A 55431-nucleotide genomic window follows, 5' to 3' on the forward strand; every position below is an offset into this window, starting at 1 on the left:
TGCACCGGGCGACCGTTGCGGGCGAGCCGGCGATCAGCGCGTGGTCGGGGTTCACACGGGCGGGCGGCGCCGTCTCCTTCCTCATGATGATGCCCTGCTCGGCATAGATCCTCTCCCGCAGTTCCTGGCGGTGTTCCTGCATCGCCTCGAAGGCGGGGATGCCGATACGCTCGGCCTCGGTGTCGGTCTCGGCGACGACGACGTTCCGCCACACCCAGGATTCGTCCATGCAACGCGCGACATGCGCGGCATCGAAGCCGGCCCCAGCCATGGCCGCGCGATAGAGTGCGAGCCGCCGCGCCGTCACCTCGTTCGACTGCACGTTCATCAGGAAGGGCAGGCCCCGGCGCGCGAGGTGCAACGCGCCTTCCTCCGAGGAGGCGGCGCGGATGACGTAGGGATGCGGCTTCGTGAAGGATGCCGGCCGCAGGCGCGGCACCTTGAGCGACCAGTGCCTGCCCTCATGCGTGAAGCCGTCCGGGCTGGTCCAGGCCTTGAGCATGATGCCCTCGGCTTCCTCGTAGCGTTCGAGCGCTTCCTCGTGCGGGATGCCGTAGCCCTGGTATTCGTAGACATTGTAGGCGGTGCCGCGGCCGAGCCCGACGATGACGCGCCCGCGGCCGAGATTGTCGAGCAGCGACATCTGCTCGGCCAGCCGCATCGGGTGGTGCAGCGAGACCTGCGCCACCGCGAAGCCCACCTTGATGTGCCTGGTTGCCGCGAGCACCGCGGCGGCGAAGGTCACCGGATCGACATAGGCGCAGTTGCCGTCGAAATGGTGCTCGGCGAGCCAGAGCACCTCGACGCCGAGCTCGTCGCAGAGCTTCGCCTCCGCCACGCAGTCGGCGATCACCTCCGCGTCGCGGTCCGGATCGCGGCTCTCGGGGAAGAGGAAATTGCTGAAGCGCAGCATCCGGGCTTCTCCGTGGTGGGCGCGGAAAGCCTAGCTGATCGCGGCAGTCACGCAACCTTCGCAGCTGCGGCATGACGTGCCGCCGGCCTGCTCAGGGCGCGAAGCGGATGTCGGTGCCGCCACCGCGGCTCCGAGGCGGATCCCGAGCGGGCGGAGACGCACGCAACAACAAGAGGTGGCAGTGGTTGCCGTGAGCCAAGGCGAACGGAAGCCGCTCTAGGCGCGGAACATCCCGCCACCATCCACGTCGACCACCGTGCCGTTGACATAGGTGCCGCGCGGCGAGGCAAGGAAGACAGCAAGGTCGGCGATCTCGGCGGCCTCGATCGGCCGTCCGAAGGGCAGGTTGGTCAGCATCTCCGCCCAACGCTCCTCGTCGCCGAACTTCAGCTTCGCGTTGGTGCGCGCCTGGGTCAGCATGCGGTCGGTCTTGGTGACCGCCGGATTGATGCCGACGACCTTCACGCCGCTCGCCTGCGCCGCCGCGCCGAGCGCGGAGGTGAAGGCGATCAGCGCCGCATTCCCGGCGCCACCGCAGATGTAGCCCGCGCGCGGCGCGCGGCCGGCCATGCCGATGATGTTGACGATGGCGCCCGCCTTCCGCGCTTCCATCGCCGGCAGATAGAGCTGGCAGAGATGCACATAGCCCAGCACCTTCAGGTCCCAGGCCTGTTTCCACCGCGCGATCGGGATGTCCTGCAGCCGGCCCGAGGGGATCGCGCCGGCGTTGTTCACCAGGATCTCGATGTCGGGGAAGGCGGCGTGCAGCCGCTCGCGCTCGGCCTCCTGCGAGAGGTCGGCGGCGAGCGTCTCCACGCGCACCTGCCGTGTCGCGCGCAGCTTGTCGGCGGCGGCGGCGAGTGCCGCCCCGTCGCGGGCGGCAAGGACGACGTCGCACCCCTCCGCCGCGAAGGCCGCGGCGCAGGCGAGGCCGATGCCCTTGGACCCGCCGGTGACGAGCACCCGCTTGCCGGCAAGCTGCATGTCCATGGTCAGATGACCAGCTCGATCAGGAACGGCCCCGGCCGCGCGAAGGACTGCGCCATCAGGTCGCCGACCTGATCGAGCGTCGTCGCCTGCGCCGCCTCGACGCCCATCGCCTCGGCCATCTTCACCCAGCCGATGTCCGGATTGCCGAGGTCGAGCATGTCCATCGCCGTGCGGCCCGGATTGGCGCCGACGTTCTGATACTCGCCAAGCAGGATCTGGTATTTGCGGTTGGCCAGGATGACGGTCGTCACCGGCAGCTTCTCCCGCGCCTGGGTCCACAGCGCCTGCACCGTGTACATGGCGGAACCGTCGGCCTGCAGGTTGATGACGCGGCGCCCGCCGCCGCCGATCGCGGCACCCGTGGCCAGCGGCAGTCCGCAGCCGATGGCGCCGCCGGTGATCTGCAGCCAGTCATGCTTCGGCGCGGCGAAGGTCTCGGGGAAGAAGCCACGGCCGAAGGACACGCTCTCATCGGCGATGATGGCGTTCTCCGGCATCAGGGCGGCGACGGTACGCGCGAGGCCTTCCGGCGTCGGGGCGCCGCGCGCGCGCTCCGGGCGCGGGCCGACATCGGGCATCGCCACGGCGGGGGCGCCGAGTTCTTCGCACAGCGCGCGCAGCGCCGCCTCGGCGTCCTGCTCGAAGCGCGTCAGCACATGGACTTCGGCATTCTCCGGGTAGTGCTTCGAAGGCATGCCCGGATAGGCGAAGAAGCCGACCGGCGCCTTGGCGTTGACCAGCACCAGGTGCTCGACCCAGGACAGCGCCTTGATGGCGACGTCGGCGGGGTAGGGCACGCGTTCCAGCGGCAGGCGCCCCTGGCCGCGCTGGGTACGGCCGTTGGAACCCTCGGCCAGCAGCTTCGCGCCGGTCGCCTGGGACGCCCGCCATGCGAGCGCCTGGGCGCCTTCCCGCAGCGCCTTGCCGCCGAGCAGTATCAGCACGTTCTTCTTCTCGCGCAGGATGCGCGCGACATTGCGGATGGCGAGAGCGTCCGCCGCCTGCGGCACCGGCACCGGCAGCGGGTCCGCGACCACGCCGCCCTCGTCCCAGCAGGTGTCGGAGGGCAGGATCATGGTCGCGACCTGCCCCGGAGAGGTGCGGGCCGCCTGCACCGCCGCGGCCGCGTCGGCACCGACATCCTTGGCCTTGGTCGAGGTCCGCATCCAGTGCGAGACGCCGCGCGCCCAGCCTTCGGTGTCAGCCGTCAGCGGCGCGTCGAAGGGGCGGTGATAGGTCGCCTGGTCGCCGACGCAGTTGACGATGCCCGACCGCGCGCGGCGCGCATTGTGCAGGTTGGCCAGGCCGTTCGCGAGGCCCGGGCCGCAATGCAGCAGGGTCGCCGCCGGCTTCTCCGTCATGCGCCAGTAGCCGTCGGCCATGCCGGTGACGACGTTCTCCTGCAGCCCGAGCACGCACCTCATGCCCGGAATCCGGTCCAGGGCTGCGACGAAATGCATTTCGCTCGTGCCGGGGTTGGCGAAGCACACCTCCACCCCCGACCGCAGCAGCGTATGGACCAGACTTTCCGCACCGTTCACCAGCATTCTCCCCACAGGCAAGGATGGCGCAGCCTGCGCGGGACCGGGCGCGGCGGCAAGGGCAGGGGGCCGCCGGCCTGCCATGCCGTCGCAATGCGCGCGACAGTGCGCGCCGGGGCCTCTCCGTGCGACACCCGCCCCTGGGCCTGGAGCAGACCCCGATCAGGCGGACGCACCTGATCGGGCGAAGATCCTCGCGGAAACAGTGGCGGGTGTGGTTGCGGTGCGACGAGGCGAACGGTGACCGCCCTGGGCATGAAGGCGCGACCGGTGCCCCCGGACGGGGCAACCTTTCCTTCACGCACATCATGCTTTCGTGGACCTGGATTGAGGAGCTGAGCCATTTCCCGGAGACCCGAGGCTCGCGGCCCCGAGGCCCGGCCCTGGGGTCCGCAGGGCGGGCTGTTGCGCCGCGCCATCACGAATGGCGCCCGCCTGCTCGGCGCGGCTGCGCCGGCGGACGAGCCGGCCGTCGCCGCGGCGCCGCCCCGACCGGTCGTCGCCCCGGCCCCGCCGGAGCCGGCCGCCCCGCGGACGACGCGGCAGGACTGGGCCGATCGACTGTGGGGGGAGGGCATGGCCATCCCCGGCGGGACGACCGAAGTGCTTCGCCTTGCCTCCCTGCTGCCCCTGGTGCCGGAGGCGACGCTGCTGCTGGCCGGCAGCGGCGCGCGCGCGGCCGGCGCCGTGGTGTCGGGTGCGCGCGGGTGCTTCGTCGCGGCCTTCGAACCCGGGGCGCCCGTCGCCGATGCCGTCGCGCCGCGCGTTCCCGGCCGCAAGGTCACGGCCACCCGGTTCGAGGCGGAAACCCCCGCCTTCCGGCGCGGCTACCACCACCACGCGCTGTTCCTCGAACCCTTCCGCAGCGGCGGGACTCCCGAGGGGCTGCTGCAGGCGGCGGCACAGGCGCTGCGCCCTGGCGGGCAGGTGGTGCTGCTCGACCTGGTTGCCCGCAACGCCCCGACCGGGACAGGCGAGACGCGATGGCTCGCGGCGGAGGGCCGCGCCGCCGCCCCGCCGGCCGAGGAGGCGGTGCCCGCGGCGCTGGAGCGCGCCGGCTTCGTCATCAACGTGGTGGAGGATGCCGGCCAGCGGCATTGCCGCGCGGTGGTCGAAGGCTGGCAGGCCCTGTTGATGGCGCTGCGCGAGCGGCCCGAGCGGCCATCGGCCCAGGCCGCCGGGGTCCTCGTGGCGGAGGCGGAAGCCTGGCTGCTGCGCCTGCGGCTGCTGCAGGACGGCAGGCTGCGGCTGCTGCGCTGGCATGCCTCGATGGTGCGGCCGCCGCGTTGAGGCTCGCGGCCCCTGCCGGGCAGAGCCGATCCTGGTCAGGCGGTATCACCCATCGGGGGAAGACGATCGCGACACCATGGGGGGCGCGGGCGCCGGCAGGCAAGGCTGGCGCAAGCCGCCCGCCCCCCCCCCGCGCGACGAAGGCCGAAACCGGCGGCCTCGATGTGCCCTATTCGGCGGCCTCGGCCGCAAGCCAGGGCCAACGCATCTTCACCACCGGGCTGGACGGTTCGTAGGCGAGGCAGGTCCCGATGATCTTCGGGCGTTCCCGCTTGCCGCCGGCGGCTTCCTTCGCGAGTTCCTTCTGCCGGCGCACCGGGTAGAGCGTCTGGTAGGCGACGGTCGCCATCTGGGCCAGCATTTCCCGCAGGTGGGTGCAGCCAAGCACGCCACCCACGCGTTCCTGCACCGCGCGGTTGAAGCCGGGCCCGATCTTCAGCCCGGCGAGCCGCGCGAAGTTCGGCGCCGCCTGCGGGCAGACGGAATAGGGCGTGTGGTCGGAGGCTGCTTCGCAGGCATGGATCAGCAGATCCTCATCCACCGTCAGCCGGATCCACATGCCGTGCAGCGGGGTGTCGGGCGCCATCCAGCCGCGCCCTTCCTGTTCAAAGCCGTAGGATTTCGTGTCGAGCAGATGCGCCTCGATGTCGTAGAGCCCATCCGCGCGCCGGTAGCCGTGCATGTCGATCTGCCGGCGGTGCATCGGTTCGCGGTCTATGGGGGCGGAAAGCGGCATGGCGGTCCCGGTCCTGAAGCGCGTGCCTTCCCGGTAACGCAGCCCTGCCCCGATGGCCAGACGTCCCGCCGCAGCCCTGCCACCTGTTCCGGGCGGGGTCCGGGGTCTGCCGCGGACCCCTGCGGAGCGCGAGGCGGAGCCTCGCATCCCGTTCAGCCCAGGGCGCCCTCGTCCCGCAGCAGCGCGGTGACCGCTTCGGCCGGCACGTCGGAACTGGTGAAGCAATCCCCCGCTCCGCGCATCAGCACGAACCGCATCCTTCCGTCGCGGTTCTTCTTGTCCTTGGACATGCGCCCCATCAGCGCCTCGATGGTGAAACGCCGCGGCAGGTCGGCGATCCGTGCCGGCAGCCCGACGGTCGTGAGATGCGCGATGACCCGCGATGGCCATTCCTGGCTGCAATGCCCGAGCCTGGCCGAGAGCGAGGCCGCGAGCCCGAGCCCGATCGCCACGGCTTCCCCATGCAGCACGGTGCCGTCGAAGCGGGCCTCGGCTTCCACCGCGTGCCCGAAGGTGTGGCCGAGGTTGAGCAGGGCGCGGCCGCCTTCGGCGCTTTCCTCCCGCTCATCCGCGGCGACGACGCTGGCCTTGAGCCGGCAGGATTCCAGCACGGCATGGGTCAGCGCGCCGGTTTCCCCGGCGACGGCGGCGGCGCCGTGCGTCTCGCACCAATCCCACAGCGGGCCATGCAGCAGCCCGTGCTTCGCCACCTCGGCGTAGCCGGCGCGCAGTTCCCGCAGCGGCAGGGTCGCCAGCGTATCGGTGTCGGCGAGGACGATGCGCGGCTGGTGGAATGCGCCGGCCAGGTTCTTGCCGGCCTTGAGGTTCACGCCGGTCTTGCCGCCGACGCTGGAATCGACCTGCGCGAGCAGCGTCGTCGGCACCTGCACGAAGGGCAGGCCGCGCATGGCGACGGCGGCGGCGAATCCCGCCAGGTCGCCGACCACGCCACCGCCCAGGGCAACGACCGCGGTGCGCCGGTCCACACCGGCGCCGAGCATGCCCTCCAGCACCTCCTGCAGGCGAGAGAAATCCTTGCTGGCCTCCCCTGGCGGGACGGCGATCTCGGCCAGGATGGCGATGCCGGCCGCCTCCAGCCCCGCGCGCAGCGCCGGCAGATGGAGCGGCGCTACCGCCGAATCGGTGACGACGACGACGCGGCGCGCCGGCAGCACCGGCCCGATCAGCCCGCCCGCGCGCGCGAGCAGTCCGGGGCCGACCACCACGTCGTAGGTGCGTTCGCCCAGCCCGACCGGCAGGCGACGCGGTGGCACGGTGGCGGCGAGCGTGTCCTGCACGCGGTGCGTGGTGACCTCGGGGCTCTCATCGGTGCAGGTCACGATCACGTCGGCCTCGGCATAGAAAGGGTGGCGCGCGGCCATCAGGCGCTGCAGCACCTCGGCCGGGTCGGCATTGAGGAACATCGGCCGGTGCTCCCGGCCGGCGACGCGCCGCAGCAGCGTCGGCAGGGAACAGCGCAGCCAGAGGGTGACGGCACCGCTCGCCTTGATGGCGGCGCGCGTCGCGGAATCGGCAAAGGCACCGCCGCCGGTCGCGAGGACCAAGGGCGGACCGGCCAGCAGCCGGGTGATGACGCGGCGTTCGCCGTCGCGGAAATGGGGCTCCCCGTAGCGGGCGAAGATTTCCGTGATGGGCATGCCGGCGGCAATCTCGATCTCGGCATCCGCATCGCGGAAGGGCAGGCCGAGACGGGCCGCCAGGCGCTTGCCGATCGCCGTCTTGCCGGCACCGGGCATGCCGACCAGCACGATGCTGCGCGCCGCCGCGTCGGGGGGCGACGGTTCGGCCGGTGCGGAGGGAAGGTCGTCTTCGTCGGGAAGATCGAGGGCGGAGTTGCGCGACACGGGGTCGAAGGCTAGCACAGAACCGCTGGTCCGTGAGGGAGCCGCCACGTCTGATGTCTCGCAGCCCGTTCCTGCTGCTCCTGTTGCTGGTCCTTGGCGCGCTCGCCGTGGGGTTGCTGGCGATCGGCGCCTTTCCGCCGGCCGTCACGCCCGAGCCGGTCGAGCGTACCTTGCCGAACGAACGGTTCCAGACGGGGCGGTGACGGCGTGGATCGAGGAGGCGGCGCCCCCTCGAACTCCCCCCCGCAGGGGACACGGTCCCCTGCCCCCCGCGGTGACTCAAAGTGATGGTTTCCAAAGGCCTTAAGCCTTTGGCGGGGTGAGTTTGAGAGGGGCAGAGCCCCTCTCAAGGCGTTCGCGCCGCGTCCCCGGGCATGGAAGCCGTCGTCCGGCGCGGAATCGTCATCTCCGCCTTGATGCGCCGCAAGCCGGCCCGGCGGGCCGGGCGATAGCCTCCGCGCGCCAACAGAACGGAGGGGCCAGGACCATGGCGCAGGTGATGAAGGCCGCGGTGTTCGTCGAACCGGGCAGGATCCAGCTGCAGGAGAAGAAGGTGCCGGAGGTGGGCCCGAACGACGCCCTGCTGCGCGTCACCACCACCACGATCTGCGGCACGGATGTCCATATCCTCAAGGGCGAATACCCGGTCGAGCGCGGCCTGACGATCGGCCATGAACCCGTCGGGGTGATCGAGCGCCTGGGTTCCGGCGTGAAGGGCTACCGGGAGGGCCAGCGCGCCATCGCCGGTGCCATCACGCCCTCCGGCTGGTCGAATGCCTGCCTGTGCGGCAAGTGCAGCCAGGACGGCGCCGGATCAAAGCATGGCTGGCGGCCGATGGGCGGCTGGCGCTTCGGCAACACGATCGACGGCTGCCAGGCGGAATACGTGCTGGTGCCGGACGCCATGGCCAACCTTGCCCCGGTGCCGGACAACCTCACGGACGAGCAGGTGCTGATGTGCCCCGACATCATGTCCACCGGCTTCTCGGGCGCCGAGAGCGGGGAGGTGCGCATCGGCGACACTGTCGCGGTCTTCGCCCAGGGGCCGATCGGCCTCTGCGCCACGGCCGGGGCGAAGCTGATGGGTGCGACCACGCTGATCGCGGTGGATCGCGTGCCGGAACGTCTCGCCATCGCGCAGAAGCTCGGTGCGACGCATGTGGTGGATTTCTCGAAGGTGAACCCGGTCGAGGAGATCATGCGCATCACCGACGGGCGCGGCTGCGACGTTTCGGTGGAAGCGCTCGGCACCCAGGCGACCTTCGAATCGGCGCTGCGGGTGCTGCGGCCGGGCGGGACGCTGTCGTCCCTCGGCGTCTATTCGACCGACCTGAAGATCCCCTACGACGCTTTCGCGGCGGGGCTGGGTGATCACAAGATCGTCACGACGCTCTGCCCTGGGGGCAAGGAGCGCATGCGGCGGCTGATGGAGGTGATCTCCTCCGGCCGCGCCGACCTGCGCGCCATGGTCACGCACCGCTTCAAGCTGGACCAGATCGAGGAAGCCTATGACCTGTTCAGCCACCAGCGCGACGGCGTGCTGAAGGTGGCGCTCACGCCGTGACGGGATGCGAGGGGGCGCCGCCCGCGCGGCGGGCGCTGCCATCTCGCCAAGAGAGGCGGCTCGTCGGCCCCGTGCCGATCATGTGCGCCTTCAGGCGTCGCCACGCGATACGAATGCAGTCGAGTTCGGGGACGCCTTTCTACAGACGGGCTTTTTCTTACTCGCTGGTGGCCGGTAACGTGCCCGGTGGCAGGGGGCGGGCCGGATGACGGTCCCGTACACGGCGATGGTTCGACCACGACCCGGGCGAAGACAGGCGTTGCTCGGCGCGTGTGCCATCGGAAGCGCGACTTTCGGCCGTCATGTGCCCGGCACCGCGCAGGCACAACTCATGTTCCCCGCGACGCCACCTAGCCAGTGGATAACTGACGGGGTTCGCTTTGTCGCAATCGGACCTCACCTGCGTGTGCAAGACCGGGTAAGTGGAGGGTGGCGGGGGCTAAGGGCCCCGATGATGAGCGGCGACCCTGAGCAGGCCGCCACCGATAGCCTGCTTCCAAACGACCTGGATGAGCGACCTTCGCGGCTCGGCGCGCAAGTCAACGCCGCCGTCGATCGTCTGCTCGGCGAGCCGCAGCACGGCCGCCGCGGAACAAGACCAATGCCTGTCAGGCTCGGCAGTAGGCTGGCCGACAGACCCATGACGCGCGAGGAACTGGACAACAACGTGCTGGCCGTTGGCATCCAGTTCCACATCCGCGATCTGGGCGAGGACCTGATCTTCCCGCCGCCCGGACGTGTGGCGAGCGTGATGCTGACGGAAATCCTTCTCTATCGGCGACCGGGCCTACGGCCAGCCGAATGGTATGTTGGCCCACGCCTCACTGTGCACACGGTGGTGCGGTCGCACGCCACCGAGTGGCTGATGGGGGAGCTCGATGCCGCGGTGACCCGCGTACTGGACCCTTTCACCTTCGAGTCCTGAGCACGGGGCTCCGGAAGCCCGGAGTTCCCGGCGCTACGGTTCCGCGGCCCCCGTGATGGGATTGCCCGGCGCGGCGATTCGCCCCCAGCTTCCGGCATGTCCGGCGCCCACTACGTCGAGTCCTTCCTGGAGATGCTGGCGGCCGAGCGCGGCGCCGCCCGCAACACGCTGGCGGCGTACCGGGCGGATCTCGACGATTTCGCCGGATTCGCAGTTCGACGCGGCTTCGCCGTGCACGCCGCCGATGCCGGGGCGCTGCGCGCCTGGGTCGCCGGCCTGGCCGCGGCCGGATTCGCCGCCCGCACACAGGCAAGGCGCCTGTCCGCCATACGCCAGTTCCACCGCTTCCTGGCGCGGGAGGGCATCCGCCCCGACGACCCGACCGAGTTGCTGGAAAGCCCGCGCCTGCCGGCGAGCCTGCCCAAGGCGCTCTCGGAAGCCGAGGTCGAAGCGCTGATCGCCGCCGCCGCCAGCCTGCCCGGCCGCAAGGGGGTGATCGCGGCGGCGGCGGTGGAGCTTCTCTACTGTTCCGGCCTGCGTGCCAGCGAGCTGGTCAGCCTGCCGGCCGGCGCGCTGCGCGCCGAGGAGGGCCTGGTGGCCGTGCGCGGCAAGGGCGGGAAGGAACGGCTCGTCCCGGTTTCGTCCCGCGCCCGGGAGCTGGCGCTGGCCGCGCGAGCCGAGGCGGCGGAGAAGGCCGGGCCGCGCGGGGCGCGCTGGCTGTTCCCCTCCCGCGCCGCCTCGGGGCATCTGACGCGGCAGTCCCTCGCCCTGCTGCTAAAGGAGGCGGCCCTTGTGGCCGGGCTCGATCCCGACCGCGTCAGCCCGCATGTGCTGCGGCATTCCTTCGCCTCCCACCTGCTCGCACGGGGGGCGGATCTGCGCAGCCTGCAGGTCCTGCTGGGCCATGCGGACATCGCGACGACCCAGATCTACACCAAGGTCCTGGAGGGGCGGCTCAAGGCCCTGGTGGAGGCGCACCATCCGCTGGCGCAATGATGGCGTGGCGACGCATCGCGCCGGGCCTGTGCGGCAGGGGGGTCGCGCCCCGCCCCGAATTCGGCTAACCCCCGGGCCCCATGCGCCACTTCCTGGACTTCGAGAAGCCGATCGCCGAGCTGGAAGGCAAGATCGAGGAGCTGCGTCGGACCACCGACGCCGGCGGGATCGATGTTGCCGACGAGGTCGGCAAGCTGCGCGACAAGGCGCAGGCCCTGCTCAGATCGACCTACGCCAAGCTTACGCCCTGGCAGAAGGCGCAGGTGGCCCGCCACCCGGACCGCCCGCACGCCAACGACTACATCACCGCGCTGATCGAGGATTTCACCCCGCTCGCCGGGGACCGCGCCTATGCGGACGACCTGGCGGTGGTGGGCGGCATGGGCCGCTTCCGCGGCCGGGCGGTGGTGGTGCTCGGCACCGAGCGCGGCAACGACACCGAAAGCCGCGTGAAGCACAATTTCGGCATGGCGCGGCCCGAAGGCTACCGCAAGGCGAAACGCCTGATGGAACTCGCCGGCCGCTTCGGCCTGCCGATCCTCTCCTTCGTGGACACGGCCGGCGCCTTCCCGGGCATCGAGGCCGAGGCGCGCGGCCAGGCCGAAGCCATCGCGCGGTCGATCGAGGCCGGGCTGGAAGCGCCCGTCCCCTTCATCGCGACCATTATCGGGGAAGGCGGTTCGGGCGGCGCCATCGCGCTCGCCGCGGCCGACCGTATCGTGATGCTGGAGCACGCGATCTATTCGGTGATCTCGCCGGAGGGCTGCGCCTCGATCCTGTGGCGCGACGCGGCGCAGGCCTCGACGGCGGCCGAGGCGCTGAAGCTGACGGCCGACGATCTGCGCCGGCTCAACCTGGTCGATGCGGTGGTGGCGGAACCGCTGGGCGGCGCGCATCGCGACCCGGAGGGGACCATCGCCGCCCTCGGCGACCGCATCGCGGAGCTGCTGGCGCCGCTGGTCGAACTCGACGGCGCGACGCTGCGCGCGCGGCGGCGGGAGAAGTTCCTGGAGATGGGGCGCAGCGGGGTGATCTGACGCGCCGGGGGAGACGCCGTCTCCCCCGGACCCCCTCTGCCGAGAGCCGAAAGGCCCTCGGAACCCATGGTTTCCAAAGGCCTTTCGGCCTTTGGCGGGAGGGGGCCGGGGAGGGCGGCGCCCTCCCCGAAGCGAGTGAGGGGTCCGGGCAGGTCTGCGCCCACCCCGCACGGGAGGCAGCGTGACCGAGGAACCCGCCGCCGAGATGCGTGCCCGCTTCCTGCGGGCCTTCCCCGGCATCGCGCTGACCATCTTCCTCTCCGCGGTCGACCAGACCATCGTCGCCACCGCGCTGCCCGCCATCGCCGCCGACATGGGCGGGATCGAGCGCGTCTCCTGGATCCTCGTCGCCTACCTGGTGGCCGCGACCTGCGCCGCGCCGGTCTTCGGCCAGCTCGGCGACGCCTTCGGGCGCAAGCGGCTGCTCGCGGTCGCGCTGGCGATCTTCGCCGCCGGCTGCCTGGGCTGCGTGCTGGCGCCGAGCCTGCCGGTGCTGGTTGCCGCGCGCATGGTGCAGGGCTTCGGCGGCGGCGCGTTGCTGACGCTCGCGCAGGCGCTGATCGGGGAGGTCCTGTCGCCGCGCGAACGCGGCCGCTACCAGGCCTGGATCGCGGGATCCTTCGCCTTCGCCTCGGCCTTCGGGCCGGTGGCGGGCGGCTACATGACGCAGGTCTTCGGCTGGCGGTCCGTCTTCGTGATGCTGCTGCCGCTGGCCTTGCTCTGTGCGGTGCTGGCGCGCCGCGTGCCGCGGGTGCCGCCGGCACGCCGCGGGGCGCGGCTGCATTTCGACTGGGCGGGGCTCGCGCTCTTCGTGGTGGCGGTGGCTGCGGCGCTGGTGGCGCTCGACCGCGCGCGGCGGCTCGATCCGACGCTGCTGCCGCTGGTGCTCGGGCTCGCGGTACTGGCCCTCGTCGCGACGCTGCTGCTGCTGCGCGCCGAGCGGGCGGCGCGCGACCCGCTGCTGCCGCTCGCCATGTTCGCCGAGCCTTCGATCTGGCGGTCCTACCTGCTGTCCTCGCTGGTCGTCGGGGCGCAGGTGGGCATGATCTCCTTCCTGCCGGTCTGGCTGCAGACGGTGCGCGGCCTGGCGCCGGGGCCTTCCGGGCTGATGCTGCTGGCGATGTCGCTCGGCGGGGCCTCAGGCGCGCTGTTCTCGGGGCGGATGGTGGCGCGGACCGGGCATGCGATGCGCTGGCCGGCGGTCTTCCTGCCGCTGGGCAGCGTGATCTGGTGCGCGATCGCGCTGACGGCACCCGGATTGCCGCTCGCAGTCTTCGTGCCGCTGCTGGCGATGGCTGCCTTCTGTTCCGGTACCTCCTTTCCGGTGGTTCAGGTGACGGTGCAGGCGGCGGCGGGGCGGGAGAGGCTGGGCGCGGCTTCGGCCGGCGTCGCCTTCTCCCGCAATCTGGGCGCCGCGGCGGGCACGGCGCTGGTGGCGGCGGTGGTTTTCGCGGCGGTCGGCCTGGTCGGCGCGGGGCCCGCCTTCCAGCGGCTCGTGGCTGAGGGGCCGGGCTTCCTGGCCGTGCTGGGGCCCGACGCGGCCATGGCGCTGCGTGCGGAACTGGCGGAGGCGTTTCGCGCGCTGTTCGTGACCGCCGCGGTGCTCACGGCCGCCGGCGGGGTGCTGGCGTGGCAGGTGCCGCTGCGCCGGTTCTGATGCTGGATCCGCGAAGGCCGTTCCTTCCTGCTGCCGGCATCTGCGCGTGCCATGCGCGCGTCTCCGCCGCCCCGCGCGCCATGGGCGAGACCCTGCTCGAGCGGTCGTGAGGCGCGCTACGCATGGACGACGCGGGTGCCCGGCACCGGGCGCGCGGGGTCGCCCCTCCGGCGCCGCGCTGCGCGGTGGCCTGCCGAGGGTGAAGCCTTCGTGGATGCGGCACCCTTATACCGGCGGCACGAGTTCTCGACGCGTGCCCAGGCCGCGAACGCGGCCCGCCGGTGGTCCGGCGAAGCCAAGCAAACCGCAGGTTTGCGCCCGGCGCGTGATACGAGCGGCACGAGTTCTTGCCTCGTGCCGAGGCCGCGAAAGCGGCCCGCCGGCAGTCCGGCGAAGCCAAGCAAACCGGAGGTTTGCGCCCGGCGTCTGAGGGCATGAAAGGGCGGGTACCAGCGGCCGCGAGTAGCGGCCGTTGGTATCAGAAGGCTTGGCACGGCAGCCCCCATTCCGAATGGTGACGGGACAGGAGGCTCCATGACCGATTCGCCCGCCCCGCGCGCCGCCAAGTTGCTCGGCTTCGCCGGGCTGGTCCCGAGCCTCACCATGGTTGCCGCGCTGGTGCTGCTGCCGGGCTACCGCGATGCCGCCGCGGTGATGGGCGTCGCCTATGGCGCGCTGATCGCGAGCTTCGTCGGCGGCGCCTGGTGGGGGCTGGTCTCGGCGCGGGCCGAGCCGACGGCGCAGCCGCGCATGCTGGTGCGGTCCGTCGTGCCGGCGCTGCTGGCCTGGCTCGCGCTGCTCGTCCCGCCGGCCTCGGGGTGTCTGCTGCTGGCGGCGATCTTCGCGAGCCTGCCGCCGATGGACCGGGATCTGTGCCGGCAGGGCGTGGCGCCGGCCTGGTGGTTCGGGCTGCGCCGGCCGCTGTCACTCGCCATGGCCGGGCTGCATGCGGCCGCGGCGGCGATCCTGGTGTTCAGCGCGGCGTAGCCGCCCCCTCCGTGCTGAGGCGCTTCAGACGGAAGCCAAGCGCCACCAGGATCACCCCCATCGCGACCGCCTCCAGCGCGACCAGCCAGACCAGGGCGATCAGCCCGGGCCCGGGGCGCGCCAGCAGCCAGGCGCCGAACAGCACCGTGACGGCGCCCAGCAGGCCGAGCAGCACGTCCGCGGCCCGGAAGGCGAGTACCAGCCGCGCCACGCCCACGGCGACGCCCCAGAAGCCGGCGATCAGCACCAGCATCACGGCCGAGAGGCCGGGCATGAACAGCAGGATCGCCGCCGCGGCGAGGGAGAGCAGCCCGTCGATCCATGTCCAGACGCCGTGCTCACCCTTGCCGGCGACAGCGACCCAGATGGTCGCCACCCCTTCCACCGCCAGCCAGGCGGCGAGGAAGGCGAGCAGCGTGACCAGGCCGAGGCCCGGGAAGACGAAGGCGAGCACGCCGAAGAGGATCGCCGCCGCGCCGCGCAGCACGAAGGCCCACCAGTGCCGTGCCATGCCGCGCAGGATCAGGACCTTCGCGTGGCCGGGCAGGCCGTGCGGCGATTCGGTCATGGCAGGACACTCCCCGAGATGCGCGGGGGAGCCTAGGCGAGGGCAGGTCGGCGGGGAAGCGTCGCGGGCGGTGGTGGAGCTGAGGGGAATCGAACCCCTGACCTCCTCATTGCGAACGAGGCGCTCTCCCAACTGAGCTACAGCCCCGACCCGCGCGAGGCGCGCTGAGTGCCCCACCCCGCGGGGGAAGTCAACCCGCCTTGCGCGCCCGCCTTGCCGGGCGAGGGGGCCGCCACTAGGTTGCGCCCGCTTTGCAGGAGGGCCCATGCGCGCGCTGTTCTGGCTGCTGGATACGGCGATCAGCCTCTATGTCTGGGCGCTGATCATCTCCGCCGTGCTGTCGCTGCTGCTCGCCTTCAACATCCTCGACACGCGCAACCGCTTCGTCTGGACGGTGGCGGATTTCTTCTACCGCGTGACCGAGCCCGTGCTGCGGCCGATTCGCCGGCGGCTGCCGAATTTCGGCGGCGTCGACCTCTCGCCGCTGGTGGTGATCCTGCTGCTGCAGGCGGCGCGCATCCTGCTCGCGGAAATCCAGGTCGGGCTGCTGCGCAACGGCATCGGCTGGTGAGCTTCTGGCGGGCCGAATCCGACGCCGTGCTGGTCCGCGTGAAGGTGCAGCCCAAGGCACGGCGGCGGGGCCTCGGTGGCGTGAAGCCGGCGGCGGATGGCCCGCGACTCGCCATTGCGGTCGCCGAGGCGCCGGAAGACGGTCGCGCCACCCGCGCCGCCTGCGAGGCGCTGGCTGGGGCACTTGGCGTCGCGCCGTCCTCCGTCGCGCTGGTGCAGGGCGCGGCGTCCCGGGAAAAGACCCTTCGCGTGGCCGGCGATCCGGCCGTTCTCGTTCCGAAACTGGAGGCGCTGGCATGAGCGCACGCATCCTCGACGGCAAGGCGATCGCCGCGCGCATCCGCGCCCGGCTCGCCGAGCGTGTCGCCACCCTGTCCTTCCGCCCGGGCCTGCGCGTCGTGCGGGTGGGGGAGGACCCGGCCTCCGGCGTCTATGTCCGCAACAAGGACAAGGCGGCGACCGCGGCCGGCTTCGACAGCGCCACCATCCACCTGCCCGCCGAAACCTCCGAGGCCGAGTTGCTGGCAACCATCGCGCGGTTGAACGCCGACCCGGCGGTGGACGGCATCCTGGTGCAGCTTCCCCTGCCGCCGCAGATCCGTACCGAGGCCGCCATCGCCGCCGTCGACCCGGCCAAGGACGTGGATGGCTTCCACCCGCTGAACGCCGGGCGCCTCGCCGCCGGCCAGCCGGGCCTGGTCCCCTGTACGCCACGCGGCGTCATGCACATCCTGGCGGAATCGGGCGTAGCGCTGCGCGGGGCACGGGCGGTGGTGCTCGGCCGCTCGCAGATCGTCGGGCGGCCGATGGCGCAGCTTCTGCTCGGCGCCGACTGCACCGTGACCATCGCCCATTCGCGCACGAAGGACCTCGCCGCCGAATGCCGCCGCGCGGAGGTGCTGGTCGCCGCCGTCGGCCGGCCCGGAATGGTCCGCGGGGACTGGATCGCGCCCGGCGCCGTGGTGATCGATGTCGGCATCAATCGCCTGCCGGACGGGCGCCTGGTCGGTGACGTCGCCTTCGCCGAGGCCGCCGCCGTCGCCGGCGCCATCACCCCCGTGCCGGGCGGCGTCGGGCCGATGACCATCGCCTGCCTGCTCGAGAACACGCTGGATGCGGCGCTGGCGCGCCGTGGCGCCGGATGAGCTGGCTCTACCGCTTCCTGCAGGTCTTCGGCGTGGCAGCGCTGCTGGCCTGCCTCCACCTCGCCTGGGGTGCGACGCCCTGGGGCGGGGCGGAATGGAGCCGCGCGCGGCTGCTCTATGCCGGGACCGGGATGGTGTCCGCGCTCACCCTGATCGCGATCGGGGCGCTCGGTGTGGCGGCGCGGGAGGCCCGCCAGCGGCTCGCCCGCATCGAGGCGATGCTCGAGGAACTGCGCGCGCCGCGCGGCTGATACCGGTGGCGCCGTGCTCCGCCGGTATCGCGCGCGGGGTTGGTGGGGCCGCCACGCGCCGGATCGAGAGCATATGGGGGGCGACCTTGCCCCATGGGTCAATCCTCGCCGCCGCCCGCACGGGACGGCGCCCCGGTCAGGCGCCCCGCATCGCCGCGGCCGCCTCGCGGTCCCGGGCATCCTCGCTCGCGGACAGGCCTGCGATGACGCCGTCGCGGTCGGCCTCGCTGCGGTTCTGGCTGAGCTTGCGCTTGCCGATCAGTGTCTCGATGCGCAGCGCGATCCCGACGATGCCCTTCAACTGGCCGGCCACGAAGGGCTCCGGCGCGTCGTTGACGGCCCAGGGATCCGCCCGCCCTGCCTCGCGCTGGTCGGTCAGGCGGGAGACGATCGCGTGCAGCCGTGCGGCGTCCTCGATGACCTCGACCGGGCCGATGGCATGCACGGCGACGTAGTTCCAGGTCGGCACCACCCGCCCATGCTCCTGCTTCGAGGCATAGAGGGAGGGCGACACATAGGCCTCCGGCCCGGTGAAGACGGCGCGCGCGCTGCCCCCGCCGGCGAGGCTCCGCCAATGCGGGTTGGCCTTGGCGACGTGGCCGTAGAGCGTGCCCTGCGGGCCGTCCGCTTCGTCCAGCACCAGCGGCAGGTGCGTCGCCTCCGGCACCCCGCCATCCGCCGCCGCGCTGACCAGCAGCGCCAGGCGCGCCGCGCGCATGATCTCCCGCAGGATCTCGGGGCGGTCCTCCCGGAAGTGCGGCGGGTTGTACATGGCGCGATGCTCCTTTCGGGTGCAGGCTAGCCGCCCGCGCGACCGTTGCGGAAGCGTCGCGCCCGGCACGGGAGGCATGCGATGGACGAGGACCGCTTCAACATGGAACTGCGGAAATTCCTCAAGCACGTGGGCGTCACCTCCCAGCGCGAGATCGAGCGCGTCGTGCGGGAGCACGCGGGCGCAACGGCGCGCGAGGGCGCCGGCCGCACCAGGATGCTGCGCGTGAAGATGGCGCTCACCTCGCCCGATGCGCCTGGGCTGAACCACGTGGTCGAAGCGGAGATCCCGCTCGAGTGACGTGCCGGCGGGCGGTGCTACGGCGAAGGCGCCGGCTGACGTGGCCGCAGGCGGCGCCGCATGCCCGCCCGGCAGAGGTTTCACCACTTGCCCGCAGGTATCGCGCAAGCGGGGGGGCAGCCGCGCACGAAGCCGGTCTGCCGATGCCGGCCTCACGAAGGCAATTGTACCAGCGGCACGAGTCAATGACTCGTGCCGAGGCCGCGAATGCGGCCCGCCGGCAGTCCGGCGAAGCCAAGCAAACCGAAGGTTTGCGCCCGGCGTCTGAGGGCAGGAAAGGGCGGCTACCAGCGGTCGCGAATGGCGGCCGTTGGTATTGCCCTGCGGAGGACCCGTCAAAGCGCGGCGTTGGTCGCGCGCAGGCGCTGGGCGAGTTCGTCCATCACGTACCAGACGAAATGCGGCACCTCCTCCACCGCGTAGCGGAAGGTGCGCGCATCCAGCACCGCGAGCTCGACATCGGTCACCGCGACCGCATCGGCGCTGCGGGTGCGGCCGTCGATGAGCGAGACGATGCCCAGCGCGTCGCCGGGCTGGATGGATTCGATGCTGCGGCCATGGCTTGCAATCTCCACGATCCCGCGCAGCACGACATACATGTCCCGCGCCGGATCCCCTTCGCGGAAGATCGCATCGCCCGCCCGGTAGGACATCACGGTGCCGAGCGAGCTGGCGATCCGGACGATGTCGAGATCGGCGATGTTGGTGACCGACATGCGGGCATCCTCCTGCGCCAGGAAATCGGCATGGAGTCTAACGGAATTGTTGACACGAATGTGTAATTTTCGACACGGGACGCGATCGGGGTGCCGACAATGACCGACCTTTCGCTCATCCGGCTCACCGCGACGGAGGCGGTGGCGCGGCTGCGCGCCGGGGAGATCACGCCGCTCGACCTCATCGACGCCGCCGCGGCGCGCATCGCGGCGGTCGAGCCGGCGGTGAACGCGCTGCCGACGCTCTGCCTCGACCGCGCGCGCGACCACGCGAAGGCTCTGATGAACGGCCGGCGGCGGGAGGCCGAAGGCGAAGCGGGATGGCTCGCCGGCCTGCCGGTCGCGATCAAGGACCTGACGGAGGTCGCCGGTGTGCGCACGACCTTCGGCAGCCCGATCTTCGCGGACTACGTCCCCGAGCGCAGCCACCCCATCGTCGAGCGCATCGAGCGCCGCGGTGGCATCGTCGTCGCGAAATCCAACACACCCGAGTTCGGCGCCGGCGGTTCGACCTTCAACGAGGTTTTCGGCCGCACCCGCAACCCGTGGAACACCGCGCTGACCTGCGGTGGCTCGACCGGTGGCGGCGCGGTGGCGCTGGCGACGGGGGAGGTTTGGCTGGCGCATGGCTCCGACCATGGCGGATCGCTGCGGCGCCCGGCGACCTATTGCTCCGTTGTCGGGCTGCGCCCCTCGCCTGGCCGCGTGACGCGAGGGGCGCAGGAGGATCTGTGGTCGCCGCTCTCCGTGCAGGGGCCGATGGCGCGCAACATCCGGGACCTGTCGCTGTTCCTCGACAGCATGGCGGGATGGGACCTCGACGACCCGCTGACCTATGACCCGCCGGCACGGTCCTACGCCGATGCTGTCACTGCCGCCGAGCGCGAGAAGCCTCTGCGCATCGCCTTCACCGCCGATTTCGGCGGCGCCATGGCGATGGACCGCGAGACGGCGGCGATCTGCGCGAGGGAAGTCCGCCGCTTCGAGCGCCTCGGCATCGTCATCGAGGAGGCGTTCCCCGACCTCGGAGACCTGATGGAGGCCTTCCTGGTGTTGCGCAGCCAGCATTTCGTGGTGGATCGGGAGGAATTGCTCGCGACGCGGCGCGACAGGCTCAAGCCCGACATCATCTGGCAGACCGAGCGCGGCCTGTCCGAGACGCCCTCTCGCCTCGCCTGGGCGGAGCACGAGCGCGCACGCTTCTTCCGCGCGATGCGCGACATCTTCCGCCGTTGCGACGTGCTGGTGACGCCGGGCGCTTCCACCCCCGCCTTCGACGTGATGTTGCGCGCGCCGGAGAAGATCGCGGGCAGGACGCTCGAGAACTACATGGGCGGGTCGCTGATCAACGCCTTCGCGACGCTTGCCGGCTGCCCTGCCGTCGCGGTTCCCTGCGGCTTCGACCAATACGGGCGTCCTGTCGGGCTGCAGGTCGTCGCGCCGCCGCGGCAGGATGCGCGCGCGTTGCAGGTGGCGGCGCTGTTCGAGATGATGACGGGCCTCGACCGGCAACTGCCGATCGACCCGCGGCCGGGCAGCGTGCCGCCCTATGAGTAGAAACTCGGGGGTGCAATGCCACCTTCGAATGGGCCGCCGCCGGCCCCGACGCCCAAGCCGGCGGTGTCGGGGCCGCTTCAGCGCCCGGTGATTGCGTTTCGAACGGCCCGGGCGCCGCGCCATCCCACGGCGAGCGGCGCCCGGACAACGCGCTTCAGCCTCGGCCGGCGGTCGAAGAAGGCGCGGAGGCGGTGAGTGACCCGCCAGGTGGTGCTCGTCTCAAGCGCCTGCAGGCGCTGGAGAATCGCCTGCTTCTCCCGTTCCGACGCGTCGAGCCGAGCGTTGGATTCCATCTCGTTGACCCGCAGGATGGCTTCCAGCTCGTTGACCCGCGCGATGATGGACGGATCCTGCATGTGAATGATCGGGGGCTTCATCCAGATCCCGCGCAGCAGCGCCACCGACTGCGCGCGCGGCAGTCCGGGCAGCGCATTGGCGAGCCTCAGCCAGCCGGGAAAATCCGGATAGGCCCTCAGCATCGATCCCTGCCTGATGCGATACAGGACGACTTCCTGCGGAATGACCCAGATGTCCTTCCCCGCGCCGGCCAGCCGGAGAAAGCACTCCCAATCCTCCCATTTCGCCTTCGATGTGGCGTTCCAGCCACCGATCTCGCGCAGCGCGGAAACCCGGTAGACGGCCAGGGCGTCGCCCAGCGTGTTCCGCCGCAGAGCCTCCCCCAAGTCGGCGCCGGTCGGGCGGTATGCCTCGCCCCAGGTCTCGGCCTGCCATTCGGTCCCGTCGTCGAAGTGCCGCAGCCAGCAGGTGACCGCGGCGACCTCCGGATTCTCGTCGAGGATTCGACAGGCGATCTGGAGGAAGCGGTTCAGGACGATGTTGTCGTTGTCGTGGGCGCAGAGATAGGGCGTCTCGGTCCGGGCCAGCCCGAGGTTGCGGGCGGCGGCGAGGCCGAGGTTCCGCTCATGGCGTATGATCTCGGTCGGGATGTCGCCGAAGCGCGCCGCGGCCGCCTGCAGCTCCGCGAAGTTCTCGGGCGTCGATCCGTCATCCACCAGCAGGATCTTCCGCGGGCGTTGGAAGGAGTTCCGCAGGCCGAGCGCGGCATCGGCGAGATGTTCGCGCCGGCCATTCAGGTTCGGCACCACCACGGTCACGGCGCCCGGCTCCGGCGCGGACGCCGCCGGCGCCGGGCCTTGCGTCAAGGCGGCCGTCACGGCCCGGTATTCCTCCGTGTGCTGCATATAGGCCTCGCGCACCAGTGCCCGTGTGCGCTCGACGAGGCGGCAGCGATCCCAGTGTGACAGCGACAGGGCGCGAGCCATCGCCGCTGCCAGCGCCGTGCCGTCGGGCGCGCAGAGGAGCATGTCGGCGAGCTCGCCCGGCAGGTGCTCCGGCACGCCGCCGATGTCGAAGGCGATGAACTGGCAATCCGCGTCAATCACCTCGAAGATCGACAGCGGGTGGTTGTCGCCCCGATAGGGCAGCACGAGGAGGCTGTCGGCGGCGAAGCGGCGGAGCATCGCGACTGCTTCCGCGCGGCTCCAGACGCCGTGCTCGACCGTGATGGGCAGATCCTTCAGCCGGGCGTCCGGTTCGGTCACGCCCATCAGCACGACGCGCTCCAGCCGGGCTGCCGTCGCGGCATGGCGGGGATCGGCGAAGAGCGCGCGCACCGCCTCGACGAAGTCGGGATATCCTTTCTGCGGGGTCTGCTTGCCGTAGAAGACCAGGGTCCGGATCGGCCCGCGCGACAGGTCGTCCAGCCCGTTCGGCGCCAGCCGGATCGGATAGGGCAGGAACCGCTCCGCGCGGGGCCGGAAGCCGCCCTTCTCGACATAGAGGTCTCGCAGGTAACGTGACGGAAAGAGCGCGACATCCGCGAGCTCAAGCGAGAGCCGTTCCCAGGCGTCGATGCTCGGCGAGCGGTCGGTGCCGACCTCGCCGGCGGCGGCATCGAGATAGAGCTGATTGCCATGGGCGTAGGCGACAACCGAGACGGACGGCGGCAGCAGCCCGGCGCGCTTCGCCTGCGCCACCCGGTAGCCGATGCCGAGATAGTCCTGATACTCGATGAGCCGCACCTCGTCGTAGAGGAACAGCGCCTGCATCGCGGCCGCGAGGATATCGTCGGGGTCCACGGCGGCGACGTCCCGCAGCGGCAGGCCTGACCGGCCGCACATGTCCGCGACATGGATCCATCCGCGCGCGCGGGCTGCCTCCCACCAGCGCTCCTCCGGCAGGCCCATGTTGCCGGCGAACAGGATCAGGCGCGGCTGGCGGTCCGCCTCCTCGGCGAGTTGGATGTAGGTCCCGATGCCGCCGGTCCGCTCGGCACGGGCATGCTCGGTCGTGAGCACCATGTGGGCCGCGGGCGGCGGCAATCCATGGTCGTGCAGCCAGCGGCGGCAATGTTCCGCCGTGCAGGCGAGCTCGGCGCAGATCGTGCGGGCGCAGGCATCCCAGGCGTTCTGCGGCAAGCGGCCGATGCGCCGGACGATGAAGCCCGCGGACATCATCGCCAGGCCGAACTCGTTCAGCGTCCATTGTCGGACATGGCCGCGGTTGTCGGGCAGGCCGTCGGCGCGCGCGCCGTCGACCCGCTCGCGGTCCGGCGTGGAGATCACGAGCCGATTGCCCGCATGCAGCTTCAGCAGGCGGCGCAATGTCCGCAGGAGCGGGCGCGGATCCTGCAGGTGCTCGATGACGTCGGAGAGGATGAAGAGCGTCGGTTCCCGCGGGTCGAGCGCAGCTTCCAGTCTTTCGAGGTCGCCGAACTCCTCGAGATTCACCGGGAGAAAGGAACCCATCGCCGCACCGTCCGGCAGCGGCATCCTGTCGTCGTGCCAGTCGGTCTGAAGCGTCGCCGCCGGATGGCCGGCAAAGCTCGATTGCAGCTTGACGCCCGATCCCGTGCCGATGTCGACGATGCGTGCCGGCCCGGTCTCGTCGGCGACCAGGCGCGCGAAGCGGTAGACGTCCTCCTGCCACACCACGGCGCTGTCGTCGTAATGGCGATCGATCTCGACCAGCCGCCGCGACTTGCCGCCTGCGAGGAAGTTTGCCCGCGGCGCGAAGTCGCGCGCCGACACCACGCCGCTCAACGTCGCTCCCTGCAGCATCAGGGTGTCTCCGCCGGCGGCGGCGCGGCCTCGTCAGGCAGGGGGCGCCGGAGCGCCACGTCGTTGTAGAGATGCGGATGGAGGGCGAAGTAGACGAAGCGGAAATCATGCGTGACCGAGAGTTCGCAGACGGCGTGCGGCACGCCGTAGTCCATGCATTCGGCCGGCGACCAGAGCGTGAAGTCGTTGAAGATCAGGAGGCCGCCCGGCTTGACCTTGGTCCGCGCGACGCGCGCGTCGCGCGAGGCGCCATCGTAGGAATGGTCGCCATCGATGTAGATCCAGTCGAAATGGTCGTCCGGAAAGCCGCCCAGCAATGTCGAGCTGTCACCCAGGTGCAGCTCCACCTCCTCGCGCGCCAGGAGGTTGGTGTCACGCGCGCGCAGGGGGGCGTCGTCGATGTCGAAGAGATGCAGCCTGGCGGGACGGACGATGTCGAGGATCTTCTCCGCAAAGAGGCCTTCCTGCGTTCCCACCTCGGCGCAGACGCCGCCTTTCGGCAGGCGCCTCAGGATCTCCTCGCGGTGCGGGAGAAGCACGCAGCCCTCAAGGCGATTGGCCGGCAGCGTCGGCAGCGCGGGAAAGAGCTGGCCGACGCCGTAGCCGGCGAAGGGCCGCATGACCCGGAGCCAATCCGCACGCATCCTGCCGAACCAGTCATTCTGCTCCGGCGTCATGATCATCGGCATCGGTCGTGCTGTGTCCTTCCTGTCGTCGTGCCCTGGCCAGCCGACGGTTCGGACGTCCCGGCAGCAGCATTCCTGGCGCACGGCTACCGATTTGACAAAGGGAATGCGCAGAAAACGATCGCGGCATATCGTGAAGTATTCGTAACAATTTGAATTAAATTTGCCGGGTGATGTATTTTTATTTCCATTCTGCCAATGATATTGCGTAGTATCCGAGTCGTTTGACAAATTGTGAAATGACTTTTGAGGAGTGGAGGTTATCATGCAAGTGATTGATCTGACAATCCGATATCGCGGCAAATGCGCAATGATTTTCATGAAAATCTAAATCATGTGCCGTGGAGCATTCGGAGGTTGAGGGGCGACAAGGCATGAAGGTCTGCATGACCGGGGCCGCGGGGCGAATCGGGCAGGTCTTCTGCGGCCTCGCATTGCGGCAACCGGGCCTGCAACTCCGCGTTCTGCTTTCCCCGGGCAGCCCGCGCCTGCCGGACCCGATCGAGGTGGTCGAAGGCGATCTCCTCCAACCCGAAAGCTGTGAGCGGCTGCTGCGTGGCCAGGACGCCCTGGTGCATCTGGCCTGGCGCGGCGTGCCGCTGGCCGGAAGCGGCTTCGGCGCCGGCCTGAACGACGGCCTGCTGCCCACGCTGAGCCTCCTCGACGCCGCGCGGCGGCATGAGGGCCTGCGGATCATCTTCCCATCTTCCGGCGGAACCGTCTACGCCGAGCGCGGCGCGCGCCGCCCGCACCGCGAGGAGGACCCCTGCCTGCCGAGAAGCCCCTACGCCATCCAGAAGCTGGCTGCCGAGCACTACATACAGGCGCTTTGCGCGGATGGCGGCGTGAGCGCGCGGATCCTGCGCATCTCCACCGCCTATGGCTGGCGCGCCGTCCCGGGCGCGTTGCAGGGCTTCATCGGCATCGCGCTCGCTTCGGCCGTGCGGGGCGAGCCCGTGCGGCTGGTGGGGGATCCGGCGAATGTGCGCGACTTCGTCCACCGTGACGATGTCGCCGAAGCTCTGCTGCTGGCGACGAACAGGCCGCTCGCCATGGGACAGGTGGAGGTGCTGAACATCGGCTCATGTGTCGGCACCTCGGTGCGGGAGGTGCTGGCGATGATCGAGCGCGAACTCGGCCGGCCGGTCGCGACCCGGCAGGAGCATTGGGACGCGGCGCGCAGCCTGCCCGGCTACGCCGTGCTGGACATTTCGCGGGCTCGCCAGGCGCTCGGCTGGCAGCCCCGGATCGCCCTGCGGGAAGGCATCCGCGCGGGATTGCACGAACTGCTTCACCTCGCGGCGTGACGCGGCCCGGCGCGGCGAAGGGCCGCTGCGCCGGGGAAGGGCAACCTTCTGCCGCGCCGCGGCTATTGTGGCCGGATCCCCGCCGCCCGTGCCGCCGCCCCCCATTTCTCCATCTCCGCCTGCACGAAGCTGCGCATCTCGTCGGGGGTGTTCGACACGATCTCCGCCCCCAGGGTCTTGTGCCGGTCCACCACCGTCTGGTTCCGCAGCGCCGCGCGGATGTCGGCGTTCAGCTTCGTCAGCACGGCGGGCGGCAGGTTGGCCGGGGCGATCACCATGCCCCAAGTCGCCGCCTCGAAATCCGGCAGCAGGCTCTCGGCGATCGTCGGCACGTCGGGAAGCTGCGGGCTGCGCCGCGCCCCCGTGGTCGCCAGGGCCTTCAGCGCGCCCGACTGGATGTGCGGCAGCGCCGCCGGCACCGTGTCGAACATGATGTTCACCCGGTTGGCGATGAGGTCCGGATGCGCCTGGGTGGAGCCGCGATAGGGCACGTATTCAAGCGTGATGCCGGTGCGCTGCGCGAAGAGCACCGGCGCCAACCGCACCACGCCTCCCGTGCCGGCGAAGGTCACGCCGGGATTGCGTTTCGCGTGGTCCACCAGCTCGGCCGGCGTGTTCGGCGCGAAGGCGCGCGGCGCGCAGAGCACCAGCGGCGTCGCCGTGGTCTGCGTGACGAAGGTGAAGTCGCGGATGGTGTCGAAGGGCAGCCGGTAGAACGCCGCGTTGACCGGATGCCCGACCGAGACGAGGCCGAGCGTGTAGCCATCCGCCGGGCTGCGCGCGACCGCCTCGGTGCCGATCACGCCATCGGCGCCGGCGCGGTTCTCGACCGGCACGGGCTGTCCCCAGGCGGCGGAGAGCGGCTCGGCGATCAGCCGCGCCGTGATGTCGGACACGCCGCCCGGCGTGTAGGGGACGATGATGCGCACGGCGCGGCTGGGGAACGGGCCCTGCGCGGCGGCCGGCAGGGCAGGCAGCGCAAGGGCCGCGGCACCCAGGGCCCGACGGGAGATGGACATGGCGTTTCCTTCCGTTGGCGGGCTCTCTGGCCCGGCGGGAAGCATCCTGGGCGCGAGCCGCTTGGCGCGGAAGCCCTCGCGGCGGGGCCCAATTCCGTCCGCGCCGGTTCTGCCGTAAAGCCGCGCGCATGAGGATCCTCGCCATCGAGGGCGCGCTTGCCCGCTGCTCCGCCGCCCTGCTGGCCGATGGCCAGGTGCTGGCGGCGGAGGAAGCCGAGGCACACCGCGGCCATCCGGCCCTGCTGCCGCCGATGGCCGCGGCGGTGCTGGCGCGCGCCGGCCTTCGCGCGACGGCGCTCGATGCCGTGGCGGTGGGTGTCGGGCCCGGTGGCTTCACCGGCCTGCGCGCGGCGATCGCGCTGGCGGAGGGCCTGGCGCGCGGGGCGGGCCGGCCGCTCATCGGCGTGACGACGGGCGAGGCGCTGGCGGCCGAGGCGCCGGCGACGGAGCGCGCGATCTGGGCCGCGGTCGACAACCGCCGCGGCCGCGTCGTGCTGGAGTGCTTCGCGCCGGGCGCCGTGGTTCCGGCCGCGCCGCTGGTCGCGCCGCTCGACGCCCTGCCCGAGGCCTTGGGCCCCGTGCTGGTGCTTGGCGATGCCGCCGCGGCGGTGGCGGCGGCGCTGATGGCGCGTGGCGATGTCGCCGAAGCCTTGCCCGGCATGCCGCGGGCCGTCGCCGTCGCCAGCGTTGCCGGGCGCCGCCTGGCCGGGGCGCTGCCGCCGCGCGGCGCGGCACCGCTTTACGCCGAACCGCCCGCCGTGCGCGCCCCGGGTGGCTGAGGCCGCGCCGATCGTCGCGCCGGCGGGTTCGGAGGCGGCCGCCCTGCTCGCCGAGCTGCACGCCGAAGCCTTTCCCCCGGCCCATCGCTGGAGCGGCGATGCGATCGGCCTGCTGATCGCCCTGCCGGGCCATTTCGCTCTGCTCGCCAGCGTGGGGGGAGAGCCGGTCGGCTTCGTGCTCGGCCGCGTGGCGGCGGAGGAGGCGGAGGTGCTGACGCTCGCGGTCCGTCCGGCCGGGCGCAGGGCCGGGGCGGGGCGGGCGCTGATGGGCGCGCTGATGGCGGAAGCGGCGCGGCGCGGCGCGGCGACCGTGTTCCTAGAAGTGGCGGAGGGCAACGCCGCCGCGCGTGCTCTCTATGCCGCGCTCGGGGCGGTGGAGGCCGGGAGGAGGCGGCGCTACTACCCGGACGGCTCGGACGCGCTGGTGCTCCGCCTGCCGCTCGGAGACCGCCTGGAAAGCCCGGCACCGACCCGCACCCCCACCCGGCCACCCATTCCAGGATGCTGACAGGGGTGGCCGGGCTGGGGTGGGCGGGTCGGTGCCGGACCCGGAAACGCGCCGCGAGGCGCGTTTCCAACCAGGCTCTCAGTCCTTCCGGCGCAGCAGCAGGCGGGTGACGCCGTCGGCGCGGTCCTCCTGCGCCAGCACGGCATGGCCCTGCTCGGCGGCGGTGCGGGGAACGTTGCGGCGGGGCTCGTCCCCTTTCATCAGGACTTCGAGCAGCGCCCCCGGCGATAGACGATCGAGTGCAAGACGGACGCGCACGAAGGTCATCGGGCAAGTCTCGGTGGTAATGTCCAGGGTGGAATTCGGGACGAATTCTTCGCGTGTCGATGGGAAGTTGCCGTCTGTCACAATTTTCACCCCTCCTGTGATTGCCGCGAATCGCCAAGATCGGTAGACAGCATGTTGCTGACGATACCAGGGGGCTGACATCGTGGCCGAAATCAATCCCAACGCCGAAATTCTTGGCCTGACGGCCCAGATCGTTTCGGCTCATGTCTCGCACAATCCTGTGCCCGCCTCGGAACTTCCGGGGCTGATCCAGGAAGTGTTCCGCACGCTTTCCGGCGTGGGTTCCGCTCCTGCGCCGGAGCCCGAGCGACCACAGCCCGCCGTGCCGATCAAGAAGTCCATCACGCCGGGCTACCTGATCTGCCTCGAGGACGGGAAGAAGTTGAAGATGCTGAAGCGGCATCTCAAGACCTCCTACAACATGTCGCCCGAACAGTATCGCGAGCGCTGGGGCCTTCCGGCGGACTACCCGATGGTGGCGCCGGACTACGCGAAGCACCGCTCCTCGCTCGCCAAGAAGATCGGCCTCGGCACCACACCGCGCGCGCGCGGCAAGGGCAGGGCTGGCTGAGAGACCTGCCGGCACCGGCCCACACCCTCCCCTCCGGCCCGCCCATCCGGGATGCTGTCGCCGGGTGGCCGGGCGGGCGGTGTGGGCGCCGGTGCAGCCATCGGGAATGCGCCGTTCGGCGCCTTCTCGAACGGGTTCCGAGACCCGTACCGCTGCGGCATTGGCCGCGCGGCCCGGGGCGGAGTATCCTGCCGGGCCGCGCCGCGACCGTCGCGGCATCAAACTGAGGTTCCGACGACCGCATGGACAGCCGCACCCGCCACCGCGCGGCAGAGCAGGCCCCGCCGCCCTCCCGGATCGAGAGGCTCTGCATCGAGCGGGGCCTCAAGATGACGGGGCAGCGACGCCTGATCGCGCGTGTTCTCAGTGAGGCCGAGGACCATCCGGACGTCGAGGACGTCTATCGCCGCGCGCTCGCGCTCGACAGCAAGGTGTCGATCGCGACCGTCTACCGCACCGTGCGCCTGCTCGAGGAGAACGGCATCCTCGAACGCCGCGACTTCGGCGGCGGCCGCGCGCGCTACGATCCCGCGGACCGCGGCCATCACCACCACCTGATCGACGTCGATACCGGCAAGGTGATCGAGTTCGCCGACGAGGAGTTCGAAGCCCTGGCGCGAATCATGGCGGGCAGGCTCGGCTTCTCCCTGGTCGGGCAGCGCCTCGAATTGTTCGGGCGGAAGGCGGAGGCGGAGCCGCCGCGCCCCGAGCTGCGTCGCCGCACCAAGGAGAAATCCTCGTGACGGAGGAGGACCCCGGCTTCGGGGAACTCCGTTCGGGCAATCTCGGTGTACGGCTGGCTGTGGGGGGGGCCGAGATCGACGCCGTGCAGGCGCTGCGCTACCGCGTCTTCTACGAGGAGATGGGTGCCCATGCCGATGCCGCGACGGCGGCCTCGCACCGTGACCGTGACGATTTCGATGCCGTTGCGGACCATCTGGTCGTGGTGGACCACGATCGCGGCGAGGGGCCGGAATCGGTCGTCGGCACCTACCGCCTGATCCGCCGGGGCGCCGCGGCGCGGCTTGGTCGCTGGTACTCGGCGGCGGAATACGACATCTCCCGCATCCTCGCCTTCGAGGGCGAGGTGCTCGAGTGCGGCCGATCCTGCGTCGATGCGGACTACCGCACGCGCGGCTCGATGCAACTGCTGTGGGGCGGCATCGCCGCCTACATCTTCAAGCACCGCGTCGCGATCCTGTTCGGCTGCGCCTCCCTGCCGGGGACGGATCTCGACGCGCTGGCGGACCAGCTCACTTACCTCGCCGCCAACCACATGGCGCCGGAGGCGATCCGGCCGCGCGCCCTGCCCGACCGCTATGTGGAGATGCGCCGGAAGGATCCGGCGACCATCGACGTCAAGCGGACGCTGGTGGACCTGCCGCCGCTGGTGAAGGGCTATCTGCGCCTCGGCGGCTTCGTCGGCGACGGCGCGGTGCTGGACCACCAGTTCAACACCACCGATGTCGCGGTGGTGGTGAAGACCGACCAGGTGACGGACAAGTACTACCGCCACTTCGAGCGCAAGGTCGCCGGGCGGGACTGATGCCAACGGCCGCTGTTCGCGACCGCTGGCATCCGCCTTTTCGTGCCCTCAGGCGCCGGGCGCAAACCTCCGGTTTGCTGGGCTTCGCCGGACCACCGGCGGGCCGCGTTCGCGGCCTCGGCACGAGTCATAGACTCGTAGCGCTGGTATGAGCCGATGCTGACCCTGTGGGGGCGGCGCAGCTCCTTCAACGTGCAGAAGGTGATGTGGCTGCTCGGCGAGCTCGGCCTGGCGTACCGCCACATCGAGGCCGGCGGGGCGCACGGCCTGCTCGACACGCCGGAATTCGGCGCCATGAACCCGCACCGCAAGGTGCCGGTACTCGAGGAGGACGGGCATGCCGTGTGGGAATCCCACGCCATCCTGCGCTACCTCGCCGCCCGCCACGGAGCGCCGCGCTTCTGGCACGAGGACCCGCGCGAGCGGTCCGAGGCCGATCGCTGGATGGACTGGTCGGCGACCAGCCTGCAGCCGGATGTCCTCAACGGCGTCTTCTGGGGCTTCTACCGGACGCCCGAGGACAGGCGGGACATGGCGGCGGTGAGGGCGGCGCTGGGGCGCTGCGCCGCGCACATGGCGGCGCTGGACCGGGTGCTGGCGACGCGGCCGTTTCTCGGCGGTGCGGAGCCGACGCTCGCCGACATTCCCGCTGGCACGGCGCTGTACCGCTGGTTCACGCTCGACATCCCGCGCCCACCGGCCCCGCATGTCGAGGCCTGGTATGCCCGGCTGCAGCAGCGCCCGGCCTATCGCGCGGGGGTGATGATCCCCTACGGGGAGCTTCGGGGCCGCCTCGACTACTGATCAGACTGTCTTGGCGAGCAGTCGCGGCAGGCGCCCGTCGATGGCTGCGAGCCCGGCGCCGATCATCGCCATGCCGAGGATATGCCGTGGTTCCAGTGCCTCCCCCAACACCAGCGTGCCGAGCAGGATGGCGCTGACCGGCACCAGGAAGGTCACCAGCAGCAGGTTCACCGCACCGGCCAGCGCCAGGATGCGGAAATAGAGCGCGTAGCCGAGCGCGGTGGAAAACAGTGCGAGGCCGACCACCGCCGCCAGGGCGCCGGCGGAGGGCGCCGGCAGCGTCCAGGGCGCCTCCACCGCCAGCGCGACCGGCAGCATCATCGCCGCGGAGGCCGTCACCTGGCCGACGGCCGCCTGCATGGGCGCGACGCCGAGGGCGCGGAAGCGCCGGCCGAAGACGCCGGCGCAGGCGTAGGAAAAGGTCGCCGCCAGCATGGCGACCGTCGCCGCCCCCGCCGCCGCGGCGCCGCCGAGGATGTCCGTGCCCATCATCGCTGCGACACCCCCGAAGCCGAGCACCACGCCGGCGACCTTGGCCGGCGTCGCCTTCTCCTCCTGCGTGGCCAGATGGGCCACGACAACGCCCCAGAGCGGGGTGGTGGCATTGAGGATGGCGGCCAGGCCCGAGGGCAGCGTCTGCTGCGACCAGACGATCAGCGTGAAGGGAATGGCGTTGTTGAGCAGCCCCATGACGGCGATCGCGCCCCAGGCGCGTGCCCCGCGCGGAGGCGCGACGCCGAGGAGCGGCAGCGCCGCCCAGAGCATCGCCGCCGCCAGCCCGACGCGTGCCGAGACGAGCGTGAGCGGCGGCACTTCGGTGATCGCGACACCGACGAAGAAGAAGGATCCGCCCCAGAGGATGGAGAGCAGGATGAGGAGGGACCAGGCGAGAGCTGACATGGGGCTGTGATGGAGCGAAGGCGGAGGTCGCGCCAGTCCGCGAATTGCTCTGGTAGCCGCGCGGGAGGAGGCGAGCTTCACTCGCGCCGCCTCGCTCTCGTCGGCGCCACCTTCGCGGTGCCGGCACCGTTACCGAGGTCCCAAGGAAGGTTGAGGAGGGCCGGGGGGAGAAGTTCCCTTCTCCCCCAGCCGTTCAGACTTCACGCCATTGCCGCCAAGGCTTCATTGCCCCGCCATGATGGGCGCGCTACCTCCGCCCTTCATGGAAGCCGTCGCACGCTCGCCCGAAGATGCCCTCCGGCCGCGCCGTCTGCGCCGCGCCAAGCCGCTGCGCTTCCGACCCTGGCTGCCCGGTGCCGCCTGGGGCGATGTGATGGAGCCCCGCCCGATGGGCGGCCGGGTACGCGCCATACGCCGCATCGTCGGCGCTGTGCTCTGGACGCTGATCGCCATTCCCATCCAGGCGGTGCTGATGCAGTTGCCGGGCCGCGCGAAGATCCGCTTCGCGCGGACCTACCACGCGATGCTCTGCCGGCTCATCGGGCTCAAGGTGCAGGTGGTGGGCACGCCGTCGCGCGGGCCTTCCGTCCTCTTCGTCTCGAACCATTCGTCCTGGCTCGATATCCTGGTCCTCGGCGGCGTGGTCGAGGCCGCCTTCGTCTCCAAGGATGAGGTCGGCAGGTGGCCGCTGGTCGGGACGGTGGCGCGGCTCGGTCGCACGGTTTTCGTCAGCCGCAAGCGCAACAGCACTGGCCGGGAAGCGAGCGAGATCCAGGCGCGGCTCGCCGACGGCGACAACATCATCCTTTTCCCCGAAGGCACCAGCAACGACGGCACGCGGGTGCTGCCCTTCCGGTCCTCCTTCCTCACGGTGGCGCAGGACGCGAAGCAGGTGCAGCCGGTCTCGCTGGTCTATGACCGGTTGGGGGGGCTGCCGGCCTGCCGGCGCGACCGTCCCTTCTTCGCCTGGTACGGCGACATGGACATCGCATCCCATTTCTGGCGGATCGCGCGGCGGTCCGGGGCGCGGGCGACGGTATTGCTGCACGAACCGGCCGACCCTGCCGCCTTCCCCGACCGCAAGACGCTTGCCGCGGCGACGAGCGACGTGGTCGCGGAAGGCGCGGCCCTGCTGCGGCAGAACCGCCCGGTCGAACCCCTTCGCCTGCGCCCGCCGGGCGGTTGAACGGCGGGGCGGGACAGGTCTGGCGAGCCCGGCCGACATCCCGCCCGCCTCCGGCATGGCGGCCATGACACGGTCGGCGCATCTGAGCCGCCCTGCCGCCGCATCCCGCGGGAATCCCTTGACCCGACGCGGAGCGGCCCGCCACCGTCCACGGCATGACGATCCGTCACGGGCCTCAGGTCGCTTGACCCGCGCCGTTCCGGTGCGCATTTCCCCCGCCTGCCTTCGCCGCGCTGCCCGCGGCGGAGCCGGCGGAGCCTGACCCCGAATGACCGAAAGCACCGCCCCGCGGAAGCGCCTGCTGATCCGCACCTGGGGCTGCCAGATGAACGTCTATGACAGCGCCCGCATGGCGGATGTGCTGGCCCCCCTCGGCTACGCGCCGACCGAGGTGGCGGAGGAGGCCGACATGGTCATCCTCAACACCTGCCATATCCGGGAAAAGGCGACGGAGAAGGTCTTTTCGGACCTCGGCCGCCTGCGGGAAGCGAAGCAGGCCCGCGGCGGCGACATGGTCATCGCCGTCGCCGGCTGCGTCGCCCAGGCGGAAGGTGCCGAGATCACCGCCCGGGCGCCCTGGGTGGACATCGTGCTCGGGCCGCAATCCTACCATCGGCTGCCGGAGATGGTCGCACGGGCGTCGCGCGCGGCCGGCGCGGTGATCGAGACCGAGTTCCCGCCCGAGGACAAGTTCGACCACCTGCCGGAACAGGCAGCGCCGCAGGGCGTCACGGCCTTCCTGACGGTGCAGGAAGGCTGCGACAAGTTCTGCTCCTTCTGCGTCGTGCCCTACACGCGTGGGGCGGAATACTCGCGCCCCGCCGAGGCGGTGATCGCCGAGGCGAAGCGCCTCGTCACGCTGGGCGCGCGGGAGATCACGCTGCTCGGCCAGAACGTGAACGCCTGGCACGGGGAGGGCCCGGACGGGCGCGCCTGGACGCTCGGGCGGCTGCTGCGGCAGCTTGCGGAGATCCCCGGCCTCGCGCGGCTGCGCTACACGACGTCGCATCCGCGCGACATGGACGACGATCTGATCGCCGCGCATGGCGACACGCCGGCGATCATGCCCTTCCTCCACCTGCCGGTGCAGTCGGGCAGCGACCGCATCCTGAAGATGATGAACCGCGGGCACACCGCCGACGACTACCGCCGGCTGGTCGATCGCCTGCGCAACGCGCGGCCGGACCTCGCCCTGTCAACCGACATCATCGCCGGCCATCCCGGCGAATCCGATGCCGACCACGCGGCGACCATGGCGCTGATCCGCGACACCGGCTTCGCCCAGGCCTTCTCCTTCAAGTATTCCGCCCGCCCCGGCACGCCGGCCGCGACCATGGCCGGCCAGGTGGCCGAGGAGGTCAAGGACGCCCGCCTGGGCGAGATCCAGGCCCTGCTGCGCGACCAGCAAACGGCGTTCAACCGCTCCCGCGCCGGGATGGTGGCGGAGGTGCTGGTCACCGGACCGGGGCGCCACGCCGGCCAGATGGCCGGTCGCACGCCCTGGCTGCAGCCGGTGCATTTCGATGGCCCCGCGCAGCTTTCCGGGCGCATCGTTGCGGTGAATATCCTCGCCGGACACCCCAATTCCCTATCGGGCGCAATGGTCGCGCCCGTGCACACCGAGCCCAGGGAGAGACCAGCCGCTTGACCGCCACCTCCAGCCTCGCCCTCCGCGCTTCCGACGCGCGCAGCCAGATCGAGCACCGCTCCGTCACGCTGCAATTCGACGACAACCTCCTGCTGCCGCTCCTCCATGGGGAGCACGACCGGCACCTGGCACGAATCGAGCAGGTGCTCGGCGTCAGGCTCTCCTCCCGGGGCAACCGGATCGCGATCTCCGGCGGCGCGGAACGGACGGAAATGGCGGAGGCGGCGCTGCTGGCGCTGTGGAAACGGCTGGAACAGGGGCAGCATGTCGGCACGGCCGAGGTCGAGGCGGCGTTGCGCCTGGCCGAAGGCGGCGCGGAGTTCGGCGAGCCCCGCCTGCCGCTCGCCGACCTGCCGGCCATCCGCACCCGCAAGGGCGCCATCGCCCCGCGCTCCCCGGCCCAGGGCGCCTACATCGAGATGCTGGCGCGGCGCGAGATGGTCTTCGGCGTCGGCCCGGCCGGCACGGGCAAGACCTACCTCGCGGTCGCGCAGGGCGTCGCCCTGCTGCAGTCCGGCCGGGTGGACCGCATCGTGCTCTCCCGCCCCGCCGTCGAGGCCGGCGAACGGCTCGGCTTCCTGCCCGGGGACATGAAGGAGAAGGTCGACCCCTATCTCAGGCCCCTCTATGACGCGCTGCACGACATGCTGCCGGCCGAGCAGGTCGCCCGCCGCATCGCCGCCGGCGAGATCGAGATCGCCCCGCTCGCCTTCATGCGCGGCCGGACGCTGGCCCATTGCTATGCGATCCTGGACGAGGCGCAGAACACCACCGCCGCCCAGATGAAGATGTTCCTCACCCGCATGGGCGAGGGCAGCCGCATGGTCATCACCGGCGACCCGACCCAGGTGGACCTGCCGGCCGGCCAGCCCTCCGGCCTGATCGAGGCGCTGCGCATCCTCGATGGCGTCGACGGCATCGGAGTTGCGCGCTTTGCGGAGCGGGATGTGGTAAGGCATCCCCTGGTGGCCCGGATCGTCGCCGCCTATGGGCGGGCCGACGACCAGACGCGGGCGAAGAAGGAGAAGGATGGAACCGGGAAGTAGCCGTCCCGGCCGCGGTCGCATATCCGGCGATCAGGCTGGGCTTCGGAACGGATCAGGGGAGATGCCGGACATCTCCGTGATCCTGGCGGCGCCGGGCTGGCGCGCCGCCGTCAAGCGGCCGGAGGAGGTGGCGCGCCGTGCCGCGATGGCCGCCTTGCAGGAGGCCGGCGCCACCGGCGCCATCACAGTGCTGCTGACCGACGATACCGAGGTCAAGCGCCTGAACGGCCAGCACCGAGCCAAGGTCAAGCCGACCAACGTGCTGTCCTTCCCGGCCGAGGTGCCGGGGCAGCTCGGCGACGTGGCGCTCGCGCTTGGGGTGGTACGCCGCGAAGCCCGGGATGCCGGGCGCAGGGCGGCCGAGCACCTTGCCCACCTGGTCGCCCATGGCGCGTTGCACCTCGCCGGCCATGACCACCTGGACGCCGGCGAGGCCCGCCGCATGGAGCGCGCGGAAGCGCGCATCATGCGCCGGCTCGGCCTGCCCAACCCGTGGAAGGAGGGTCGCGCCGCCGTGCGGACGCGGGGCGCGACATGAGCGACTTCTCCAACAAGCCCGGCCTGTTCTGGAAGCTGCAGGGGCTGCTGCGCCGCAAGGAGGCGGAATCGGTCCGCGACCGGGTCGAGGAACTGATCGAGCGGCACGAGGAAAAGCCCGGCAGCGAAGGCGCCGGGCCGGACACCAGCGACCTCGACACCCACGAACGCGCGCTGCTGTCCAACGTGCTGCGCCTGCGCGGCAAGACCGCCTATGACGTCATGGTGCCGCGCGCCGACATCATGGCGATGCCGGAGGACTTCACCCTGGAACAGGCGATCTCCCTGATCCAGAGGGACGGCCACAGCCGCTACCCGGTCTATCGCGAGAGCCTCGACGACATCGCGGGCATGGTCCACATCAAGGATGTGTTCTCCGCCGTCGGGCAGGCGGGGGCCTTCGACCTCAAGGCGATCCAGCGCAAGCCGCTCTTCGTCGTGCCCTCCATTCCGGTGCTCGACCTGCTGCTGCAGATGCGCCAGTCGCGCACGCACATGGCGCTGGTGGTGGACGAGTACGGCGGCATCGACGGGCTCGTCACCATCGAGGACCTGGTCGAGACCATCGTCGGCGACATCAGCGACGAGCATGACGAGGACCTCTCCCCGCACATGACGGAGCGGCCGGACGGGACGATCGAACTCGACGCCCGCACGCCGGTCGAAACCTTCGAGGCGAAACTCGGCCAGGTGCTGACCGACGAGGAACGCGCCGCGGATATCGACACCGTCGGCGGCCTGGTCTTCACGCTCGCAGGACGCGTGCCGGCGAAGGGCGAACTCGTGTCGCACCCGTCGGGGCTCGAATTCCGCATCCTCGAGGTGGATCCGCGCCGCATCCGCCGGCTGCGCGTGCGGCGGCCGGGGGCGACACCGAACCGCGAGGCGGCCGAATAGGCTGAAGGAGGGGAAGGCGCCGCAGGGGGGGCGCCGCCCCCCTGCACCCCCGCCAAAGGCCCCAGGCCTTTGGAAACCGTAAGATTCGTCGAGGATCCGGGGGAGCGGGCACATCGCCCCCTTCACGAAGGTCGTGGGTGTCGGCGCCCTCTCCGACATGCCGGATCACGTCCTGGTGTCCAGAGGCCTTTCGGCCTCTGGCGGGTGGGTCCGGGAGGGCAGGGCCCTCCCGGCGCGCGCCCTTCCCGGCCATAACCCTCCCTCTCGCCATTCAGGACCATCGCACATGTGGGAACGGTTGCTCGGGCATCTCGCCGCCCGGAGGGGTTGGCGGTTGTGGGTCACGGCGATCGGGCTCGGGGCCTTGGCGGCGCTCGCGCTGCCGCCCGTCCATGCGGTGCCGGTGCTGTTGCTGGCGATCCCCGGGCTCCTGGTCCTGGTGGGCGCCGCCGGGTCGTGGCGGCGCGCCTTCTGGGTCGGCTATGCCTGGGGCTGGGGCTATTTCGCCGCCGGGCTCTACTGGATCACGCATGCGATCCTGACCGAGGTGGAGCGGTTCTGGTGGCTGGTGCCGATCGCCGTGCCGGCGCTGGCGCTGCCCCTGGCGCTGTTCGTCGCCGGACCGGTGGCGCTGGCGTGGAAGGCGCGGGCCGGCTGGCCTCGGGTGCTGGTCTTCGGCGGCGCCTGGGTGCTGTTCGAGCTGCTGCGCGGCTGGGCCTTCACGGGCTTCCCGTGGAACCTGCTCGGAACGGTCTGGGCCTTCGGCGCGCTGCCGGTGCAGGCGGCGGCCTGGGTGGGCGTGCACGGGCTGTCGCTGGCGACGGTGATCATCGCCGCGACTCCCCTGCTCGGGCGGCGAGCCATGCTGGGCGGCGCGGCCGCGCTGGCCGGCTTCGCGCTGTTCGGCCTGGCGCGGTTGTGGCCGGAGGAGCCACCGCCGCAGCCGGTCGGCATCCTGATCGTGCAGGGCAACGTCGCGCAGGAGCTGAAGTGGCGGGAGGACCAGCGCATCCCGATCCTGCGGCGCTACATCGAAGCCACGCGGGAGGCGGCGCTCGCGGCGCTGCGCGACCTGCCAGAAGAACACAACCTCGTGGTGATCTGGCCGGAGACGGCGATCCCCTTCCTGCTCGCCGACGATCCGGAGGTGCGCCAGCTCGTCGCCGGCGCGCTGCCGCAGCGGGCGATGCTGCTCTCGGGCACGGTGCGGGCGGAATTCGGTCCCGACCGGCGCGCGCGCCGCGTCTTCAACAGCCTGGTCGCGGTGGATCCGGCGGGGGAAGTGCGTGGGATCACAGACAAGGTCCATCTCGTTCCCTTTGGTGAGTACATGCCGCTTGCTGGATTGCTGCCGGTGCGCATCGTCCAGGGCGGCATGGACTTCACCGCAGGGGCGGAACGGCTGGCGGTGCGCGCCGGCTGGGTTCCACCCTTCGGCGGGCTGATTTGCTACGAGGTCATCTTCCCCGGCGCGGTGGTGCCGAGGGAGCGGCCGGCTTGGCTGGTGAACGTCACCAATGATGCCTGGTTCGGCGTTTCCGCCGGCCCATGGCAGCATCTGGCGACGGCGCGGCTGAGGGCGGTGGAGGAAGGGCTGCCCCTCGCGCGGGCGGCGCAGACCGGCGTCTCGGCCGTGTTCGACGCGCGCGGGCGGGAGGTTGTCCGCACCGGCCTCGGCGAGACGGGGGTGCTGGTGGCGCCATTGCCCGCGGAGCGGGAGGCAACGCCATTCTCGCGGTTCGGGACGGCGATCACGGCATTTCTATCGCTGGTCATCTTCGCTTCTGGGTGGTGGAAGGGGACCATGGGGAATCGTCCAGCGTGAACTGGGCGAGGCGGCACCGGTTTCAGGACGTCTCAAAAAACGAGAAAGAGAAAAAGAGTTGACAAAGAGTGAATGGCCGCCTATTCCTGCGACAGCGAAGGCAAGCACGTCACGCGTTTGTGTATGCCGTTTTGGGGGCGGGCTTGATGCTTCGGACTGCGGAGGGCCTGATGCCGAGCGACGACACCATGGAGCGCGTTGAACGCGAGCATCGGGCCAGCCCGATCGATGTGCATGTCGGCACGCGCGTCCGCCTTCGCCGCACGCTGCTCGGCATGAGCCAGGAGAAGCTGGGAGAGGCCCTCGGCCTGACCTTCCAGCAGATCCAGAAATACGAACGCGGCGTGAATCGCATCGGCGCGAGCCGCCTTTTCGACCTCGCCCGCGTGCTGGACGTGCCGATCGGCTTCTTCTTCGACGACATGTCGCCGGAACTCGGCGGCAATGCCGCGACGAGGTCCCGCGGCGCCGCCTTCGGCTTCGCCGAGGGGCAGGAAGGCTTCGAGGACGACACGCTGCACCGGCGGGAGACGCTGGAACTGGTGCGCGCCTATTACCGGATCACCGATCCTTCGGTCCGCAAGCGGGTCTTCGACCTGATCAAGACCCTGTCGCCGAGCGAGTAGCCGGCGGCTGCGCGGGCCCTACACGCCCCGCGCGCAGTGCAGCAGCACCACCGGCCGGCCTGGCGTGATCTGCAGGTCGATCTCGTCGGGCTGCGTCCAACCATATGAATCCGTCGACGTCACAGGGTCGCGCCCGCGTTCCTGGGGCTCGCCGAACAGTCGCATGAGTCGCGCGCGCAGCGCCGGTCCCTGCGCCGCATCCCCGCGCGCCGAGACGCAGACCAGCCCGCCGTTGCGCCCATCGAAGGCGAAGGCGACCGACAGGCGCAGCGTGCCCGAGCGGAACTCCCCTGCGGCGCGGTATTCCATGCGGGCCGCGGGCACCCGCCGCTGTTCCTCCGCGGGCATTGCGCGAACCGACCCGCGGGAGGCGGCGACGACCTGCTGCAGGCTCATGCCCCAGCGGGTGAACTCCCAGTGCGCGGCGGCGGGCGCCGGGGCGAGCGCCGCCGCCGCGACCAGCCAGGGCAGGGCCTGGGCGGTGTTCACACGCGCCCGTGGCAGGCCTTGAACTTCTTGCCCGACCCGCAGGGGCAGGGCGCGTTGCGCGGCGTGCGGTGCCAGGTGGAAGGATCGTTCGGATCGACGCCCTGCGCGATGGGCCGAGGCGCAGCCGTGCCGATCGCCATCGGCACCGCCTCGTAGCCCGTCCCGTTCCCGGCCATCTCCAGCTCCGCGGCCGCCATGGCCGGATCCGGGTGGCGCATGTCGAGGAAGCCGATGCCGTCCGGGGAAGGCGGCGGCGCCTCGGGGCGCAATTCTATGCGCAGCAGCAGCGACGTCACGCGTTCCCGCAGGTCGGTCAGCATGCCGTTGAACAGCGCGAAGGCCTCGGACTTGTATTCGTTCAGCGGGTCGCGCTGGCCGTAGGCGCGCAGCCCGATGCCCTGGCGCAGATGGTCGAGCGCCAGCAGGTGTTCCTTCCATACCTGGTCGAAGACCTGCAGCAGCAGGGATTTCTCGACCTGGCGCATGATTTCCGGGCCGACATTCGCCGCGCGCGCGGCGTAGGACCGGTCGGCAGCTTCCTCCAGCCGTTCGCGCACGATGTCGTCGTCGATGCCTTCCTCGCGCGCCCAGTCGGCGACCGGCACGTCGAGGTTCAGCACGTCCTGCACCTGGCGCTGCAGCGTCTCGAGGTCCCACTGCTCCGGATAGGCGTTCTCGGGGATGCAGCGGGCGACGAGCTCGGCGATCGTCTCGCGCCGCATTTCCTGGATGGTCTCGAGCACGTCGTCGGCCATCATGAAGGCGCGGCGCTGGGAATAGACCTCCTTGCGCTGGTCGTTCATGACGTCGTCGTACTTGAGAAGGTTCTTGCGCATGTCGAAGTTGCGCGCCTCGACCTTCTTCTGTGCCTTCTCGAGCGCCTTGTTGATCCAGGGATGGACGATCGCCTCGCCTTCCTTGAGGCCGAGCTTCTGCAGCATCCCGCCCATGCGCTCGGACCCGAAGATGCGCATCAGGTCGTCTTCGAGGGAGAGGAAGAAGCGCGACGCGCCCGGATCGCCCTGGCGGCCGGAGCGGCCGCGGAGCTGGTTGTCGATGCGCCGCGATTCATGCCGCTCGGTGCCGATGACGAAGAGGCCGCCGGCCTCCTTCACCTTCGGGCGCAGGGCCTCCACTTCGGCCTTGTGCCTCGCGAGCGCGGCCTCGTAGGCCTCGCCTTCCGAGGCGCCGGCTTCCTGGCGCGCCAGCATCTCGACATTGCCGCCGAGCTGGATGTCCGTGCCGCGGCCCGCCATGTTGGTGGCGATCGTCACCGCGCCGGGGCGGCCCGCCTGCGCGACGATGTAGGCCTCCTGCTCGTGGTAGCGGGCGTTCAGCACCTGGTGCGGGATGTTCTTCTTGTTGAGCAGGGCGGAGATCAGCTCGGACTTCTCGATGCTGGTGGTGCCGACCAGGCAGGGCTGGCCGCGGTCGCGCGCCTCGGCGATCAGCGCGGCGACCGCCTCGTACTTCTCCTGTGCGCTGCGATAGACCTCGTCATCCCCGTCTATGCGCGCCACCGGCACGTTGGTCGGGATCTCGACGACTTCCAGCTTGTAGATCTCGGCGAACTCGTCCGCTTCGGTCGCCGCCGTGCCGGTCATGCCGGCGAGCTTCGGATAGAGCCGGAAGTAGTTCTGGAAGGTGATGGAGGCGAGGGTCTGGTTCTCCGGCTGGACGGTGACGTGCTCCTTCGCCTCCAGCGCCTGGTGCAGCCCGTCCGAATAGCGCCGGCCCTCCATCATGCGGCCGGTGAACTCGTCGATGATGACGATCTTGTCCTGGCGGACGACGTATTCGACGTCGCGCTTGAACAGCGTGTGCGCGCGCACCGACTGGTTGACGTGGTGCACCAGCGTCACGTTGTGGATGTCGTAGAGATCGCCCTCGGTCAGCAGCCCGGCCGCCTTCAGCATCTCCTCGACACGCTCGCTGCCCGCTTCGGTCAGCGAGACGGCGCGCTGCTTCTCGTCCTTCTCATAGGTCTCGGGGTCCTGCACCAGGATCTTCACCACCTCGTCCACCCGGCGGTAGAGGTCGGAGGAATCCTCGGACGGTCCGCTGATGATGAGCGGCGTGCGCGCCTCATCGACCAGGATGCTGTCGACCTCGTCGACGATCGCGTAGGCGAAGTCCCGCTGGACCATGTCCTCCAGCCGGTACTTCATGTTGTCGCGCAGGTAGTCGAAGCCGTACTCGTTGTTGGTGCCGTAGGTGATGTCGCAGGCGTAGGCGTTGCGCCGTTCCTCGTCCGTCAGGCCATGGACGATCGTGCCGACGGTCAGGCCGAGGAAGCGGTACAGCCGGCCCATCCATTCCGCGTCGCGACTGGCGAGATAGTCGTTCACCGTGACGACATGCACGCCCTTGCCGGGCAGCGCGTTGAGGTAGACCGGCAGGGTCGCGACCAGCGTCTTGCCCTCGCCGGTCTTCATCTCGGCGATCTTGCCCTCATGGAGCACCATGCCGCCGATCATCTGCACGTCGAAGTGGCGCAGCCCGAGGACGCGACGGGCGGCCTCGCGCACGGTCGCGAAGGCTTCCGGCAGCAGGTCGTCCAGGGCTTCGCCCTTTTCGAGCCGCTCGCGGAAATGAGCGGTCTGGCCGGCCAGCGCCTCATCCGAGAGCGCCTGCATCCTCGGTTCGAAGGCGTTGATGGCCGGCACCCGCGACTGGAAGCGCTTGAGCGCGCGGTCGTTGGAGGTGCCGAAGATGGCGGCGGCGAGGCGGGCGAACATGAGGGGCGTCGGTCTCCGTCGGGCGGGCTGCCCGGTCGAGCACGCCCCCATTCAGGCGGATGGGGGGCGCAGACTCGGATCGCGCCGCGCCCGGCCGGACCGTTGGGGTCGGGGCGGGCTGCGGCGCGGCCCGGGCAGAGATAGGCGGGCGGGCAGGGCGGGTCAACGCCGATGCCCCGTGGCGCGGTGCCTTTGCCCCCGATGGCGGTGCCTTCTCCTTGTCATGCCACCTGTTGCGGTGCCCTCACCTTGTCGCCCCCAGGCGCATCGGCCATCTTCCAGCCCTTCCCCGCCCCCGAGGTTCCATGACTCCGCGCCGCCGCCACGCCCACCCCCTTCGCGCGGGCATCGCCCTGGCGATCGCGATCTGCGCCGCCCCGGCGCTGCACGCCCAGCCCGCGCCGGCGACCCCCCCGGGGGATCCGGTGGTGGCGCGGGTGGACGGCCAGCCGATCCTGCTCTCGGACCTTGCCGCCGCGGCCCGCGATCTGCCGGAGGAACTGCGCGGCGCGCCGCCGCAGATGCTCTATCCGCTGCTGCTCGACCAGCTCATCGCCGGGCGCGCGGTGACCGCCGCGGCCCGCCGCGCCGGGCTCGACCAGGATGAGGCGGTGCGCGCCCGCATCCGCCGCGCCGAGGAGCAGGAACTCCAGCAGGCCTGGCTGAGCCGCGAGATCGCGTCCCGCGTCACCGACGACGCGATCCGCGCCCGCTACGACCGCGACGTGGCGAACCGCCCGGCGGAGGAGGAGGTGCGCGCCCGCCACATCCTGGTGCCGACCGAATCCGAGGCCCGCGAGGCGCTCGCCGAGGTTCGCGGCGGCGCTGACTTCACCGCCGTCGCGCAGCGCCGCTCCACCGGCCCCGGGGCGCGGGAAGGGGGCGACCTCGGCTTCTTCCGCCGTGGCGACATGGTGCCCGAATTCGCCGAGGCCGCCTTCGCCCTGCAGGCCGGGCAGATCAGCGAGAACCCGGTCCGCTCCCCCTTCGGCTGGCACGTCATCAAGGTGGAGGAACGCCGCCGCGCCGCCGCGCCCGCCCTCGAGGAAGTGAGCAATGCCATCCGCCAGCAGCTTCTGGAGGCGGAGGTGACGGCAGCGGTGGATCGCGCCCGCGGCGAAGCGCGGATCGAGCGCTTCAACCTCGACGGTTCCGCCCCGCGCCCGACCGACGCGGCCGAGCCGCCGGCGCCCGCCGCGCCGGCCGCCCGTCCCGCCGCACCGATCCGGCGCTGACCACACGCCAGGCAAGAACAAGGACGCGCCCATGGCCCACCCTGTCTCCCCTCTCGCCCTCCCGCTGCCGGAGATGCCGCCCGTGCCGGGCGTGCAGGTCGCGACCGGCATGGCGGAGATCCGCTACCGCGCACGGGAGGACGTGATGGTCATGGCCTTCCCGGCCGGAACGACCGTGGCGGGTGTGTTCACCAAGAACCGCTGCCCCGGCGCGCCGGTGGAATGGAGCCGCGCGGCGCTCAAGGGCGGCAAGGCACGGGGCCTGGTCGTCACCTCCGGCAATTCCAACGTCTTCACCGGCAAGGCGGGGCGCGAGACCTGCGAGAAGACGGCCGCCGCCGCCGCCGGGCTGCTCGGCTGCAAGCCGCGTGAGGTCTTCCTCGCCTCCACCGGCGTGATCGGCGAACGCCTGCCGACCGAGAAGCTGGTCGGCGCGCTGCCCGGCGTCTTCGGCGCGGTGGAGGAAGCGGGCTTCGGCCCCGCCGCCCGCGCCATCATGACCACCGACACCTTCCCCAAGGGCGCGGTGCGCACGGCGACGATCGGCGAGACGACGGTGACCATCGCCGGCATCGCCAAGGGGTCGGGGATGATCGCGCCGGACATGGCGACGATGCTCTCCTTCCTCGCCACCGACGCGAAGATCCCGGCCGCCGCGCTGCAGGCGCTGCTCAAGAAGGGCTGCGACAGGTCCTTCAACTGCGTGACGGTCGATTCCGATACCTCCACCTCCGACACCGTGCTGCTCTTCGCGACGGGTGCCGCGAAGCATCCGCGCGTGCCGGCGGAAGGCGGCGCGATCCTCAAGGACTTCGCACGCGCGCTGAACGAGGTGCTGATGGACCTGGCGCTGATGGTCGCCCGCGACGGCGAGGGCGCCCAGAAGCTGATCCGCATCGATGTGACGGGCGCGACCACGGCGCGCTCGGCCCACAGGATCGGCATGAGCATCGCCAACTCGCCGCTGGTGAAGACCGCGATCGCCGGCGAGGACGCCAACTGGGGACGCATCGTCATGGCCGTCGGCAAGTCGGGCGAGCCGGCGGACCGCGACCTGCTCTCCATCGCCGTGGGCGGCGTATGGATGGCGAAGGACGGCGGCGTGGTGGACGGCTACGACGAGACGCCGGTCGTCGCCCACATGAAGGGGCGCGAGGTGGAGATCACCGTCGATATCGGGCTCGGCAAGGGCAAGGCGACGGTGTGGACCTGCGACCTGACGCACGGATACATCGACATCAACGGGTCGTACCGGAGCTAGTGCGGGCACGGACGGCAACGGGGAGGGCTCTGCCCTCCCCGGACCCCACCCGCCAAAGGCCGAAGGGCCTTTGGAAACCGTTACTTGAATCGGGGTTTCGGGGAGGGGGCGAAGCACTGCTTCGCCGTGAGGAGAGGGGCGGCGCCCCCCTCCGACGCCACCCGTGACCGTTCTGCTCGGCACGATCGCGCTGCTGGCGACGCTCGCCTGGCTGGCCGGCGTCGTCTGGTTCCTGCGCTTCTTCCGTCCCCCTGCCGTGGCCGCCGAGGGCCGTGTGACGCTGCTGCTCGCCGTGACGGGCCGCACCGATGGCCTGCCCCCGCTCTTCGCCGCGCTGGCCCGGCAGACGCTGCGCCCCCGGCGCATGCTGGTGGCGGTGGAATCCCAGGCCGACCCGGCCCACGCCCAAGTGCGCGAACTCGAACACCTGCTGCCCTTCCCGATCGAGATCGTCGTCGCCGGGATCGACGACACGCGCAGCCAGAAGGCGACGAACATGATCGCCGCCTGCACGCGCATCGACGCGCTGGATGATGCGCTGGTGCTGCTCGATGCGGACATCCTGCCGCAGGACACCTGGCTGTCCTGGCTGGCGACGCCGGCGCTGAACGGGGCGGCGGATGTGGTCACAGGCTATCGCTGGCACGCGCTGGATGGCGCCGGGCCGGGGCGGCATGTGGTGGCCTGGCTCGATCGCTCGCTCGCGCTCGGGCCGCGCTTCCTGGCTTCGGGGCTGGTCTGGGGCGGGTCGGTGGCGATCTCGCGCGGGGCGCTGGCGAAGATGGATCTGCCGGATGCGCTGTCCCGCACCTTCTCGACCGATGGCGCGATCAGCCGGCGGGCGCGGGCGCTCGGGATGCGGGTGCTGACACGGCGTGCTGTCCTGCTGCCGACGCCGCCCGAGGGCGGCGACCGGGAGGCGATCGCCTTCAAGAAGCGTCAGTTGCAGATCGTGCGGGTCTATGTGCCGACGCTGTGGGTGTGGCTCGGCGCGGCACTGCAGGCGGAGGCGCTGGCGCTGCCCCTGGGCCTGCTGGCGCTGGCCGGCAACGCGACGGCGGGGTGGTTCCTGGCCGGGGTGATGCTGGTGGGCGCCACGCGCGCCCTGCTGCACGACCGCGTCACCCGCGCGGTGGGGATCCGGGAAGGGATGGCCGCGCGCGCTGCGCAGGTCGTGCTGGGCGCGCTCGCGCCGATCACCGCGCCGGCGGTGGCCGCGCTGTTCTGGACCAGCGCCCGCACCCGCGTTATCCGCTGGCGCCACGTGGAATACGAGGTGTTGGGGCCGGAGAAGGTACGCGTGCTGCGCCGCCACGCCCCCGGCGGCGCCGCGTGACGCCGGGCCTCTGCCCGATCACCGGCGCGCCCGCCGCGCTGGTGCAGGAGGTTTCGGCCGGCCTGCTGCGCGGGCTATGGCGCCGCGCCTTCGGCGTGGCGCCGACGCCGCTGCCGCAGGGCCGGATCGGGATCTACCGTGCCCCCTGCGGCCTGGTGTTCTTCGCCCCCGCCGAGGAAGGCGACGGTGCCTTTTATGAGGCGCTGTACCGTCGCCTCGACGCCGGCGGGCGGGTACGAGCCGCCGGGCGGGACCGCGCCGAGTACCCGCATGCCGCGGCGCGCATCCGGGCGGGCGATGCCGTGCTGGAGGTGGGCGCCGGCGCCGGCGCCTTCGCACGCTTCATTCCGCATGCGCGCTATGTCGGGCTGGACCCCAACCCTGGCGCGTATGCGGCGCCGGCAGGCGAGGTCCGCTCGGAGAGCCTTGCCGGCCACGCCGCGGCGCATCAAGGCGCCTACGACACCGCCTGCGCCTTCCAGGTCATCGAGCATGTCGCCGACCCGGTGCGCCTCGCCGCGGACATGGTGCGCTGCCTGAAGCCGGGCGGGTTGCTGATGCTCGGCGCGCCGGTCTGGCCCTCGGCCATGACGGCGATCCCCGATTTCGTCTTCAACGCGCCGCCGCACCACCTCTCCTGGTGGAACGCCGGGGCGATGCAGGCGCTGGCGGATCGTCTCGGCCTCGTCGTCGAGGAGATCCGCCCCCTGCCGCCCGTCGCGGCCCAGCCGCTGATCCACTGGATGGGGCGGCTGTCGCCGGTGAAGACAGACCCCGACGGCCCCTGGTTCGCCGCGCGCCGGTCCTGGTACGCGGCGCTGGCGGCCGCCTTCGCGCTGGGGCGGGCGGCCTCGGCGATGCTGCCGTTTCCGCGCAACGCCGCGCCGATGTTCGTGCTGCTGGCGGCGCGCAAGCCTTGACGCGGGGGGCGGCCTCGCCGTTCCTGGCAGCCCGATGCCCGACTCCGTGACCGCCTTCGCACCGCTCGCCACCGAGCGTTTCCTGCTGCGGCCCCTGCGCGCGGAGGATGCGGCGGAGCTTCACCGCTTGGTCAATGACTGGGAGGTGGCGAAGACACTCGCCCGGGTGCCCTTTCCCTATCCGCGCGACTTGGCGGATGAATGGATCGGCTCCACCGCCGAACGGGTCGCGGCCGGGGAGGCCTACCACCTCGCGATCGCGCGGCGGGAGGACGACGTGCTGGTCGGCTGCGTTGGCCTGACCCTCGACGTCGCCGCGCGCAGCGCCGAGCTTGGCTACTGGGTCGGGCGGCGCCACTGGGGGCAGGGGATCGCGCCCGAGGCCGCCGGGCGGCTGTCCCGCTGGGCGCTGGCCAACCTCAACATCGACCGGCTGACGGCCAGTGCGCTGACCGACAATGCGCGCTCTGCCGCGGTGCTCACGCGCATCGGCTTTCGCGAGACGGGCGCGGGCGCGCAGGACTTCCTTTCCCGCGGCGGCGCCATGCCGGTGCGGCTCTTCGAGGCCGGGCGCGCGGATTTCGCGCCGCCGCCGGCTGCCCCCGCCGCCGCGCCGGAAGCCGCAGCCGACAGCAAGCCGATCCTGCTCGTCGCCGCCGTCGGGCTGATCGACGCCGACAACCGCGTGCTGCTGGCCCGTCGGCCGGAGGGCAAGCCGCTGGCGGGCCTGTGGGAGTTCCCCGGCGGCAAGGTGCATCCCGGCGAGACGCCGGAACGCGCCCTGATCCGCGAACTCAAGGAGGAACTCGGCATCGACGTGACCGAGGCCTGCCTGGCGCCCTTCGCCTTCGCCTCCCACGGCTACGAGGCCTTCCACCTGCTGATGCCGCTGTATCTCTGCCGCCGCTGGCAGGGGCAGGTGACGGCGATGGAGGGCCAGACGCTGGCCTGGGTGAGACCGATGCGGCTCGCCGACTACGCGATGCCGCCGGCGGACCGGCCGCTGGTCGCGCTGCTGCGGGACTTCTTGTAGGCGCCTCAAGCGCCGGCGCCGGCCCCCGCCGGCTCGGCTTCGCGCCGCGTACTGGCGCATCGGCGGCGGCTGCCGGTTTGGGCGCGGTCGCCCGTCGGGCTCCCGGCCCGAGGCAGGGCCCCCGGCCGCAGGGTGCTCCCCTCCGGCATTGGTCTGTGCCCGGCTCCCGCCTATCCTTGCGCATCCGAGGAGATGCCGATGCCCAACCCGACCGCCTGCCTGCTCATCATCGGCAACGAGGTGCTGTCGGGCCGCACCCAGGACGCCAACCTGAGGTACATCGCGACGCGCCTCGGCGAGATCGGCATCCCGCTGCGCGAGGCGCGCGTCATCCCCGACGTGCGGGAGACGATCGTCGCCACGGTGAACGAGGTACGGGCGAAGTACGACCATGTCTTCACCACCGGCGGGATCGGCCCGACGCATGACGACATCACCAGCGAATGCGTCGCCGAGGCCTTCGGCGTGCCCTGGGAGCCGCACCCGGAGGCATGGAGGCGGATGGAGGGGCACTATGCCCGCCAGACCCCGCCGGGCGACTTCAACCCGGCGCGCCAGCGCATGGCGACCATGCCGCGCGGTGCCGCGCTGATCGACAACATCATCTCCGTCGCACCCGGCTTCACCATGGGCAATGTCCATGTCATGGCCGGCGTGCCGCGCATCATGCAGGCGATGTTCGAGGCGCTGGCGCCGACCCTGCAGGGCGGTCCGCCGATCGTCTCCGCTGCCGTGCATGCCAACGGGCTGATGGAAGGCCGCATCGCCGAGGGCCTCGCCGACATCCAGAAGCGTTACCCGGAGGTCGATATCGGCTCCTACCCCTATTACCGTACGGGCGGCGGCGGGGTCGCGGTGGTGGCCAAGGGCATCGATGGAGCGGCGGTGAAGCAGGCTGCGCACGACGTGCTGGTCTTCATGCGCGCCTGCGGGGGACATCCGGTGGAAGGCGAGCCGAGCTGAAGCCGCCCGCGCCTCGGCGGGGAGTGATACGAGCGGCCCGTTGGAATGACCGGTGAGGGCGGGATCCGAGGGGAGGAGCCCCTCCAAGCCACCCCGCCAAAGGCCCGAGGCCCTTGGAAACCGTCATCTGGTGCCGCGTGGTTCAGACAGTCCAATCGCTTCGGGCGGATTTCGGCACTGATCCTGACAGTGGCGCACGGTGCCAGGTATCGGCTTCCAAAGGCCCTGGGCCTTTGGTGGGGAGAGCCCGAGAGGGGCAAAGCCCCTCTCGGTTCCACAGGTCAGGCAAACGGGCCGTTGGTATGATGCCGCATGACCTCATCGGTGCGGCTCGGCGGCTCGGCGGCGCGCGGGGCTGGCGGGGCGGCCGCGCGCGACACCGGGATCCTGATACTTGGTCAGCCGAAGGGCTGGCCGGCATGATGCCCGTTCACGCGACGGGCTGATCGGCCATCTCGAACAGCAGCATCAGGCTGCGCTGGAACAGGCTGTGGTTGTCGTCGGCGACGAGGGCGACCACCAGCCGCCCGTCGTGCCGCGCCACCGCGACGCCTTCGTAGTTCTCCGCCGGCACGACGGTGCCGTCGAGGCGGAGGATCTCCGCCCCTTCCAGCACCGCGCCGGGCCTGGCCGCGACGATCGCCCCGGCGGGCACGCGCGCCAGCCGCCCGGTGAAGCCGCCGAGCCAGGAGAAGGCGCGCTCCAGCACGAGCGCGCCGCCATCCGGCAAGCCGGCGGCGTCCACCGGCACCATGCCGGGTGCCGGGCGCCAGGCCAGCGCCACCCAGCCGCCCGGCCCGCCGAACCAAGCGCGGCGCAGTTCCGGGGCGCCTTCAGGCGCCAAGCCTTCGGCGATGGCGAAGAGGCGGCCATCCGCCAGCACCGTGAGCGATTCCAGCGCGGCATTGAACGGCGCGCGATCAAGCCCCGGCGGGGGCGCGACATAGGCGCCGGGGCCGTCGAGGCGGCGATAGGCCCGGATGCGGTGCCAGCGTTCGAAGCCGACCAGCCAGGTGCCGTCGGGCAGATGGGCGAGGGCCTCCGCATCGCCGGCATGGCCGGGCGGCAGGGCCTGGCCGGCGCCGTCGCCGAGCGGCCCCGACGCGATCGGCTCCAGCGCAGCGGCGCGCCCATCCCGCAGCAGGATGCGCGCCTGTGCCCAGCGCGCGCGGTCGTCGATCATCGTGGCGAGGAGGCTGTCGTCGAGATGGATGCCGGACAGGCCGCCGGCGCCGAGGCGCGCCGTGTCGATCTCGAAGCCGCCAAGGCTGCGCAACGCCCCGGTCAGCGGCACCGGCGGCAAGGCCGTCCCGGCCGAGCGCGGCTCCGGCCCCCAGGGCGTCCCCAGGCATCCGCTGGCCAAGACCCCCGCCGCGAGAACAGCGCGCCGCGTCGCCATGGGTCGCGCCTGCCCCTCCGGCGCGCCTTGCCGACCGCCAAAGGAAGGAGGGGGTCCGGGGGAGTTCCCTCCCCCGGCCTTCTTCACCACCGTTGCGCGGCGCACGCCCCGCCCCGGCCGCGCCTCACACCAGCACGGGCCCGCGTTCCGCGGCGGCCCTCTGCCATGCCTCGGCCGCGTCCTCGTCGAACAGCTCGGCGAGCTTCTTCATCATCGTGCCGCCGAGTTCCTCGGCATCCACGATCGTCACCGCCCGGCGGTAGTACCGCGTCACGTCATGGCCGATGCCGATGGCGATCAGCTCCACGTGATTGCGGCCTTCGATCTCGTGGATGACCTTGCGGAGGTGGCGCTCGAGGTAGTTGCCCGGGTTCACCGACAGGGTGCTGTCATCGACCGGGGCGCCGTCGCTGATCACCATCAGGATGCGCCGGTGCTCGGGACGGGTGGCGAGCCGCTTGTAGGCCCATTCCAGCGCCTCCCCATCGATGTTCTCCTTGAGCAGCCCTTCGCGCAGCATCAGGCCGAGATTCTTGCGCGCACGGCGCCACGGAGCATCGGCGGCCTTGTAGATGACATGGCGCAGGTCGTTGAGGCGGCCGGGATTGCGCGGCTTGCCTTCCTGCACCCAGCGCTCGCGGCTCTGCCCGCCCTTCCAGGCGCGCGTCGTGAAGCCGAGGATCTCGGTCTTCACCGCGCAGCGTTCCAGCGTGCGGGCGAGGATGTCGCAGCACATCGCCGCCACCGTGATCGGCCGCCCGCGCATCGAGCCGGAATTGTCGATCAGCAGGGAGACGACGGTGTCGCGGAAATCCGTGTCGCGCTCGTGCTTGTAGGACAGCGCATGCATCGGGTTGGTGACGACGCGCGTCAGCCGTGCCGCGTCGAGGATGCCTTCCTCGAGGTCGAAATCCCAGGCGCGCTGCTGCTGCGCGAGCAGCCGCCGCTGCAGCCGGTTGGCGAGCTTGGAGACGACGCCCTGCAGGTGGGAAAGCTGCTGGTCGAGCTGCTGGCGCAGCCGCGTCAGCTCGTCCGGGTCGCAGAGATCCTCGGCCGAAACCACCTCGTCGAACTGGGTGGTGAAGGCGTGGTAGCGGGTGGTGTCGTCGACCTGCGGCACCTCGCGGCGCTGCTGCGGGCCGCCGGGCTTGTCGTCCCCGTCGGCGGCGGCGCCGTCCTCCTCGGTCTCCTCGCCTTCCTCCTCGGCGGCCTCGCCCTGCATCTGCTCGGGCTGGGCGCCGAGCATCTGGTCTTCCTGCTCGGAGGAGGACTGGCCTTCGCCGGACTGGTCCTGCTGGGGGCTGCTCTCGCCGCCCTCCTCGCCTTCCTCGTCCTGCTGCTCGCTCTCGGCCTCCACCTCCGCCTCGGCGAGGTCGAGGGCGGTCAGCAGCTTGCGGGCGGCCTTGGCGAAGGCGACCTGGTCCTCGGCGGAGGCGGCCATCTCGGCCAGCGCCTCATCGGCCTTCTCGCCGAGCGTGTCGCGCCAGAGGTCGAGCACGCGATGTGCGACCTCGGGCGCGGCTTCCCCGGTCAGCTTCTCCCGCGCGATCATCGCGAGCGCTGCCGGCAGCGGAAGCTGGTCCTTCCGCGTCATCCGGTCGTAGCCCTCGGCTTCGCATTCCTCGGTCAGCTTGGCGCGCAGATTCGCGGCCACGCCGGCCATGTGCTTCGAGCCGACCGTCTCGACCCGCACCTGCTCCAGCGCATCGAACACCTCGCGCGCCTCGCGCTTGCCGGGCACGCGCTGGGCGTGCAGGGATTCGTCGTGGTGGCGCAGGCGCAGGGCGGCGGCATCGGCGGCGCCGCGCAGCTTGGCCATCTCGGCCGCCGGCAGGGCGCGGGTCGGCAGCGGCAGGCGCACGCGCTTGCCGGCGACGCCGGAGGGGCCTGGCTGGAAGGCCACCTGCACCTCGGGGTCGGCATGCGCGATGGCGCGCAGCGCGCCGGCGGTGGCACGCTTGAATTCTTCCTGCCGCGTCAGGTCCTGCTTGCCGGACATGATAGATGTAGCCTCCGCTTCGCTCCGGCGGGGCCGGCCTGATTCAGACTTCGCTCCTCGCGCCCGTGGCGCTGCGGGGCTCCGTCATCAGGACGGCCGTCTGCATTGCTGCGTGGTCGGCGTGGCCCGATCCCGCGCGGGAGGGGGCCACGCCCTGGCCTCACCCCGCCTTGCGCAGCAGCCCCGTCGAGACTTCCTCGTTGAAGCAGCGCTGGTAGTACTCGGCCACAGTCGCGCGCTCCGCCTCGTCGCACTTGTTGAGGAAGGTCAGCCGGAAGGCGAAGCCGACATCGCCGAAGATGCGCGCGTTCTCGGCCCAGGTGATGACGGTGCGCGGCGACATCACCGTCGAGATGTCGCCTGCGATGAAGCCGGCGCGCGTCAGGTCGGCGAGCGCCACCATCGCCTCCACCTGCTTCTTCATCCTGGCGTCGCCCTCGGCGCCCAGCTTCGCCAGCACGATCTCCGTCTCCTGCTTGTGCGGCAGGTAGTTGAGCGTGGCGACGATCGACCAGCGGTCCATCTGGCCCTGATTGATCTGCTGGGTGCCGTGATACAGGCCCGTGGTGTCGCCGAGGCCGACCGTGTTCGCCGTCGCGAACAGGCGGAAATACGGGTTCGGACGGATCACCTTGTTCTGGTCGAGCAGCGTCAGCTTGCCCTCGACCTCCAGCACGCGCTGGATCACGAACATCACGTCCGGACGGCCGGCGTCGTACTCGTCGAAGACCAGCGCGCAGGGGTGCTGCAGCGCCCAGGGGAGGATGCCCTCGCGGAATTCCGTCACCTGCTTGCCGTCCTTGAGGACGATCGCGTCCTTGCCGATCAGGTCGATGCGGCTGATGTGGCTGTCGAGGTTGACGCGGATGCAGGGCCAGTTGAGCCGTGCGGCCACCTGCTCGATGTGGGTCGACTTGCCGGTGCCGTGATAGCCCTGGATCATCACGCGGCGATTGAAGGTGAAGCCCGCGACGATGGCGAGCGTCGTCTCCTTGTCGAACCGGTAGGTGCTGTCGACCTCGGGCACGTGTTCCGTGCGGACCGAGAAGGCCGGGACCTCGAGATCGAGGTCGATCCCGAAGGCCTCGCGCGCCTTCACCGTGATGTCGGGAGCGTCGATCGCCGAGGTTGGGCGGATTTCGGCGAGTTGGGCGACCTTGTTCATCTCTAGTCCGGTTCCGTCTCTGTCATCAATCATTCTAGGACCGCCGGGGCGATCCGGCTACCCGGCGGCGGCGCCTTCCGCTTCGGCGGTGGCGCGCGCCCGGGCGGGTACGCGTCGCTTCAGCAGGCTGTAGGCGCGGTTGATGTCCTTCAGCCGCTCTTCCGCCTGGCGATCGCCGCCCGTCGCATCGGGATGATAGCGCTTCGCGAGCTCCTTGTATCGCGCGCGCAACTCACCCTGGTCGAGCGGCCAGACGAGGCCGAGCAGGTCGAGCGCCGCGCGCAGTTCCGGCGGCGCTTCATGCGTTTCGCGCGGGCGCCGGCGCGGGGTCGGCGCCTCCGCCCCCAGCACGCCGAGCGGGTCGCGCAGGATTTCCGGGTCGAAGCGGCCGGCGCCGCCGAGCCGCCCGAGCGGCCAGGTCGGCCGCTGCCAGGCCGTGTCGTCGCGCAGATGCGCCTCGATCTCGGCCGGGGCCATGCCTTTGTAATAGTCCCACGCCTTATTGTAGTCCCGCACATGCGGCAGGCAGAACCATAGGAAGTCACGCAGGGAACGGTCGCGCGGCGCGCGGAAAAGGCCGGCTTCCCCGCATCCGGGATGGTCGCAGCGGCGCAACGGCGCGGAGGCGCCGTGTTCTTCCGGCGCGTCCTTGCTGCCAGATTTGGGCATCCACACGTTATGGGCGGCGCCCGCGCGTCCCGCAAGGCGCGTTACGCCCTCTTGGCAGCGCGACGCAAAGACCGGAAAAGGCGGCAAATGTCACCAACTCGCGCAGACCGCATCCGCTCCGCCCTGGAGGCGGCCTTCGCCCCGGCCGAGGTCGCGGTGACGGACGACAGTGCGCGCCACGCCGGCCATGCCGGCGCGCGGCCGGAGGGCGAGACGCATTTTTCCGTCGCGGTCGTCTCCCCTGCCTTCGCGGGGCAGTCGCGCGTCGCCCGATCGCGCGCGGTGCACGATGTGCTGGCGGCGGAATTCGCCTCCGGCCTGCACGCCCTCGCCCTGCGGCTGACGACGCCCGAGGAGGCGGCCCGGCGCTGATGCCGCCAGCGAAGACGAGGGTCCTGTTCGAGGATCGCGAGATCCTCGTGCTGCACCGGCCGGGCGCGTCCGACTGGACGCTCGTGACCTTTGCCGACCTCACCTTCCGCCCCTCCGGCGCCGCCTTCTGGGCGCGCGGGGCGGCGGAGAAGCTGGACCTCGACGCCATCGGCTTCGTCGCCAAGCGCGAAAACTGGTACCCCGCCGCGTCGGTGGAGC

The 55431-nt window shown here is 71.3% G+C and carries 55 protein-coding genes and 1 tRNA gene (2 of these 56 running past the window's edge); 36 read left to right on the plus strand and 20 right to left on the minus strand.

Annotation, left to right across the window (positions count from 1 at the left end):
* The 3 genes from GXW74_RS05510 to GXW74_RS05520 form a co-directional block, all read right to left on the minus strand.
* Window positions 1-913 carry the 5' portion of an LLM class flavin-dependent oxidoreductase gene (locus GXW74_RS05510; protein ID WP_211845410.1) on the minus strand. 155 nt of this gene lie to the left of the window's left edge, so only the first 913 of its 1068 coding nucleotides appear in the window; it begins with the start codon at window positions 911-913; its stop codon lies off the left edge, out of view.
* Window positions 914-1129: 216 nt separating this feature from the next.
* Window positions 1130-1903 carry a short-chain dehydrogenase/reductase gene (locus GXW74_RS05515; RefSeq protein WP_211845411.1) on the minus strand — a complete coding sequence of 258 codons (774 nt, stop codon included), beginning with the start codon at window positions 1901-1903 and terminating at the stop codon, window positions 1130-1132.
* Window positions 1904-1905: 2 nt separating this feature from the next.
* Entirely contained in the window at window positions 1906-3450 is a 1545-nt protein-coding gene (locus GXW74_RS05520) for an acetolactate synthase large subunit (protein WP_246522932.1), read from the minus strand.
* Window positions 3451-3849: 399 nt separating this feature from the next.
* Here GXW74_RS05520 and GXW74_RS05525 point away from each other — a divergent pair, with 399 nt between their 5' ends.
* Window positions 3850-4734 carry a hypothetical protein gene (locus tag GXW74_RS05525; RefSeq protein WP_211845414.1) on the plus strand — a complete coding sequence of 295 codons (885 nt, stop codon included), beginning with the start codon at window positions 3850-3852 and terminating at the stop codon, window positions 4732-4734.
* Window positions 4735-4903: 169 nt separating this feature from the next.
* On the opposite strand, the gene GXW74_RS05530 is transcribed toward GXW74_RS05525, so the two are convergent.
* Together GXW74_RS05530 and aroB are read right to left on the minus strand one after the other, a co-directional pair.
* Entirely contained in the window at window positions 4904-5470 is a 567-nt protein-coding gene (locus GXW74_RS05530) for a DUF2889 domain-containing protein (protein WP_211845416.1), read from the minus strand.
* Between the two features lie 152 nt (window positions 5471-5622).
* Window positions 5623-7335 (minus strand): 3-dehydroquinate synthase, encoded by a 1713-nt coding sequence (gene aroB / locus GXW74_RS28585; protein WP_338148146.1) that lies wholly within the window; start codon window positions 7333-7335, stop codon window positions 5623-5625.
* Between the two features lie 53 nt (window positions 7336-7388).
* On the opposite strand from aroB, the gene GXW74_RS05540 reads away from it, so the two are divergent.
* From GXW74_RS05540 to GXW74_RS05570, 7 genes are all read left to right on the plus strand, one after another.
* The gene (locus GXW74_RS05540) at window positions 7389-7538 is read left to right on the plus strand and encodes a hypothetical protein (protein WP_211845417.1); all 150 of its coding nucleotides are present in this window, start codon (window positions 7389-7391) and stop codon (window positions 7536-7538) included.
* A 284-nt stretch (window positions 7539-7822) separates the two neighbouring features.
* Window positions 7823-8899 (plus strand): NAD(P)-dependent alcohol dehydrogenase, encoded by a 1077-nt coding sequence (locus GXW74_RS05545; protein ID WP_211845419.1) that lies wholly within the window; start codon window positions 7823-7825, stop codon window positions 8897-8899.
* A 451-nt stretch (window positions 8900-9350) separates the two neighbouring features.
* Window positions 9351-9824, plus strand: a complete 474-nt coding sequence (locus GXW74_RS05550; RefSeq protein ID WP_211845421.1) for a hypothetical protein — start codon at window positions 9351-9353, stop codon at window positions 9822-9824.
* 96 nt (window positions 9825-9920) lie between these two features.
* Window positions 9921-10820: a tyrosine recombinase gene (locus GXW74_RS05555; RefSeq protein ID WP_211845423.1), complete on the plus strand. Its 900-nt coding sequence runs from the start codon at window positions 9921-9923 to the stop codon at window positions 10818-10820.
* A gap of 80 nt (window positions 10821-10900) precedes the next feature.
* On the plus strand, window positions 10901-11857 hold the full coding sequence (locus GXW74_RS05560; protein ID WP_211845425.1) for an acetyl-CoA carboxylase carboxyltransferase subunit alpha: 957 nt from the start codon (window positions 10901-10903) through the stop codon (window positions 11855-11857).
* A gap of 181 nt (window positions 11858-12038) precedes the next feature.
* Entirely contained in the window at window positions 12039-13514 is a 1476-nt protein-coding gene (locus tag GXW74_RS05565; protein ID WP_211845427.1) for an MFS transporter, read from the plus strand.
* Window positions 13515-14048: 534 nt separating this feature from the next.
* Complete coding sequence (locus tag GXW74_RS05570; protein WP_211845429.1) at window positions 14049-14501, plus strand: DUF3429 domain-containing protein; 453 nt, start codon at window positions 14049-14051, stop codon at window positions 14499-14501.
* Here GXW74_RS05570 and GXW74_RS05575 read toward each other — a convergent pair.
* Both GXW74_RS05575 and GXW74_RS05580 read right to left on the minus strand, forming a co-directional pair.
* The gene (locus tag GXW74_RS05575) at window positions 14488-15069 is read right to left on the minus strand and encodes an HdeD family acid-resistance protein (protein ID WP_211845431.1); all 582 of its coding nucleotides are present in this window, start codon (window positions 15067-15069) and stop codon (window positions 14488-14490) included. The genes GXW74_RS05570 and GXW74_RS05575 overlap by 14 nt on opposite strands.
* 71 nt (window positions 15070-15140) lie before the next feature.
* Window positions 15141-15216, minus strand: a tRNA-Ala gene (locus GXW74_RS05580).
* A 118-nt stretch (window positions 15217-15334) separates the two neighbouring features.
* Between GXW74_RS05580 and GXW74_RS05585 the strand changes: the two genes are divergently transcribed.
* From GXW74_RS05585 to GXW74_RS05600, 4 genes are read left to right on the plus strand one after another with little or no spacing between them, the layout of a single operon-like run.
* The gene (locus GXW74_RS05585) at window positions 15335-15640 is read left to right on the plus strand and encodes a YggT family protein (RefSeq protein WP_211845432.1); all 306 of its coding nucleotides are present in this window, start codon (window positions 15335-15337) and stop codon (window positions 15638-15640) included.
* Entirely contained in the window at window positions 15637-15939 is a 303-nt protein-coding gene (locus GXW74_RS05590) for a DUF167 domain-containing protein (protein WP_338148147.1), read from the plus strand. Before GXW74_RS05585 ends, GXW74_RS05590 begins: the two co-directional genes overlap by 4 nt.
* On the plus strand, window positions 15936-16784 hold the full coding sequence (gene folD / locus GXW74_RS05595; RefSeq protein ID WP_211845434.1) for a bifunctional methylenetetrahydrofolate dehydrogenase/methenyltetrahydrofolate cyclohydrolase FolD: 849 nt from the start codon (window positions 15936-15938) through the stop codon (window positions 16782-16784). The genes GXW74_RS05590 and folD overlap by 4 nt, the downstream gene beginning before the upstream one ends.
* Window positions 16781-17035: a hypothetical protein gene (locus GXW74_RS05600; RefSeq protein ID WP_211845436.1), complete on the plus strand. Its 255-nt coding sequence runs from the start codon at window positions 16781-16783 to the stop codon at window positions 17033-17035. The genes folD and GXW74_RS05600 overlap by 4 nt, the downstream gene beginning before the upstream one ends.
* Before the next feature lie 136 nt (window positions 17036-17171).
* On the opposite strand, the gene GXW74_RS05605 is transcribed toward GXW74_RS05600, so the two are convergent.
* Complete coding sequence (locus GXW74_RS05605; protein WP_211845438.1) at window positions 17172-17807, minus strand: FMN-binding negative transcriptional regulator; 636 nt, start codon at window positions 17805-17807, stop codon at window positions 17172-17174.
* A gap of 81 nt (window positions 17808-17888) precedes the next feature.
* Between GXW74_RS05605 and GXW74_RS05610 the strand changes: the two genes are divergently transcribed.
* A complete protein-coding gene (locus tag GXW74_RS05610) occupies window positions 17889-18107 on the plus strand; it encodes a DUF6494 family protein (RefSeq protein ID WP_211845439.1) in 219 nt (72 codons plus the stop codon).
* Between the two features lie 335 nt (window positions 18108-18442).
* Here GXW74_RS05610 and GXW74_RS05615 read toward each other — a convergent pair whose 3' ends face one another.
* Entirely contained in the window at window positions 18443-18823 is a 381-nt protein-coding gene (locus GXW74_RS05615) for a Crp/Fnr family transcriptional regulator (RefSeq protein ID WP_211845441.1), read from the minus strand.
* A 99-nt stretch (window positions 18824-18922) separates the two neighbouring features.
* On the opposite strand from GXW74_RS05615, the gene GXW74_RS05620 reads away from it, so the two are divergent.
* Window positions 18923-20380: an amidase gene (locus GXW74_RS05620; protein WP_211845443.1), complete on the plus strand. Its 1458-nt coding sequence runs from the start codon at window positions 18923-18925 to the stop codon at window positions 20378-20380.
* 77 nt (window positions 20381-20457) lie between these two features.
* On the opposite strand, the gene GXW74_RS05625 is transcribed toward GXW74_RS05620, so the two are convergent.
* Together GXW74_RS05625 and GXW74_RS05630 are read right to left on the minus strand one after the other, a co-directional pair.
* A complete protein-coding gene (locus GXW74_RS05625; RefSeq protein ID WP_211845444.1) occupies window positions 20458-23460 on the minus strand; it encodes a glycosyltransferase in 3003 nt (1000 codons plus the stop codon).
* Entirely contained in the window at window positions 23460-24149 is a 690-nt protein-coding gene (locus tag GXW74_RS05630; RefSeq protein ID WP_211845446.1) for a class I SAM-dependent methyltransferase, read from the minus strand. Before GXW74_RS05630 ends, GXW74_RS05625 begins: the two co-directional genes overlap by 1 nt.
* 383 nt (window positions 24150-24532) lie before the next feature.
* Here GXW74_RS05630 and GXW74_RS05635 point away from each other — a divergent pair, with 383 nt between their 5' ends.
* Window positions 24533-25453: an NAD-dependent epimerase/dehydratase family protein gene (locus GXW74_RS05635; RefSeq protein WP_211845448.1), complete on the plus strand. Its 921-nt coding sequence runs from the start codon at window positions 24533-24535 to the stop codon at window positions 25451-25453.
* Between the two features lie 62 nt (window positions 25454-25515).
* On the opposite strand, the gene GXW74_RS05640 is transcribed toward GXW74_RS05635, so the two are convergent.
* Window positions 25516-26472: a tripartite tricarboxylate transporter substrate binding protein gene (locus tag GXW74_RS05640; protein ID WP_211845450.1), complete on the minus strand. Its 957-nt coding sequence runs from the start codon at window positions 26470-26472 to the stop codon at window positions 25516-25518.
* 128 nt (window positions 26473-26600) lie between these two features.
* On the opposite strand from GXW74_RS05640, the gene tsaB reads away from it, so the two are divergent.
* Both tsaB and rimI read left to right on the plus strand, forming a co-directional pair.
* Window positions 26601-27251 (plus strand): tRNA (adenosine(37)-N6)-threonylcarbamoyltransferase complex dimerization subunit type 1 TsaB, encoded by a 651-nt coding sequence (gene tsaB, locus GXW74_RS27885; RefSeq protein WP_246522933.1) that lies wholly within the window; start codon window positions 26601-26603, stop codon window positions 27249-27251.
* The gene (rimI, locus tag GXW74_RS05645; RefSeq protein WP_338148148.1) at window positions 27244-27759 is read left to right on the plus strand and encodes a ribosomal protein S18-alanine N-acetyltransferase; all 516 of its coding nucleotides are present in this window, start codon (window positions 27244-27246) and stop codon (window positions 27757-27759) included. Before tsaB ends, rimI begins: the two co-directional genes overlap by 8 nt.
* Before the next feature lie 78 nt (window positions 27760-27837).
* Here rimI and GXW74_RS27890 read toward each other — a convergent pair whose 3' ends face one another.
* Window positions 27838-28107, minus strand: a complete 270-nt coding sequence (locus GXW74_RS27890; RefSeq protein WP_338148149.1) for a sulfurtransferase TusA family protein — start codon at window positions 28105-28107, stop codon at window positions 27838-27840.
* Window positions 28108-28189: 82 nt separating this feature from the next.
* Between GXW74_RS27890 and GXW74_RS05655 the strand changes: the two genes are divergently transcribed.
* The 4 genes from GXW74_RS05655 to GXW74_RS05670 all read left to right on the plus strand — a co-directional run bounded on the left by GXW74_RS05655 (window position 28190) and on the right by GXW74_RS05670 (window position 30968).
* Entirely contained in the window at window positions 28190-28618 is a 429-nt protein-coding gene (locus GXW74_RS05655; RefSeq protein ID WP_211845454.1) for a MucR family transcriptional regulator, read from the plus strand.
* 242 nt (window positions 28619-28860) lie between these two features.
* Window positions 28861-29361 (plus strand): Fur family transcriptional regulator, encoded by a 501-nt coding sequence (locus tag GXW74_RS05660; protein ID WP_211845456.1) that lies wholly within the window; start codon window positions 28861-28863, stop codon window positions 29359-29361.
* Window positions 29358-30164, plus strand: coding sequence for a GNAT family N-acetyltransferase (locus tag GXW74_RS05665; RefSeq protein ID WP_211845458.1), 807 nt, complete (start codon window positions 29358-29360; stop codon window positions 30162-30164). The genes GXW74_RS05660 and GXW74_RS05665 overlap by 4 nt, the downstream gene beginning before the upstream one ends.
* 156 nt (window positions 30165-30320) lie before the next feature.
* Window positions 30321-30968, plus strand: coding sequence for a glutathione S-transferase family protein (locus GXW74_RS05670; RefSeq protein ID WP_211845460.1), 648 nt, complete (start codon window positions 30321-30323; stop codon window positions 30966-30968).
* Here the strand turns inward: GXW74_RS05670 and GXW74_RS05675 are convergent, their stop codons facing one another.
* A complete protein-coding gene (locus tag GXW74_RS05675; protein WP_211845462.1) occupies window positions 30969-31868 on the minus strand; it encodes a DMT family transporter in 900 nt (299 codons plus the stop codon).
* Window positions 31869-32256: 388 nt separating this feature from the next.
* On the opposite strand from GXW74_RS05675, the gene GXW74_RS05680 reads away from it, so the two are divergent.
* The 7 genes from GXW74_RS05680 (at window position 32257) to GXW74_RS05710 (ending at window position 39633) form a co-directional block, all read left to right on the plus strand.
* Window positions 32257-33054 carry a lysophospholipid acyltransferase family protein gene (locus GXW74_RS05680; protein WP_246522935.1) on the plus strand — a complete coding sequence of 266 codons (798 nt, stop codon included), beginning with the start codon at window positions 32257-32259 and terminating at the stop codon, window positions 33052-33054.
* A 268-nt stretch (window positions 33055-33322) separates the two neighbouring features.
* Window positions 33323-34702: a tRNA (N6-isopentenyl adenosine(37)-C2)-methylthiotransferase MiaB gene (gene miaB / locus GXW74_RS05685; protein WP_211845466.1), complete on the plus strand. Its 1380-nt coding sequence runs from the start codon at window positions 33323-33325 to the stop codon at window positions 34700-34702.
* Entirely contained in the window at window positions 34699-35748 is a 1050-nt protein-coding gene (locus tag GXW74_RS05690) for a PhoH family protein (protein ID WP_211845468.1), read from the plus strand. Before miaB ends, GXW74_RS05690 begins: the two co-directional genes overlap by 4 nt.
* A 61-nt stretch (window positions 35749-35809) precedes the next feature.
* The gene (gene ybeY, locus GXW74_RS05695) at window positions 35810-36286 is read left to right on the plus strand and encodes an rRNA maturation RNase YbeY (protein ID WP_211845475.1); all 477 of its coding nucleotides are present in this window, start codon (window positions 35810-35812) and stop codon (window positions 36284-36286) included.
* Window positions 36283-37182, plus strand: a complete 900-nt coding sequence (locus GXW74_RS05700; protein ID WP_211845477.1) for a hemolysin family protein — start codon at window positions 36283-36285, stop codon at window positions 37180-37182. The genes ybeY and GXW74_RS05700 overlap by 4 nt, the downstream gene beginning before the upstream one ends.
* Before the next feature lie 286 nt (window positions 37183-37468).
* Window positions 37469-39007, plus strand: coding sequence for an apolipoprotein N-acyltransferase (lnt, locus tag GXW74_RS05705; protein ID WP_211845479.1), 1539 nt, complete (start codon window positions 37469-37471; stop codon window positions 39005-39007).
* 170 nt (window positions 39008-39177) lie between these two features.
* Window positions 39178-39633 carry a helix-turn-helix domain-containing protein gene (locus tag GXW74_RS05710; RefSeq protein ID WP_211845481.1) on the plus strand — a complete coding sequence of 152 codons (456 nt, stop codon included), beginning with the start codon at window positions 39178-39180 and terminating at the stop codon, window positions 39631-39633.
* 18 nt (window positions 39634-39651) lie between these two features.
* On the opposite strand, the gene GXW74_RS05715 is transcribed toward GXW74_RS05710, so the two are convergent.
* Window positions 39652-40122, minus strand: coding sequence for a hypothetical protein (locus tag GXW74_RS05715; RefSeq protein WP_211845483.1), 471 nt, complete (start codon window positions 40120-40122; stop codon window positions 39652-39654).
* Complete coding sequence (gene secA / locus GXW74_RS05720) at window positions 40119-42860, minus strand: preprotein translocase subunit SecA (protein WP_211845485.1); 2742 nt, start codon at window positions 42858-42860, stop codon at window positions 40119-40121. Before secA ends, GXW74_RS05715 begins: the two co-directional genes overlap by 4 nt.
* Before the next feature lie 305 nt (window positions 42861-43165).
* Between secA and GXW74_RS05725 the strand changes: the two genes are divergently transcribed.
* From GXW74_RS05725 to GXW74_RS05750, 6 genes are all read left to right on the plus strand, one after another.
* A complete protein-coding gene (locus GXW74_RS05725; RefSeq protein WP_211845487.1) occupies window positions 43166-44095 on the plus strand; it encodes a peptidylprolyl isomerase in 930 nt (309 codons plus the stop codon).
* Window positions 44096-44126: 31 nt separating this feature from the next.
* A complete protein-coding gene (argJ, locus tag GXW74_RS05730) occupies window positions 44127-45356 on the plus strand; it encodes a bifunctional glutamate N-acetyltransferase/amino-acid acetyltransferase ArgJ (RefSeq protein WP_211845489.1) in 1230 nt (409 codons plus the stop codon).
* Between the two features lie 163 nt (window positions 45357-45519).
* On the plus strand, window positions 45520-46692 hold the full coding sequence (locus GXW74_RS05735) for a glycosyltransferase (RefSeq protein WP_211845490.1): 1173 nt from the start codon (window positions 45520-45522) through the stop codon (window positions 46690-46692).
* Entirely contained in the window at window positions 46689-47612 is a 924-nt protein-coding gene (locus GXW74_RS05740; protein WP_211845493.1) for a class I SAM-dependent methyltransferase, read from the plus strand. The genes GXW74_RS05735 and GXW74_RS05740 overlap by 4 nt, the downstream gene beginning before the upstream one ends.
* A gap of 34 nt (window positions 47613-47646) precedes the next feature.
* Complete coding sequence (locus GXW74_RS05745; RefSeq protein ID WP_211845494.1) at window positions 47647-48645, plus strand: bifunctional GNAT family N-acetyltransferase/(deoxy)nucleoside triphosphate pyrophosphohydrolase; 999 nt, start codon at window positions 47647-47649, stop codon at window positions 48643-48645.
* A gap of 198 nt (window positions 48646-48843) precedes the next feature.
* The gene (locus GXW74_RS05750) at window positions 48844-49608 is read left to right on the plus strand and encodes a competence/damage-inducible protein A (protein ID WP_211845496.1); all 765 of its coding nucleotides are present in this window, start codon (window positions 48844-48846) and stop codon (window positions 49606-49608) included.
* Between the two features lie 430 nt (window positions 49609-50038).
* On the opposite strand, the gene GXW74_RS05755 is transcribed toward GXW74_RS05750, so the two are convergent.
* The 4 genes from GXW74_RS05755 to GXW74_RS05770 all read right to left on the minus strand — a co-directional run bounded on the left by GXW74_RS05755 (window position 50039) and on the right by GXW74_RS05770 (window position 54840).
* Window positions 50039-50971 (minus strand): esterase-like activity of phytase family protein, encoded by a 933-nt coding sequence (locus tag GXW74_RS05755; RefSeq protein ID WP_211845498.1) that lies wholly within the window; start codon window positions 50969-50971, stop codon window positions 50039-50041.
* A 160-nt stretch (window positions 50972-51131) separates the two neighbouring features.
* Window positions 51132-53006: a cobaltochelatase subunit CobT gene (cobT, locus tag GXW74_RS05760; RefSeq protein ID WP_211845500.1), complete on the minus strand. Its 1875-nt coding sequence runs from the start codon at window positions 53004-53006 to the stop codon at window positions 51132-51134.
* 160 nt (window positions 53007-53166) lie between these two features.
* Window positions 53167-54171 (minus strand): cobaltochelatase subunit CobS, encoded by a 1005-nt coding sequence (gene cobS, locus GXW74_RS05765; protein WP_211845502.1) that lies wholly within the window; start codon window positions 54169-54171, stop codon window positions 53167-53169.
* A gap of 57 nt (window positions 54172-54228) precedes the next feature.
* Window positions 54229-54840 carry a J domain-containing protein gene (locus GXW74_RS05770; protein WP_211845504.1) on the minus strand — a complete coding sequence of 204 codons (612 nt, stop codon included), beginning with the start codon at window positions 54838-54840 and terminating at the stop codon, window positions 54229-54231.
* 87 nt (window positions 54841-54927) lie between these two features.
* Here GXW74_RS05770 and GXW74_RS05775 point away from each other — a divergent pair, with 87 nt between their 5' ends.
* Together GXW74_RS05775 and GXW74_RS05780 are read left to right on the plus strand one after the other, a co-directional pair.
* Entirely contained in the window at window positions 54928-55212 is a 285-nt protein-coding gene (locus GXW74_RS05775; RefSeq protein WP_211845506.1) for a BolA family protein, read from the plus strand.
* Window positions 55212-55431 carry the 5' portion of a tetratricopeptide repeat protein gene (locus GXW74_RS05780; protein ID WP_211845508.1) on the plus strand. It continues 1406 nt past the right edge of the window, so the window shows 220 of its 1626 coding nt (coding positions 1-220); it begins with the start codon at window positions 55212-55214; the stop codon falls past the right edge of the window. Before GXW74_RS05775 ends, GXW74_RS05780 begins: the two co-directional genes overlap by 1 nt.

It is taken from the genome of Neoroseomonas eburnea (assembly GCF_018129005.1).
Taxonomy (GTDB): domain Bacteria; phylum Pseudomonadota; class Alphaproteobacteria; order Acetobacterales; family Acetobacteraceae; genus Neoroseomonas; species Neoroseomonas eburnea.

Coding starts and splice junctions, on each gene's coding strand:
- GXW74_RS05515 (WP_211845411.1), bottom strand. CDS start 1,903: ATGGACATGCAGCTTGCCGGCAAGCGGGTGCTCGTCACCGGCGGGTCC.
- GXW74_RS05520 (WP_246522932.1), bottom strand. CDS start 3,450: ATGCTGGTGAACGGTGCGGAAAGTCTGGTCCATACGCTGCTGCGGTCG.
- GXW74_RS05530 (WP_211845416.1), bottom strand. CDS start 5,470: ATGCCGCTTTCCGCCCCCATAGACCGCGAACCGATGCACCGCCGGCAG.
- GXW74_RS05540 (WP_211845417.1), top strand. CDS start 7,389: ATGTCTCGCAGCCCGTTCCTGCTGCTCCTGTTGCTGGTCCTTGGCGCG.
- GXW74_RS05545 (WP_211845419.1), top strand. CDS start 7,823: ATGGCGCAGGTGATGAAGGCCGCGGTGTTCGTCGAACCGGGCAGGATC.
- GXW74_RS05550 (WP_211845421.1), top strand. CDS start 9,351: ATGATGAGCGGCGACCCTGAGCAGGCCGCCACCGATAGCCTGCTTCCA.
- GXW74_RS05555 (WP_211845423.1), top strand. CDS start 9,921: ATGTCCGGCGCCCACTACGTCGAGTCCTTCCTGGAGATGCTGGCGGCC.
- GXW74_RS05560 (WP_211845425.1), top strand. CDS start 10,901: ATGCGCCACTTCCTGGACTTCGAGAAGCCGATCGCCGAGCTGGAAGGC.
- GXW74_RS05570 (WP_211845429.1), top strand. CDS start 14,049: ATGACCGATTCGCCCGCCCCGCGCGCCGCCAAGTTGCTCGGCTTCGCC.
- GXW74_RS05575 (WP_211845431.1), bottom strand. CDS start 15,069: ATGACCGAATCGCCGCACGGCCTGCCCGGCCACGCGAAGGTCCTGATC.
- GXW74_RS05585 (WP_211845432.1), top strand. CDS start 15,335: ATGCGCGCGCTGTTCTGGCTGCTGGATACGGCGATCAGCCTCTATGTC.
- folD (WP_211845434.1), top strand. CDS start 15,936: ATGAGCGCACGCATCCTCGACGGCAAGGCGATCGCCGCGCGCATCCGC.
- GXW74_RS05600 (WP_211845436.1), top strand. CDS start 16,781: ATGAGCTGGCTCTACCGCTTCCTGCAGGTCTTCGGCGTGGCAGCGCTG.
- GXW74_RS05605 (WP_211845438.1), bottom strand. CDS start 17,807: ATGTACAACCCGCCGCACTTCCGGGAGGACCGCCCCGAGATCCTGCGG.
- GXW74_RS05610 (WP_211845439.1), top strand. CDS start 17,889: ATGGACGAGGACCGCTTCAACATGGAACTGCGGAAATTCCTCAAGCAC.
- GXW74_RS05615 (WP_211845441.1), bottom strand. CDS start 18,823: ATGTCGGTCACCAACATCGCCGATCTCGACATCGTCCGGATCGCCAGC.
- GXW74_RS05620 (WP_211845443.1), top strand. CDS start 18,923: ATGACCGACCTTTCGCTCATCCGGCTCACCGCGACGGAGGCGGTGGCG.
- GXW74_RS05625 (WP_211845444.1), bottom strand. CDS start 23,460: ATGCTGCAGGGAGCGACGTTGAGCGGCGTGGTGTCGGCGCGCGACTTC.
- GXW74_RS05630 (WP_211845446.1), bottom strand. CDS start 24,149: ATGCCGATGATCATGACGCCGGAGCAGAATGACTGGTTCGGCAGGATG.
- GXW74_RS05635 (WP_211845448.1), top strand. CDS start 24,533: ATGACCGGGGCCGCGGGGCGAATCGGGCAGGTCTTCTGCGGCCTCGCA.
- GXW74_RS05640 (WP_211845450.1), bottom strand. CDS start 26,472: ATGTCCATCTCCCGTCGGGCCCTGGGTGCCGCGGCCCTTGCGCTGCCT.
- tsaB (WP_246522933.1), top strand. CDS start 26,601: ATGAGGATCCTCGCCATCGAGGGCGCGCTTGCCCGCTGCTCCGCCGCC.
- GXW74_RS05660 (WP_211845456.1), top strand. CDS start 28,861: ATGGACAGCCGCACCCGCCACCGCGCGGCAGAGCAGGCCCCGCCGCCC.
- GXW74_RS05670 (WP_211845460.1), top strand. CDS start 30,321: ATGCTGACCCTGTGGGGGCGGCGCAGCTCCTTCAACGTGCAGAAGGTG.
- GXW74_RS05675 (WP_211845462.1), bottom strand. CDS start 31,868: ATGTCAGCTCTCGCCTGGTCCCTCCTCATCCTGCTCTCCATCCTCTGG.
- GXW74_RS05680 (WP_246522935.1), top strand. CDS start 32,257: ATGGGCGGCCGGGTACGCGCCATACGCCGCATCGTCGGCGCTGTGCTC.
- miaB (WP_211845466.1), top strand. CDS start 33,323: ATGACCGAAAGCACCGCCCCGCGGAAGCGCCTGCTGATCCGCACCTGG.
- ybeY (WP_211845475.1), top strand. CDS start 35,810: ATGCCGGACATCTCCGTGATCCTGGCGGCGCCGGGCTGGCGCGCCGCC.
- GXW74_RS05700 (WP_211845477.1), top strand. CDS start 36,283: ATGAGCGACTTCTCCAACAAGCCCGGCCTGTTCTGGAAGCTGCAGGGG.
- lnt (WP_211845479.1), top strand. CDS start 37,469: ATGTGGGAACGGTTGCTCGGGCATCTCGCCGCCCGGAGGGGTTGGCGG.
- GXW74_RS05710 (WP_211845481.1), top strand. CDS start 39,178: ATGCCGAGCGACGACACCATGGAGCGCGTTGAACGCGAGCATCGGGCC.
- secA (WP_211845485.1), bottom strand. CDS start 42,860: ATGTTCGCCCGCCTCGCCGCCGCCATCTTCGGCACCTCCAACGACCGC.
- GXW74_RS05725 (WP_211845487.1), top strand. CDS start 43,166: ATGACTCCGCGCCGCCGCCACGCCCACCCCCTTCGCGCGGGCATCGCC.
- argJ (WP_211845489.1), top strand. CDS start 44,127: ATGGCCCACCCTGTCTCCCCTCTCGCCCTCCCGCTGCCGGAGATGCCG.
- GXW74_RS05745 (WP_211845494.1), top strand. CDS start 47,647: ATGCCCGACTCCGTGACCGCCTTCGCACCGCTCGCCACCGAGCGTTTC.
- GXW74_RS05750 (WP_211845496.1), top strand. CDS start 48,844: ATGCCCAACCCGACCGCCTGCCTGCTCATCATCGGCAACGAGGTGCTG.
- cobT (WP_211845500.1), bottom strand. CDS start 53,006: ATGTCCGGCAAGCAGGACCTGACGCGGCAGGAAGAATTCAAGCGTGCC.
- cobS (WP_211845502.1), bottom strand. CDS start 54,171: ATGAACAAGGTCGCCCAACTCGCCGAAATCCGCCCAACCTCGGCGATC.
- GXW74_RS05770 (WP_211845504.1), bottom strand. CDS start 54,840: ATGCCCAAATCTGGCAGCAAGGACGCGCCGGAAGAACACGGCGCCTCC.
- GXW74_RS05775 (WP_211845506.1), top strand. CDS start 54,928: ATGTCACCAACTCGCGCAGACCGCATCCGCTCCGCCCTGGAGGCGGCC.